At 69.8% G+C, this 52,965-nt stretch carries 52 protein-coding genes; 26 read left to right on the forward strand and 26 right to left on the reverse strand.

All coding sequences use genetic code 11. The features are described from left to right. The coding region (locus tag E1298_RS47800; RefSeq protein WP_207944484.1) for a hypothetical protein at window positions 1-208 on the forward strand (208 nt) is incomplete at its 5' end. Between the two features lie 370 nt (window positions 209-578). Here the strand turns inward: E1298_RS47800 and E1298_RS06975 are convergent. Further along, window positions 579-2,015, reverse strand: a complete 1,437-nt coding sequence (locus E1298_RS06975) for a S41 family peptidase (protein ID WP_165975340.1) — start codon at window positions 2,013-2,015, stop codon at window positions 579-581. Between the two features lie 304 nt (window positions 2,016-2,319). Between E1298_RS06975 and E1298_RS06980 the strand changes: the two genes are divergently transcribed. The 8 genes from E1298_RS06980 to E1298_RS07010 all read left to right on the forward strand — a co-directional run bounded on the left by E1298_RS06980 (window position 2,320) and on the right by E1298_RS07010 (window position 11,554). Next, window positions 2,320-2,619, forward strand: coding sequence for a serine hydrolase (locus E1298_RS06980; RefSeq protein ID WP_207944485.1), 300 nt, complete (start codon window positions 2,320-2,322; stop codon window positions 2,617-2,619). Between the two features lie 4 nt (window positions 2,620-2,623). Further along, window positions 2,624-2,746: a hypothetical protein gene (locus E1298_RS51130; RefSeq protein WP_279497872.1), complete on the forward strand. Its 123-nt coding sequence runs from the start codon at window positions 2,624-2,626 to the stop codon at window positions 2,744-2,746. 10 nt (window positions 2,747-2,756) lie between these two features. Further along, complete coding sequence (locus tag E1298_RS06985) at window positions 2,757-4,055, forward strand: pepsin/retropepsin-like aspartic protease family protein (RefSeq protein ID WP_131890132.1); 1,299 nt, start codon at window positions 2,757-2,759, stop codon at window positions 4,053-4,055. A gap of 269 nt (window positions 4,056-4,324) precedes the next feature. Next, window positions 4,325-7,924, forward strand: a complete 3,600-nt coding sequence (locus tag E1298_RS06990) for a Tc toxin subunit A-related protein (RefSeq protein WP_131890134.1) — start codon at window positions 4,325-4,327, stop codon at window positions 7,922-7,924. A 92-nt stretch (window positions 7,925-8,016) separates the two neighbouring features. After that, window positions 8,017-8,349 (forward strand): YnfA family protein, encoded by a 333-nt coding sequence (locus tag E1298_RS06995; RefSeq protein ID WP_131890136.1) that lies wholly within the window; start codon window positions 8,017-8,019, stop codon window positions 8,347-8,349. Window positions 8,350-8,688: 339 nt separating this feature from the next. Then, window positions 8,689-9,825 (forward strand): 3-oxoacyl-[acyl-carrier-protein] synthase III C-terminal domain-containing protein, encoded by a 1,137-nt coding sequence (locus E1298_RS07000; protein ID WP_131890138.1) that lies wholly within the window; start codon window positions 8,689-8,691, stop codon window positions 9,823-9,825. Further along, a complete protein-coding gene (locus E1298_RS07005; RefSeq protein WP_131890140.1) occupies window positions 9,822-10,241 on the forward strand; it encodes a YybH family protein in 420 nt (139 codons plus the stop codon). The genes E1298_RS07000 and E1298_RS07005 overlap by 4 nt, the downstream gene beginning before the upstream one ends. Further along, a complete protein-coding gene (locus E1298_RS07010; protein ID WP_131890142.1) occupies window positions 10,238-11,554 on the forward strand; it encodes an NAD(P)/FAD-dependent oxidoreductase in 1,317 nt (438 codons plus the stop codon). The genes E1298_RS07005 and E1298_RS07010 overlap by 4 nt, the downstream gene beginning before the upstream one ends. Before the next feature lie 47 nt (window positions 11,555-11,601). Here E1298_RS07010 and E1298_RS47805 read toward each other — a convergent pair whose 3' ends face one another. Further along, on the reverse strand, window positions 11,602-11,760 hold the full coding sequence (locus tag E1298_RS47805; RefSeq protein ID WP_165975341.1) for a hypothetical protein: 159 nt from the start codon (window positions 11,758-11,760) through the stop codon (window positions 11,602-11,604). Between E1298_RS47805 and E1298_RS07015 the strand changes: the two genes are divergently transcribed. The 6 genes from E1298_RS07015 to E1298_RS07040 all read left to right on the forward strand — a co-directional run bounded on the left by E1298_RS07015 (window position 11,741) and on the right by E1298_RS07040 (window position 18,575). Next, window positions 11,741-12,169, forward strand: coding sequence for a Tn3 family transposase (locus E1298_RS07015; RefSeq protein WP_341770601.1), 429 nt, complete (start codon window positions 11,741-11,743; stop codon window positions 12,167-12,169). The two genes, E1298_RS47805 and E1298_RS07015, sit on opposite strands and share 20 nt — an antisense overlap. A 950-nt stretch (window positions 12,170-13,119) precedes the next feature. Next, window positions 13,120-13,407 carry a hypothetical protein gene (locus E1298_RS07025; RefSeq protein ID WP_131890146.1) on the forward strand — a complete coding sequence of 96 codons (288 nt, stop codon included), beginning with the start codon at window positions 13,120-13,122 and terminating at the stop codon, window positions 13,405-13,407. A 3-nt stretch (window positions 13,408-13,410) separates the two neighbouring features. Continuing rightward, entirely contained in the window at window positions 13,411-14,556 is a 1,146-nt protein-coding gene (locus E1298_RS07030; RefSeq protein WP_131890148.1) for a phosphotransferase family protein, read from the forward strand. Continuing rightward, a complete protein-coding gene (locus E1298_RS47810; RefSeq protein WP_165975342.1) occupies window positions 14,549-15,535 on the forward strand; it encodes a T3SS effector HopA1 family protein in 987 nt (328 codons plus the stop codon). The genes E1298_RS07030 and E1298_RS47810 overlap by 8 nt, the downstream gene beginning before the upstream one ends. Further along, on the forward strand, window positions 15,532-16,839 hold the full coding sequence (locus tag E1298_RS47815) for a lanthionine synthetase LanC family protein (protein ID WP_165975343.1): 1,308 nt from the start codon (window positions 15,532-15,534) through the stop codon (window positions 16,837-16,839). Before E1298_RS47810 ends, E1298_RS47815 begins: the two co-directional genes overlap by 4 nt. Next, the gene (locus E1298_RS07040; protein WP_243725424.1) at window positions 16,836-18,575 is read left to right on the forward strand and encodes an ABC transporter ATP-binding protein; all 1,740 of its coding nucleotides are present in this window, start codon (window positions 16,836-16,838) and stop codon (window positions 18,573-18,575) included. Before E1298_RS47815 ends, E1298_RS07040 begins: the two co-directional genes overlap by 4 nt. 528 nt (window positions 18,576-19,103) lie before the next feature. Here E1298_RS07040 and E1298_RS07045 read toward each other — a convergent pair. Continuing rightward, complete coding sequence (locus tag E1298_RS07045) at window positions 19,104-20,891, reverse strand: bifunctional AfsR/SARP family transcriptional regulator/alpha/beta hydrolase (protein WP_165975344.1); 1,788 nt, start codon at window positions 20,889-20,891, stop codon at window positions 19,104-19,106. Here E1298_RS07045 and E1298_RS51740 point away from each other — a divergent pair. Next, entirely contained in the window at window positions 20,890-21,411 is a 522-nt protein-coding gene (locus E1298_RS51740; protein WP_424923077.1) for a recombinase family protein, read from the forward strand. The genes E1298_RS07045 and E1298_RS51740 overlap by 2 nt on opposite strands. 117 nt (window positions 21,412-21,528) lie before the next feature. Here E1298_RS51740 and E1298_RS07055 read toward each other — a convergent pair whose 3' ends face one another. From E1298_RS07055 to E1298_RS07070, 4 genes are all read right to left on the reverse strand, one after another. Next, complete coding sequence (locus E1298_RS07055; protein WP_131890154.1) at window positions 21,529-21,714, reverse strand: DUF397 domain-containing protein; 186 nt, start codon at window positions 21,712-21,714, stop codon at window positions 21,529-21,531. Next, window positions 21,705-21,911 (reverse strand): DUF397 domain-containing protein, encoded by a 207-nt coding sequence (locus E1298_RS07060; RefSeq protein ID WP_131890156.1) that lies wholly within the window; start codon window positions 21,909-21,911, stop codon window positions 21,705-21,707. The genes E1298_RS07055 and E1298_RS07060 overlap by 10 nt, the downstream gene beginning before the upstream one ends. 173 nt (window positions 21,912-22,084) lie before the next feature. Continuing rightward, a complete protein-coding gene (locus tag E1298_RS07065; protein WP_131890158.1) occupies window positions 22,085-22,267 on the reverse strand; it encodes a DUF397 domain-containing protein in 183 nt (60 codons plus the stop codon). After that, a complete protein-coding gene (locus E1298_RS07070) occupies window positions 22,258-23,073 on the reverse strand; it encodes a helix-turn-helix domain-containing protein (protein ID WP_131890160.1) in 816 nt (271 codons plus the stop codon). The genes E1298_RS07065 and E1298_RS07070 overlap by 10 nt, the downstream gene beginning before the upstream one ends. A 155-nt stretch (window positions 23,074-23,228) precedes the next feature. On the opposite strand from E1298_RS07070, the gene E1298_RS07075 reads away from it, so the two are divergent. The 3 genes from E1298_RS07075 to E1298_RS47820 all read left to right on the forward strand — a co-directional run bounded on the left by E1298_RS07075 (window position 23,229) and on the right by E1298_RS47820 (window position 24,245). Further along, window positions 23,229-23,624: an ATP-binding protein gene (locus E1298_RS07075; RefSeq protein ID WP_131890162.1), complete on the forward strand. Its 396-nt coding sequence runs from the start codon at window positions 23,229-23,231 to the stop codon at window positions 23,622-23,624. Continuing rightward, entirely contained in the window at window positions 23,606-23,971 is a 366-nt protein-coding gene (locus E1298_RS07080) for a hypothetical protein (RefSeq protein WP_131890164.1), read from the forward strand. Before E1298_RS07075 ends, E1298_RS07080 begins: the two co-directional genes overlap by 19 nt. A gap of 118 nt (window positions 23,972-24,089) precedes the next feature. Beyond that, the gene (locus E1298_RS47820) at window positions 24,090-24,245 is read left to right on the forward strand and encodes a hypothetical protein (protein WP_165975345.1); all 156 of its coding nucleotides are present in this window, start codon (window positions 24,090-24,092) and stop codon (window positions 24,243-24,245) included. A 44-nt stretch (window positions 24,246-24,289) separates the two neighbouring features. Here the strand turns inward: E1298_RS47820 and E1298_RS07085 are convergent, their stop codons facing one another. Genes E1298_RS07085 through tgmA form a run of 3 tightly spaced genes read right to left on the reverse strand, consistent with a single transcriptional unit; the run spans window position 24,290 to window position 26,652 of the window. Further along, window positions 24,290-25,435 (reverse strand): methyltransferase domain-containing protein, encoded by a 1,146-nt coding sequence (locus E1298_RS07085; protein WP_131890166.1) that lies wholly within the window; start codon window positions 25,433-25,435, stop codon window positions 24,290-24,292. After that, window positions 25,432-26,394, reverse strand: coding sequence for an ATP-grasp ribosomal peptide maturase (gene tgmB / locus E1298_RS07090; protein WP_131890168.1), 963 nt, complete (start codon window positions 26,392-26,394; stop codon window positions 25,432-25,434). Before tgmB ends, E1298_RS07085 begins: the two co-directional genes overlap by 4 nt. Window positions 26,395-26,397: 3 nt before the next feature. Continuing rightward, complete coding sequence (gene tgmA / locus E1298_RS47825) at window positions 26,398-26,652, reverse strand: putative ATP-grasp-modified RiPP (RefSeq protein WP_165975346.1); 255 nt, start codon at window positions 26,650-26,652, stop codon at window positions 26,398-26,400. A gap of 235 nt (window positions 26,653-26,887) precedes the next feature. Between tgmA and E1298_RS07100 the strand changes: the two genes are divergently transcribed. Next, the gene (locus E1298_RS07100; RefSeq protein WP_165975347.1) at window positions 26,888-27,400 is read left to right on the forward strand and encodes an NUDIX hydrolase; all 513 of its coding nucleotides are present in this window, start codon (window positions 26,888-26,890) and stop codon (window positions 27,398-27,400) included. A 21-nt stretch (window positions 27,401-27,421) separates the two neighbouring features. On the opposite strand, the gene E1298_RS07105 is transcribed toward E1298_RS07100, so the two are convergent. From E1298_RS07105 to E1298_RS07125, 5 genes are all read right to left on the reverse strand, one after another. Continuing rightward, the gene (locus E1298_RS07105) at window positions 27,422-28,720 is read right to left on the reverse strand and encodes a hypothetical protein (protein WP_165975348.1); all 1,299 of its coding nucleotides are present in this window, start codon (window positions 28,718-28,720) and stop codon (window positions 27,422-27,424) included. Further along, a complete protein-coding gene (locus E1298_RS07110; protein WP_131890176.1) occupies window positions 28,660-28,941 on the reverse strand; it encodes a hypothetical protein in 282 nt (93 codons plus the stop codon). Before E1298_RS07110 ends, E1298_RS07105 begins: the two co-directional genes overlap by 61 nt. Before the next feature lie 130 nt (window positions 28,942-29,071). Beyond that, a complete protein-coding gene (locus E1298_RS07115) occupies window positions 29,072-29,485 on the reverse strand; it encodes a VOC family protein (RefSeq protein ID WP_131890178.1) in 414 nt (137 codons plus the stop codon). Between the two features lie 5 nt (window positions 29,486-29,490). Further along, window positions 29,491-29,871 (reverse strand): helix-turn-helix transcriptional regulator, encoded by a 381-nt coding sequence (locus E1298_RS07120; protein WP_207944488.1) that lies wholly within the window; start codon window positions 29,869-29,871, stop codon window positions 29,491-29,493. Between the two features lie 252 nt (window positions 29,872-30,123). Then, on the reverse strand, window positions 30,124-30,729 hold the full coding sequence (locus E1298_RS07125; protein WP_131890182.1) for a DUF2867 domain-containing protein: 606 nt from the start codon (window positions 30,727-30,729) through the stop codon (window positions 30,124-30,126). Window positions 30,730-30,849: 120 nt separating this feature from the next. Here E1298_RS07125 and E1298_RS07130 point away from each other — a divergent pair, with 120 nt between their 5' ends. Both E1298_RS07130 and acnA read left to right on the forward strand, forming a co-directional pair. Further along, window positions 30,850-31,434, forward strand: a complete 585-nt coding sequence (locus tag E1298_RS07130; protein ID WP_131890184.1) for a TetR/AcrR family transcriptional regulator — start codon at window positions 30,850-30,852, stop codon at window positions 31,432-31,434. Window positions 31,435-31,623: 189 nt separating this feature from the next. Then, window positions 31,624-34,431, forward strand: coding sequence for an aconitate hydratase AcnA (gene acnA, locus E1298_RS07135; protein WP_207944487.1), 2,808 nt, complete (start codon window positions 31,624-31,626; stop codon window positions 34,429-34,431). 94 nt (window positions 34,432-34,525) lie between these two features. On the opposite strand, the gene E1298_RS07140 is transcribed toward acnA, so the two are convergent. Further along, window positions 34,526-35,146 carry a LysE family translocator gene (locus tag E1298_RS07140; RefSeq protein ID WP_131890188.1) on the reverse strand — a complete coding sequence of 207 codons (621 nt, stop codon included), beginning with the start codon at window positions 35,144-35,146 and terminating at the stop codon, window positions 34,526-34,528. 83 nt (window positions 35,147-35,229) lie between these two features. On the opposite strand from E1298_RS07140, the gene E1298_RS07145 reads away from it, so the two are divergent. Next, window positions 35,230-36,171 (forward strand): aldo/keto reductase, encoded by a 942-nt coding sequence (locus tag E1298_RS07145; protein ID WP_131890190.1) that lies wholly within the window; start codon window positions 35,230-35,232, stop codon window positions 36,169-36,171. Between the two features lie 175 nt (window positions 36,172-36,346). Next, entirely contained in the window at window positions 36,347-36,895 is a 549-nt protein-coding gene (gene mug, locus E1298_RS07155; protein ID WP_131890192.1) for a G/U mismatch-specific DNA glycosylase, read from the forward strand. 121 nt (window positions 36,896-37,016) lie between these two features. On the opposite strand, the gene E1298_RS07165 is transcribed toward mug, so the two are convergent. From E1298_RS07165 to idi, 5 genes are all read right to left on the reverse strand, one after another. Further along, on the reverse strand, window positions 37,017-37,457 hold the full coding sequence (locus E1298_RS07165; RefSeq protein ID WP_131890194.1) for an ASCH domain-containing protein: 441 nt from the start codon (window positions 37,455-37,457) through the stop codon (window positions 37,017-37,019). A gap of 306 nt (window positions 37,458-37,763) precedes the next feature. Beyond that, window positions 37,764-38,615, reverse strand: coding sequence for a carbohydrate ABC transporter permease (locus E1298_RS07170; RefSeq protein ID WP_131890195.1), 852 nt, complete (start codon window positions 38,613-38,615; stop codon window positions 37,764-37,766). Then, window positions 38,612-39,619, reverse strand: coding sequence for a carbohydrate ABC transporter permease (locus E1298_RS07175; protein WP_341770600.1), 1,008 nt, complete (start codon window positions 39,617-39,619; stop codon window positions 38,612-38,614). The genes E1298_RS07170 and E1298_RS07175 overlap by 4 nt, the downstream gene beginning before the upstream one ends. Then, window positions 39,616-40,920: an ABC transporter substrate-binding protein gene (locus tag E1298_RS07180; RefSeq protein ID WP_131890197.1), complete on the reverse strand. Its 1,305-nt coding sequence runs from the start codon at window positions 40,918-40,920 to the stop codon at window positions 39,616-39,618. The genes E1298_RS07175 and E1298_RS07180 overlap by 4 nt, the downstream gene beginning before the upstream one ends. Before the next feature lie 151 nt (window positions 40,921-41,071). Continuing rightward, the gene (gene idi, locus E1298_RS07185) at window positions 41,072-41,665 is read right to left on the reverse strand and encodes an isopentenyl-diphosphate Delta-isomerase (RefSeq protein ID WP_131890199.1); all 594 of its coding nucleotides are present in this window, start codon (window positions 41,663-41,665) and stop codon (window positions 41,072-41,074) included. 150 nt (window positions 41,666-41,815) lie between these two features. Here idi and dxs point away from each other — a divergent pair, with 150 nt between their 5' ends. Next, entirely contained in the window at window positions 41,816-43,741 is a 1,926-nt protein-coding gene (gene dxs, locus E1298_RS07190) for a 1-deoxy-D-xylulose-5-phosphate synthase (protein WP_131890201.1), read from the forward strand. Window positions 43,742-43,812: 71 nt separating this feature from the next. On the opposite strand, the gene E1298_RS07195 is transcribed toward dxs, so the two are convergent. From E1298_RS07195 to E1298_RS07215, 5 genes are all read right to left on the reverse strand, one after another. Beyond that, on the reverse strand, window positions 43,813-44,178 hold the full coding sequence (locus E1298_RS07195; protein ID WP_131890203.1) for a hypothetical protein: 366 nt from the start codon (window positions 44,176-44,178) through the stop codon (window positions 43,813-43,815). Between the two features lie 112 nt (window positions 44,179-44,290). Beyond that, the gene (locus E1298_RS07200) at window positions 44,291-45,640 is read right to left on the reverse strand and encodes an FAD-dependent oxidoreductase (RefSeq protein ID WP_424923078.1); all 1,350 of its coding nucleotides are present in this window, start codon (window positions 45,638-45,640) and stop codon (window positions 44,291-44,293) included. A 106-nt stretch (window positions 45,641-45,746) separates the two neighbouring features. Beyond that, window positions 45,747-47,252 (reverse strand): amino acid permease, encoded by a 1,506-nt coding sequence (locus E1298_RS07205; protein ID WP_131890206.1) that lies wholly within the window; start codon window positions 47,250-47,252, stop codon window positions 45,747-45,749. Window positions 47,253-47,485: 233 nt separating this feature from the next. Then, complete coding sequence (locus E1298_RS07210) at window positions 47,486-49,588, reverse strand: 3-hydroxyacyl-CoA dehydrogenase NAD-binding domain-containing protein (RefSeq protein ID WP_243725425.1); 2,103 nt, start codon at window positions 49,586-49,588, stop codon at window positions 47,486-47,488. Next, entirely contained in the window at window positions 49,585-50,787 is a 1,203-nt protein-coding gene (locus tag E1298_RS07215; protein ID WP_131890208.1) for a thiolase family protein, read from the reverse strand. Before E1298_RS07215 ends, E1298_RS07210 begins: the two co-directional genes overlap by 4 nt. A 170-nt stretch (window positions 50,788-50,957) precedes the next feature. On the opposite strand from E1298_RS07215, the gene E1298_RS07220 reads away from it, so the two are divergent. Further along, the gene (locus E1298_RS07220; RefSeq protein ID WP_243725426.1) at window positions 50,958-52,784 is read left to right on the forward strand and encodes an AMP-binding protein; all 1,827 of its coding nucleotides are present in this window, start codon (window positions 50,958-50,960) and stop codon (window positions 52,782-52,784) included. Window positions 52,785-52,965: the final 181 nt, after the last annotated feature.

Consider the following 52,965-nt stretch of genomic DNA (forward strand, 5'->3'; position numbering starts at 1 on the left):
CCTCACCCCCATGCCCGGACGGCCATGGGGACGCCACCTGATGATCCGCCCCCTGCCCGGCGCCCACATCGCCGTCCCTGGCTGGCTCACCTCCTCGGTCATCCCCGTGGAACACGGCCAGCACGTCCTGGTCGCCATCGCCTCAACCGTCCGGAAGCCGTCCCGCACCGACTCCGCGAAGCCGACCGCCCCGCCGCCAGATCGCTGATCACCGGCTTCCCGGAACCGGCGCCGCACCCGGCGGCGGTTCGGGGATCCGGCCGGGCGGATTCAGCAGGTCGACCGATGGTTCGCGGATCCCGCTCGCGGCATGCCCCGCCAAGGCCACGGACGGGAGGCTGCTCGGACCGCTGCGGACGGCGGTCGGCGGCACGGACCTCAGAGGGCCGTCCACGCGGCATCGGCCCTTCTGTGGTGCGTCATGATCTCTATAAGACGGTGACCGTGGATTCTGCTGCGCCGGCCGAGTGCGGAATCGGCGGTGCTATCCGGGTTCCGGACGGCACTTCGGCCGGCCAGGGCGGGCCCTGGCCGGCCGAAGCGCTGGGCGAGGCGGCTACCGCCTGCCCGGTCGCTCGTCAGCCGCGCAGGATGGACAGTGCCTTGGCCATCGCGGGGTCGCGTCCGGCCGACAGGTCCTCGGCGGTCCGGGGGATGTGGTGGTCGGGGGCGATGCCGATGCCGTTGATGATCTCCCGGTTCGGGCCGAGGCTGTAGCGGGCGGGCAGGAGCAGGTGGCTGCCGTCGTCGAGCTGGTAGGCGCGGGCGGGGCCGGAGACCATTCCGGCGGTCCGGGCGCCGATCAGGGGGCCGACGCGCAGGTCCTTCACCGCGGCGGAGAAGGCGTCGCAGGCTGAGGCGCACACGCCGTCCGTGAGCACGGCGACGGGCAGGTTCAGGAGGGGGACGCTGTCGTCGGTGGGGTAGGCGGCGCAGACGTCGTCCGCGTCGCAGTCCCGGCTCCAGGTCTTGCCGTGGGTGAACGCGCTGAGCAGCCGGCCGGCCTCGACGGGGGAGCCGCCCCCGGACCCGCGCAGGTCGATGACGACTCCGCGCAGCGTGCGGCCCTTGTGGAGTTCGGCGATGGCGGCCAGCGCCTGGTCAGCGGTTCCGGGTTGCCCGAAGCTCGCGGGCTTGATACCGGCGACGTCGCCCTTCAGCAGGGCCGAGGTGATCGTCTTGGTCGTCGGCTTGAATCGTCGTGGTTTCAGCGTGGCCGTCCAGGTGCGTCCGCTCGCGGGGCGGCGCAGTTTCAGCCGGACCGGGGCGTCTTTGCCCTCCTGGGGGTTGAGCAGGTCCATCACGCCGGTGGTCAGGGTGCCGTTCACGAACGGGGGAGCGCCGTTGACCGACTCGATGACGTCACCGGGCCGCAGGCGCCGGTCGGCGGCCGGGCCTCCCGTCACGGAGCTGACGTACAGCGGGGCCAGCGCCTTCTGCGGGGCGCGGGACGTGATGTTGTACGCGGGGAAGGTGGCGATTCCCAGCCCGAACACCTCGGCGCCGCCGGGGGGCTGCTGACCTTTCGACCAGTGGGAGTGGTTGTCGTGCAGGCTGCCTATCATCGCGTTCAAGGTCGCGCCGGCCACCGCCTGCTTCAGCGCCGGGTCGTCCGGTAGCGAGTCGGTCACGCGCTGATAAACGGAGCCGAAGGCGTTCCAGTCGGCGGCGCGGTCTCCCGACAGCGGCGGCATGGTCGCGTCGGCGCGGTCGAGTCCGCGCCGGTTGAGCTCCTCGGTGAACCCGGCGAACGCGCTGGCCAGCAGCGTCCGGTGGTCCACCTTCTTGCGGCCGTAGAAGTTGGCGAAGACGCAGTTGTATGCCTGCTCGATCGTGCTGAGCCTCGTCATCGTCTCCGCGGCCCGGGCGGGCCCGGGGTCCGCGCTGCATGCCGGTGGCGCGGTGGCCGTCTTGGCCGAGGACGGGGACGCGCTCGCGGCGGTCATCACCAGCACGCTTCCGCACGCCAGTAGCACCGCCTTGGACCATCGTCCGGATATCAGGTACGGCTTCACCTTCGGTCTCCTCCGTTGCCAGGGAATCGAGCGGGAAGGGCCAGAGGGTGCCGGGCGGAGTGTTTCTTCCGCGTTAACCCGGCGGCTGGATCCACGGTGGAAACGCTGAGGAAACACGCCAAGATGTCGGATGACTTCCGCACGGGGAGCGAAGAGGTCACGAGCATCCTGTAGGCCCCCGCCATGCGTTCGGCGTTGTTCCGTTCTGATGGAGGATGCTCGTGACCCGGCTTCCCTTATTGGCGAGAACCCCCTGGTCGCGCTTCGACCGCTACCTCGCTTCGGTGACCAAGACATTCCCGCCGTGGCCGTCGCCCACCTCGTCCAGCGGGGCAAGGCGGCCTTCCACGCCACGCTGGGGACGTACCTGGACGGCTTTCCGCCCGAGATCGCCGACACCGTCACGGCCCACCATCTCCTCATCCACACCTCGGGAATGGGCGACTACAGCGAGTCGCCGGAATTCAGAGAGGGGCAGAAGCGGTGGAAGACCGCCGCGGAGGTGATGGACGGCGGGATGGCCGTCATCCGGCGGTCACCACTCCGGTTCACTCCCGGGACCAGGCACGAGTACAAGGAAGGTCCCGCTTTTCCCCGCCGATAAGCCGGTGACGCCGGGCCAATGCCGCTTCTACGGGTACGGCGTCCGCAACACCGTCCTCAATGACCAGCGCGTCTTCGGGCACTCCGGCGTCGGCCTCGGCGGGGCGACCGGTGACGCATTCACGTGAGGAACATGCCATGAACGATCGACGCGGCTTCCTGCGGCGGGCCGGCCTGGCCGCCGGTGTGGGCGCCGTCCTCCCGGTTCTGGGTGCGCACAGGAGCGGCGCCGCGCCGACCGGGGACAGCGCGGAACCCGACCGGCTCTTCAAAGCCGGCAAGTTCGGAAAGGCGGATCGGGGCTACGAGCGGCTTTTGAGGAAGGACCCCAAGAACGCCCACGCCATGGCGCAGCGCGGATACATCGCCCTGATGTCGAACCAGTTCGCGAACGCCGAGAACTTCCTGGGCCGGGCCATCCGCCTGGCGCCCGGGGACAAGGCGTCGAAGCAGAGGCTTGCGGACTGCTTCGCCCGGCAGGACGACTTCGCCCGGGCCGTGCCGCTGCTGCGCGAGGCCGGAATGGAGGCCAAGGCCACACAGTACGCCAGCGTGAAGGGCAGGCCGTACGAGAGCCACGGTGCTGAGGCCACGCGGCTTCCCTTCCTGGCGACCGAACCGCTGCCCCTCGTCGAGGCCGCCGTGAACGACGGCGAGCCGCGGAAGTTCCTCCTCGACACCGGCGCGACGCTGATCCTGTCGATGGAGACGGCGAAAGCGGCCGGTCTCCGCGCCGTGTCCAGCAGCACGGGGGTCGGGGGCGGCAGGGAGGTCAAGGTGTACCACGGCGTGATGCGATCGTTCCGGATGGCGGGAATCGAACTGCACAACCTCCCGGTGTCCTGGGCCGAAAGCGCGCTGCCCGCCGAACTCGGGGACCCGCAGCCGTCCGGCGTCATCGGGACCACGATCTTCTACCACTTCCTGACCACGATGGACTACGCGAGCCGGGCGCTCGTCCTGCGGCGGAGAACTCCCGCGCAATTGCGTGAATTCAAGACCGCGGCCGGACGCGCCGCAGCCCGCCCCCTCCCCTTGTGGATCGCGGGGGACCACATTCCGTGCACGCTGGGAAGCCTCAACGGCTACGGCCCCATGGTGGCCTACCTGGACACCGGCGGCCCCGGCGGCATGGGCGTCGTCCTGACCGAGGAGATGGCCCGCCGCGCGGGCATCGAGCTGGACCACGACCGTCCCGGGACCTTCAACCGGGTCAAGGTGCTTCCCGGTTTCGCCCGCGAAGCGCGCCTCGGGAACGCGGTGGCCCGCGACATCTACAGCATCGCGGGCGACCTCTCGTTCGACGCGCACTTCGGTTTCGAGACCATCGCCAACTTCACACACAGCTTCTTCAAACCGTTCGCCATCACCTTCGATTTCACGAACATGCACTTCTACGTCACCGGGAAAACGTCGCCTGCGAACCCGCCGTCCTGAAGGGACATCGTTCAATGAACCCCGATCGGTCTCACGGCGTCCAGCTACGCCGGGGCCGGCATGCGCTGGCCCCGGACCTCCTTGGCCTCGCCCGAGCGCTCCAAAACGGCGAGCTGCTGCCGACTCATAACCGCGAGTGGCCGCTGAGCCTTGAGTTCGTTGCGCATGGCTTCGGGGGAGTGGGGGTCCGCTGAGTGGGACGGCCTTGGGGTATCCCAAGCCGCGTGTGGCACGCTCCCCGTGACATGACGCCATCGGGGAGGCGCGAGATGCTCTACACCGCGGACGCGGAAGTTCGGGAAGACGAGGCGCGGGGGCCGTCCGCGAACTCCCGGGATTCGGGCTGGATGCTCGCTTACCGCGACTACCTGCGGAAGACGTGGACGAACATGGTTGGCCGCGTCGTGGTCATCACGACGCGAATCACCGAAGAGCAGGCGCTCCAGCAGCTGACCAACCGCTTTCACCAGGACTTCACGGTCTCGGGTACCGACTCGCGGCCCGCGAACGAGATCCTCATCCCGATCCTGCGGGAGATCCTGACGGCGCCCACGGGTGGAACATTCGGCTTCGGCGTCCCGCCCGAGCAGATCCCGGCGCGGGGCGACGCGACGGCACGCACGTACCTCGACACGCTGATCGGGCTCACCAAGATCAGCGCCGCGGAGCTGTCGCTGCGCTACCGGACCGACTTCGCCCGGGCGGACGGCGAGATGTCCTCGGCCGTGGGGGAGAACATCCGCACGCTCCAGGCGTTCTTCCGCGACGGTTTCCAGAGCCCGCCCGACCCCGTGCACACGGTGCCGGACGTGCTCAGACAGCCGATCGTGCCGGAGGCCATGCAGGGCAGGGCGCCGTTCTTCCTCGGGCCCGACGAATGGCTCGCCCGCCGGCGGCCCGTTCCGCTGGAGAACTACTTCCAGATCCGCAACGTCTTCCACATCAGCGTCACGCCGGCGCAGCGAGAGGAGATCAAGAAACGCGCCGTCGGCCAGGGCACGCGGCCGGCGCTGTTCCGGCTCTACGCCAGGGCGCTGGAGGTCATGGAAAAGATCGAGAAGGCGTACCGGTACCTGGACCTCCGTGAGCACCGGGCGGCGTACGACCTGGCCCGGTCCGCCCGCGACGACACCTTCGGGCTCCTCCAGAACGAGCATGTCAAGCAGATCGACGTCGTGGAGGAGTTCCGCAAGAGGAAGCAGACCGAGGCCACCTCGCTGGACGACCTCGCGAAGATCACCGAGCTGTGGAAGGTCACCGGGCCCTATCCCGACACCGGGGAGTGGGACTCATGGGCCGACTTCTACCGGACGCGCATCGTCTGCGGACTGGCGTACGCCGACGTCTTCACCCTCCCGGCGCTGTGCGGGCAGGCGGCCCTCGGGCTCGGGGACTACTCCACGGCGGCGCGCCTGGGCGCCCAGGTCGCGGGCTTCGCGATCGGCAAGGGCGCGGCGGACGCCAAGTACGCCTGGCGGGCCTACTACATAGGCAGCGAGGAGGGAGAGAGCAACGCCTGGCGGTACTTCAGCCTCTACCATGACGGGCCGCTGCCCTACACGGTGGACACCGCCGCGGAACCCGGCCTACCGCCGCCCGGCGACGACGACAGCTACTACTGGGGCGCGGGCCGGGACGATTGGCCCTCGGAGAAGTTCAACCGCGAACTGATCCCGGAGTGCATGCACCCGGTGGAAATGCGGTACTTCCGGCTCCAGTTGGGCGTCGCCATGCTCGACTGGGCGGACACCCTGTACCGGACGGACGAGCCCGGGAACATCGGACGTGCCCGCGAGCTCTACAAGGGCGTCTACTACCTGCACGGCGAGGTGCCGCCGACCGAACCGGCATGGTCCGCCCCGCCGGTCCCGCCCGTCCCCGAGCGCCCCAACCCGGCGCACACGTCGCAGCTCAGCCGGGCGCAGCTGGGCTTCTCCCAGATCTCGGCGGGCTTGAACTGCTTCGGTTTCGCCCCCGACATGGTGCCGCTGCTGCGCTACTCCACGCTGAAGGCCGCGGCCGACACCCTGGCGGCGTCCGCGCAGTCGGTGCAGGAGGACTTCCTGAACGCGATGGCGCAGCTGGAGGGCTCGCTGATCGAGAACATGAAGGACTCCGCCATGCTGCAGCGCGCGACCCTGCAGTCCCGGATCGCGCAGCAGCAGGCCGGCGTGGCCGCGGACCAGATCGTCATGGCGAAGACCGTGGTCGGCCAGGTGCAGCAGCAGATCGAGAGCGTCAAGTCAGAGATCGCCGACCACGACAGCTTCTTCGGGCAGCTCGGCGACTACTTCGACGGAATGCAGAAGATCGTGACCGGCCTGCCGGGCTGGGCGACCGGCCCGGTGGGGACCAGCGCCGCCGTCGAGGCGGGATTCTCCACCGAGGTGTCCACGGGTCTGCTCGGGATGGGGACCGCGGCGACCACCGTGACCGGCATGGGCGCCTTCTTCGTCGCCAGCTACATCACCCTCTCCAGCATGACCGACGCGGCGAACGGCCGCCGGGCCCACCTCGCCGCGCTCCAGGCCAAGACGCTGCCCGTGGCCGAGGCGCAGCTCGACATCGCCCAGCGCTCCGCCGCGATCGCCGGGCTCCAGCAGCGGATCGCCGACGTCGACGCCCGGCTCGCCGGCGACCTGCTCGAATTCGCGCAGGTCCGCTTCCTCAACGTGGAGTTCTGGTCGTCCATGGCCGCGCTCCTCCAGCGCATCCTGCGCCGGTACCTGGACCTGGCGACCCGCACCGCGTGGCTCGCCGAGCGCGCGCTGGCCTACGAGCAGAACACCACCGTCGACCTCGTCCGGACGGACTACTTCCCCGCCGCGCGCGGCGGCGCGGGCGGCGCCGACCAGCTGCGCCTGGACCTGGCGAACCTCCAGACCCGCTACCTGGAGAACATCCGGGAGCTGGTCCCGGTGAAGCACACCATCTCCCTCGCCCGCGACCTGCCGCTCCAGTTCGCGCAGTTGCGGGCCACGGGCCGGTGCCGGTTCCAGACGCTGGAGTCCGCCGTCCGGGCCGCCTACCCGGGCACGTACGGGCACCGCGTCATCGCCGTGACGCCGCGCGTGATCCAGGCCGCGGGCACCGCGCCGGTGCGGGGTCTGCTGTCGAGCACGGGCATCTCCCAGATCGGCGCCCCGGACGGGACGATGGAACCGTCGGCGCGCCCGGCGGACGCCCTGCCGATCTCCGAGTTCGACCTCGGCACCACCGACCGCGAGATCTACGGCCTGCCCGGCAGCGCCCTGATGCAGTTCGAGGGCGGCGGCTTCCAGAGCCAATGGACCCTGGAATTCCCGGCGGCGGCCAACCTGTCCGGGCTCCGCGACGTGGTCGACGTCCTGATCACCTTCGACCTCCGGGCCCAGTACGCCGCCCCCCTGCACCACCGGCAGGCGGCGGCCGCGCCCACCACGGTCGACCGGTTCGTCCTCGTCTCGGCCTTCCAGACCGGCCTGGAGGGGCTCAAGGACCTGCGGGAGGGCAGGCTGCACGCGACCCTCGCCTTCGACCTGGCCAAGCTGGGACTTCCCCGTGCCGAGAAGGCCCGCACCATCAACAACCTCGCCGTCCTGATCTGCGGAGCCGAAGGCGAGGCGCCGATCAAGGCGAAGGTGACGGCCGCCCTCCCCAGGCCCCTCTCCGTTCCCGTCTCGATGCCCAAGGGAATCGCGTTCTCCAACCGTCCGCCGATCACCGACCCCCAGTCGACGGCACCCCCCTCGCCGCTGAACGCGCTGGGCGGCATCCCGGCCGACCAGGCCATCTCGGTGACCATCGACCACATCGACAACACCGACGTGGATTTCGAGAACGTCAGGGACGTCCTTCTGGGCATCGACTACAAGGCCCAAATCTCCTAAAGGAAGGTGAGGCGGCGGCGCGGTTGGCGGCTTTGGCGCGGGGCGCTCGTCCGAGCACGTCTGACCAGGCGGGGATCGGTACGGTACGGCGCATGACGATCGTCCGGTCCCTCGCCCTGTTCACCCTTGCCGCGGTCGCGGAGATCGGCGGAGCCTGGCTCGTCTGGCAAGGCGTCCGCGAGCACCGCGGACCCTGGTGGAGCGGCGCCGGAATCGTCGCCCTCGGCGCCTACGGGTTCGTCGCCACCCTGCAACCCGACGCCGATTTCGGCCGCATCCTCGCCGCCTACGGCGGTGTCTTCGTCGCCGGGTCGCTCGCGTGGGGTGTGATCCTCGACGGGTTCCGGCCCGACCGCTGGGACATCACCGGAGCCCTCGTCTGCCTGCTGGGCGTCGCCGTCATCATGTACGCCCCCCGCACCTGACCAGCCCCGCTTCGCGTGCGCGCGTCCGCCACCTCCGCGCCGGCGCCTGGGGACCACCGGCGTCGATCGCCCATAAGCGCTGGTGGCGGGGGCAAAGCGCGACATGTTTGGAAAGCGCGACATGTTTTCCTGCGGCCGCAGGTGTCAATCCACGCGAGTAGGCGATGCTCGCAGTAACGGTCAACCGAGTACCCGATCGGCGGCTTCCGAATATGCCCAACGATTCGCGTTTCGGCGCTAGAGGACGGTTGACCCCGGTTCTTTATGCCCGGCGAAAAGAGGGACTCATGGAACACGGCCGAGCCGACGTGATCGACTCCGAAGGAGGGCGGAGCCGTCATGTCGAAAGCTGAGCCGAGCCCCTTCCCCTATGCGGTCTCCGGCCTGTCGACACTGGTCGCACCGCCGATGCCGATCGATCAGTGGGCCGAACAGATGCAGATCCCGCACCGGCACCGCTCAGGGGAGTCCCTTGAGGGTACGGAGATCGAGCGCATCCTGGGGATCGAGGCGAAGAGTTGGGCTCCGGACCTGTTCGGTGACTTCGACACGATGGTGGCGCTGGGCCGTGAGGCGTTGCGGTCGGCGGGCATCGAGGCCGGCCAGGTGGACGCCTTCATCGCGCTGCCGTGCAACCCGTTCGAGGTCATGCTCGACCAGGACGCCTTCAAGCTGAGCCGGCGCATCGGACTGCGGGACTCCCTCGTCCCGGTCCAGATGATCGCCGGCTGCGCCGGTATCGCGCGGGCGGCGGCGCTGGCGACGACCACCGGCGCCCGTCACATCCTCATCGTGACCTACAGCGTGCCCAGCGTCCTGTCAGGCTCGACCGGGGCCTTGAACGATCTCTACCGGTTCAACCGGCACCATCCCGATCGCGACAGCCTGTGGGCCGCCGCGGGAACGTTCTCCGACAGCGCCAGCGCCATGGTCCTCAGCCGCTCCGCGAGCCAGGACGGCACCACCGTCTTCTACTCGCGCGACACCGACGCCTTCGACGAGAACCCGCTCGTGCGCTTCCCCGGCGGCGGGTTGAACCATCCCCCCGGCACGCCCCACGCGGATGAGATGTCTTGCTTCGGCCTCGACGGCAAGGCCCTGGCGCACTTCTACTCCGCCGCGATGCTCCTCAATCACCGCGACCTCCAGGCCGCGGTACCCGGCTACACGGACAAGGTCGAGCGCATCTACACCCACCAGGCCGGCCCGGCCCTGGTGGACGACTTCCTGAGGCGCGTGGGCCTCGGCCCCGACAAGGCTCCGACGAACGCCCGCGAGTTCGGAAACCTGATCACCACGGCCACGACCAAGCTCCTTCATGACGACATGGCGGACGGCCGCGTCGTCAACGGCGACCGCGTGTGCCTGAGCGTCGTCGGCGCGGGCCCGGAACGCGGAGCCCTCATCACCCACGTCGACATCGCGGATCCGGTGCCACCGCGCACCGGACGCGCGGAAAAGGGGAACCTCCTGTGACCAGCGCACTGGAAACCGTGGCCGCCTTCGTCAAGTTCATTATCGCCGAGGATATGGACGGAGCCCTCGACCACTACGAACAGAGTCCCGACACGTACTCGCTCATCGAAGGCCCGTCCGCGTCCCTTGCCGGCATCGACGGCATCCGCAGGGGCTGGTCGGGGTGGTACGGAGCGGGCCTGCGGCTGCGCAGCGTCGACTTCATCGAAGGACCGTCCGAAACGAATCTGGGCGACCTCAGCTGGATCACCGCCGTCGCCGACACCCGGGTCACCACCCCCACCGGTGACCGCGAGATCAGGTTCGCGGTCACCTGGATCCTGCGCAACGACGGGGTGCGCTGGCGAATCGCACACGACCACTACTCCATCCCCGCGGAGGACCCCTATGGAGTGGGCGACTGGGCCCACCCGTGACCGTGAAGACCGGTGGTCACGCGATCGTGATCGGCGGAGGACTGGCCGGCCTCCTTTCCGCGCACGTGCTGACGAGCCATTTCGACGAGGTCACCGTCATCGAGCGCGACCAGCCGGATGACGGCCCTCATTCCACATCCCCTCAACGCGACCACTTGCACCTGCTATGGGGTCGCGGTAGCGCGACGATCGATCGTCTCGTCCCCGGATTCGGCCGTCACCTCACCGACCACGGCGCGGTACACCTCAGCCTCCCGCGCGACGTCGGCTGGCTCGGCCCCGCCGGCTGGCTCAGGCCCGTGGCCGCCGCCCGCGCCGTCACCTGCGGCAAGGCACTCATCGACACGGCCGTCCGGCACCACATGGCAACCGTGGGACGCCTGTGCCCCGCGACCGTCACCGGCCTGATCATCCAGAGGCGCCGCGTCACGGGCGTCCGGTACCTCCTCCCGGCCGATCCGACTCCGCACAGCCTGCCGGCCGACCTGGTGATCGACGCATCGGGCCGCGCCTCCCGGACACCCCATTGGCTCCGTTCAGAGGGCCTGCCGCCACCTCGCGAGAACGTGCTGAACGCCGGATTCTCCTATTCCAGCCGCCGCTACAAGCTCCCACCTGGCCTTCTCGCCGAACGCAAGGGACTATTCCTTCCCCCCGACGCCCACGGAGTCCGCCGGGGAGGCGCCCTGTACCGCCAAGAAGAAGGCCAGGTCATCTGCACAATGGCCGGCATCGGAGATGACGCTCCCGGCACCGATCCCGAGAGCTTTCTCGACTTCGCCCGTGACCTGCGCAGCCCGGCCATCCACCAAGTGATACGAGACGCCGAGCCGTTGAATCCCGTAGCGACCTTTCGCCGTACGGTCAACCGCAGGCGCGAATTCGGAGACCCGGCCCGTACGCCAGAGGGCCTCATAGCGGTCGGCGACGCCGCCTGCACCCTCAACCCGCTCTACGGGCACGGGATGAGCGTCGCAGCCTTCCAAGCCGCGGCCCTGCACCGGCACCTGACCAGCCAAGGACCCCACCTGGACACGGCCCGGCTCCAGCGCGCCCTGGACGCCTGCGCGAATTCGGCATGGGCCATCGCCGCAGGCGAAGACCGGCAATACCTCGCCGCCGCCCTCACCTCACCGCGCACCTGGCTGACTCATCACTTCGTCCGCACCATCGCCGCCGCCTCGACAAGGCAGAGCGCCGCATGCCAAAGCCTGATCTCGGTCATCGCACTAGACCGTCCGCCCCTCGCCCTGACCCGCGCGAGCGCCGCCCTCATCACCGGCACACGCGCACTACATCAGCAACACCACTAACGGTCGAGTCCAACGGGCCACCCCGCGACGACTACGCAGATCACCGATCAGACGAGCCGGTCAAGACACTCGTACAGTCCACCCCGCACGTCGTCGGGGACGGGAACGACCTCATAGCGGTGCGAGGCGTAGTCGGCCGCTCCGCGCCAGAACACCCTGGCCACGGCCCTGAAGGAGTGGGGGCTGCTGCGCAGGACGCTGCACACGGCCCGCTACCTGTCGGACCCGGTGTACCGGAGGCGGATCTCCCGGCAGCTCAACAAGGGCGAGTCCCTGCACGCGCTGCGCCGCGACCTGCACTACACCCAGCAGGGCACCTTCGCCGCCCGGCCCTACCTGTCCGATCAGACCGAACAGGCCTGGTGCCTGACCATCTTGACCAACAGCGTGGTGGTTTGGACCACAGAGTACTTCGGACTGGCCGTGCAGCGGCTCCGCGCGGACGGCAAGAGCGTCGAGGACGCGTTGCTCACCCACATCTCACCCGGACGCAGCGAGAACATCAACTTCTTCGGGGCGATTCCGGTGGAGGTCGAGGCCGAGCTCGCCAACGGCTGGCGGCCCCTGCGCACACGGCCCGTCAACGGCACGGGCGGGATGCTCGGGCAGATCTGAACGCGGACAACGTGTCGGGGCGTCGCGGACGCGTCACGCCTGTATCGGTAACGTTTCGTTCGCGATTCACCGCGCACTGTGTCAATGTCTGGAGTCCTCTGTACACGTGGCCTGGGGAAATAGTGTCGCGTGCAGAGGAGTACTGACATTCACGCTGTCCGTACTCCTGTTCACGACGCGTCCGCGTGGGTGCCGCGCCTGCTGGGTGTCATGCCACCGGCGACGACCTCGGCCGGTTCCGCGCGCGGCTTTGCGGCCGGTGTAGACGCCGCGGGCTTTGGCGGCGGCGATGCCCTCGCGCTGGCGCTCCAGGATCAGGGCGCGTTCGAATTCCTCAGGTGGAGACGACGTGCCCGGGCCCCGCCGAGCACGCACCGCTGACCACAATCGTCACCATGACCGCCGCCCCACCCCACGCAACGCAACGCCCGAGGCAGGCTGAATATGCGGCTATTGCCAGTCCTCCTGAGCTTCTCGCCTCGCGCTGGGCAATCGCTGGCCGGCCTTCCCAATCCATCTCCCATCTGTTTCCCATCGGTTGCCAAGCCCGCTGCCCCATCCTGATCCTGTCAGCCAAATCGAGAGGGAAGATGCGGTCCCATCTACACAAGGAGGTGCGCTGGTAGGACACCCCAACTTGGGGCGATCAGAGAGCGAAGGTGGGGAAATTTTCAGAGAGCGCCGTCAACAGAAACAATTTTCACGCGTGTAACGCTGCCCGCAACCGGTTAGACACCGGTAAATCGAGGTTTCAGCGCCACATCAGAGCCGTTTCAGGCGATATGCCGACGGAGGAGTGCCCGGCGGCACCGGGCGGTACCGGTTCCGCGATGGAACGGGATGTAACGGGATGGAACGCCTAACTAGCGTAAGGCGCAGGGCCTTCCCTGGTGAGCACGGCAACGAACAGGAGGCGGTGAATCGATCGCCGCCGTCATCGAAGGAGCGACATGCGTAGTCAGTTCGGCAGTAACGGGTTCGCCTCGAACCCACAAGCGTCTTTCCTGCAGGGCGGCATTGTCGCCAGGCACTTTCAGTCGGCTGACGTCACCCCGTTCGTCGAGCACGGCAAGCCATATCTTCCACAAGCGGGCTTTTCGGATGCCGTCACGTGCACAAACAACCTGCACGTTCCGGCCTGCCGACCCGAGACCGACGGTTGCCACACCACCGCGCTCCCGACCGACTTCGGCTGCGCGACCGACCTCCAGGTATGCAGCAATACCTTCGGCTGCTAACCCATGGTCCTCGGCCTATCGGAGCTGACCGGCTATCTGCTGGATCGGCAGCATGTTCACCCGGACGCGGTAGTTGACGGCGGTCTCGGCATGGTCGATGCGTCCAGCCGTCATAGCAACGTCATTGTGCGTGCCGACCCGGCGGTCGGGCTGTTCATCAAGCAGGGTAGGTCCGATCCGGTCCAGCCGGTCACCGGCTGGACCGGGCCGGGAACGACCGCACACGAGGCAGCGGTATATGCGCTGCTCGACTCGCTTCCCCGGCGACATCCTTCCAGCGGAGCTTCGGTGCCGGTGCCACGCTGCCTGGGGTTCGACGCAGACCACGGCGTGCTCGTCCTGGAACTGTTCCCGGACGCATCGGACCTACTCACCCACCATGCCCGTACGCGGCGTTTTCCGGTCACCCTCGGAACCCGGCTCGGGGCCGCACTCGCCGATCTGCACGAACATGCCACCGGCCCGGCGCGGGAACGACCGTCGGAGTTTCCCGGCCACCTGCCCTGGGCGCTGCGGCTGGACCGGCCGGGAACGGCGTTCTATCGCCAGATGAGCAACGCGGGCATCGGGCTGGTGCGGATCGTGCAGTCGTCTCCGGAACTGCGGGCGGCGCTCGCGGAGCTACGCGCCGGCTGGCGGACCGATGCCTTCATCCACCACGACCTCAAGCTCGACAACTGTGTGGTCCTCGCGGCCGGTACCTCCGGCCGGCATACCCGGCTGGCGCTCGTCGACTGGGAGCTCGGCAACCTCGGCGATGCCTGCTGGGACACCGGTTCGATCTTCTCCTCCTACCTGCACCACTGGCTGATCTCGTTCCCGCTGACCGGCAGCGAGCAACCCGACCACTACCTCGACCAGGCTCGCTTCCCGCTGGGGCGCATGCACAATGCGATGCGGGCGTTCTGGGCGACCTACGTGCGCGCCCGCGGGTGGGACGCCGAGACGGCGGATGCGGCACTGATCCGCAGCGTCCGTTACGCGGGCGCACGGCTGTTGCAGACCGCGTGCGAGCGGACCAAGCCCCTGTCCCGAGTATCCACGGTGGTGGTCTGCCTCACCCAACTGGCCGAGAACGTGCTGGCCCGGCCCGAAGAAGCGGCCGAGCATCTGCTTGGCCTGTCTCCGCGAGAGGGAAGTGATGAGTGACACCCGCGCGCTGGTGGCCGAGGCCATTGCCGCCACCCGCATCTACCCGCCGGCGTGCTACTCGTGGTTCGGCGTGAAGTCTGCGCGGCCGGCGGCCCGCGCCGCCCGTACGCTCAGCTCGCGCGCGACCCGGGACTATCTCGTGGACCAGTTGTCCAGCCGGTTGTACGCAGACTTCTACCGACACGGTCGAGCCGAGCGGACGCGATGGCATGTCACCAGGCTGTCAGCGAGCCGGCACGATTTCGAGGCCGCGTTGTCGGCGGCGAACTGCGGGCAGGGACATCTGGACGGCGGCTGGCAGGTGCGGGGAACCGACGAGTACGGAGTGATGGTCGTCAAGAACGGGCTGGAACTGACCGTCATGGCGGACGAGCTGACTTGGACGACACCGGCCGACGTGCCGGCCGCCGGCGAGTGGGCTGCACTACGGCTGCCCAAGGAGCTTTTCTGGGTCTCCCCCGGTTTCTACCTGGCCTGCGGCGACCGCCCGATGGACAGCCGACGGCCCGTACGCCTGTACTGGAACTTGCGCCCGGACGGGGCCGCCCCGTTCGTCGCGGCCGCGACTCGGCTGCTCAACTCCGCGGCGGCGGCGTTCAACCTCAAGGTGCCGAACGACCCGAACGCCTTCCTCCGGTGCGACGCGGGAGTCATCTATCTGCCCCGCGACGACTATCCCGCGCTGGCCGATCTGATGCTCGCCCTGCACGCCGAGATCGCCGGCTTCCTCTCCCCGCGTACGCCGGTGTTCACCGCCCAACTGGCCCCTGGTCTGGGTTTCGCCGAAGACCCGGGAACAGGGAGAAGCTTCGGGGAGCACCGCTGCCGGCTGCTCGCCGAGGCATTGGTGCGGTCGCACGAATCGGGATGGGCCGACGACGCGACCGTACTGGCCGCCGTGGAAGAACGCTTTGCCGAAGCCCGCATCGATCTGGACGCCGCGCACCTGAGTCCCGACCTGGTCGGCGTCTCATGACCGCGCCCGGCTACAGCCCCGCCGCCGACACCGCGGACCGGCAGCTGTCGGCTGCGGTGGGAATCGGCGCCCGGCTGGTGGCCGAAGCCATCTGGTCGGGAGACCGCTGCAACTGGGTCGGCGCCGAACCGCTGGACCTGCGGAACCGGAACGGCGCGAGGCTCGCGTTGACCTACCGAGCGCTCGGCCCGAACCTGTACGCCGGCAGCAGCGGCGTCGCACTGTTCCTCGCCCAGCTGTGCACAACCACTGGCCAGGATGAGTTCCGGCCGACGGCGCTGGCGGCGATGCGGCATGCGTTCTCCCGGCGCGAGGAGCTCGATCCCCACATGCGCGTGGCCTTCTACACCGGCTGGACCGGAATGGGGGTGGCCGCGCTTCGCACCGGGCTGCTGCTGGACGCCGCGGAGTTCGTCGACGCCGGGACCGGCCTGCTGCGTGAGGTCTGCCGGCTCGTCGAGGCGGTCGACGGGCAGGACGTCGAGTCGCCGGGCCGGCCGGAGTTCGATCTCATGTCGGGCATGGCCGGCACCGTCTTGGCGCTTGTCCTGGGACATCGCTACACCGGCGAGGACGCGCTGGCCGAGGCGGCGGCAACGGCCGCCGGCTGGCTGCTACGAACCGCCCGCAAGACCCGCACCGGCTGGTCCTGGCACTCATTCCGGATACCCGCTCAGCGTGATCTCACCGGACTCTCGCACGGCACGGCGGGAGTGGCCGTCGCGCTGATCGAGGCGTACCGGCTGACCGGTGAGGAACTGTTCGCGACGGCCGCCCGTAACGCGATGCGCTATGAGAACCGCTGGCTGAGCGTCGAAGAAGGCGACTGGCCGGACTTCCGGCGCCACACCGGCACCGGCCGGGCCCGTGTGTACACCCCGCTGTGGTGCACCGGAGCCCCGGGCATCGCGCTGTCCCGCCTGCACGCCTACGAGCAGCTCGGCGAGCCGCGGTGGCGGCAGGACGCGACCACGGCGCTCGCCACCACCGAGCGGGTGACGCGCCGGCTGTTGGAAGGTGGCGGCGCCGACTACTCGCTCTGTCACGGGCTCCCCGGCAACGCGGAGTCCTTCCAGCAGGCGGGCGTGATCCTCGGCGCCGACGCCGGCGGCCGCGATATCCCATCGCTCGTCGCCGACCACGGGCTGGAGCGGAACGCGAGTACCGGCACCTGGCCGTGCGGAACCCACAGTGAGGAGAGCCCGAATCTGATGCTCGGCCTGGCCGGGATCGGCTACTTCTACCTCCGGCTGGCGGCACCGCAGATCCCATCCCTGCTGCTGCCCGTGCGGTGGGGTCGGTGACCGAGCCGGCCGACCCCGAGCACAGGGTGCCGCTGCACCGGCTGGGCGGGCTGTTCGCGCCGCACTGGCCGGCGCTGGTCCTGATGCTGACGGTCACCGTTGCCACGTCCGTGGTGGGGACGGTGTCACCGTTCCTGGTGCGGGCGGTCATCGACACCGCGTTGCCACGGCGCGACCTTGCTCTGCTCTACCAGCTCGGTGCCGGTCTCGTCGCGGTGGCGGCGCTGGTCGCCGTGCTGAGCATGTTGCAGGGCTGGATCAGTTCCCGGGTCGGCTTGCGGATCATGCACCGGCTGCGGACTGAGGTGTTCGCCCACCTGCAGCGGCAGTCGCTCGCGTTCTTCACCCGGACCCGGGCCGGGGAGGTGCAGTCGCGGATCGCCAACGATGTCGGAGGCCTGCAGAACGTGATCGTCTCGGCCGCCTCCTCGGCCGCGTTGCAGCTCACGACGGCCGTCACCGTCGCCGTGGCGATGGCCGCGCTGTCCTGGCGGCTCATGCTCATCTCACTCGTGGTGACGACACCGGCGGTGCTGGTCACCCGCCAGGTCGCCGCGCTGCGCCGAAGAATACTCGGCCGGCGGCAGCTCGAGTACGAAGATCTCACCGTCACGGTTGAGGAGAGCCTTTCGGTCAACGGCATCCAGCTGATCAAGACGCTCGGCACCGGGCCCGACCAGGTCGCCCGGTTCACTGAGATCTCCACCCGCCTGGTCGACCTCGAGCTCCGCGCCCAGCTCACCGGCCGGTGGCGGATGGTGGCGCTGAACGTCCTGTTCTCCGCGATCCCGGCCATGATCTACGTCGGCGCCGGCTACGCCGAAACGACCACCATCGGCACGGTGGTCGCGTTCACCGGCCTGCAGTCGGCGCTGCTCCAGCCGATGATGGGCCTGCTGAACACCGGCGCCATGGTGAGCAGCTCGTTGGCCCTTTTCGGACGCGTCTTCGAGTACTTGGACCTGCCGGTCGAGATCGACGACCCAGCCGACCCCGTACGGATCGACCCGGCCACCGTCACCGGCCGGCTACGCTTCGAGGACGTCACCGTCGCTTACCCCGGTGGCGGCCCGGCCGCGGTCGCCGGCGTCACCATTGACGTACCCGCTGGGACGACGCTGGCCGTGGTCGGCGAGACCGGTGCCGGCAAGAGCACACTGGCATCACTCGTACCGCGGCTGCGCGACCCCACCGGCGGCCGGGTCACCCTCGACGGCATCGACCTGCGCGACCTCACGCTCGCCGACCTCGCCGCGACCGTCGGCATGGTCAGCCAGGAGACCTACCTGCTGCACGGCACCGTACGCGACAACCTCCGGTCCGCACGGCCGTCGGCGACCGACGCCGAGATCGAGGCGGCCGCCACCGCCGCCCAGATCCACGATCTGATCACCGGCCTACCGGACGGCTACGACACCGTGGTCGGGTCCCGCGGGCACCGCTTCTCCGGCGGCGAGCGGCAGCGGATCGCGATCGCCCGCACACTGCTGCGCGACCCGCGCGTGCTCGTCCTGGACGAGGCCACCAGCGCGCTGGACACCGCGACCGAGCGAGCGGTACAGCAGGCGTTCGACCTGCTCACTCAAGGCCGGACCACGATCACCATCGCACACCGGCTGTCCACGGTCCGGAACGCCGACCAGATCGTCGTACTGGACCACGGCCGCGTCGTGGAGACCGGCACGCACGCCGGCCTCCTCGGCTACAACGGCCGATACACCGCCTTCGTCACCTAACCGGCGCCGCCCGCTCGGGTCGCCAGGGCGGTCACGTCGGCCGGCTTCGGCGCGTCGCGGGCCGCCCGGCGCCACTCTCGCTCCGCAGGAGCATCCCGGCTACAGCACCGGCGGTACCGGTTCCGCGACGGAACGGAATGGAACGCCCTAATGGTGAACCGGTAAGGCGCATGGCCTTCCGCGGTGAGCACACGGCAACCCGCAGGAGGCGGTGAAACGATCGCCGCCGTCATCGAAGGAGCGACATGCTTAATCCGCACCATGCGTATAAATGTCTGGGGTGAAGACACCTTCAGCGACGACCGCCTGGTCGGTCCGCTCGTTCGGAAACTCAGTCTGGGGAACACTCCACCCGGATCCTTCTACCGAGAGGATCTGTGCTTCGACTTCGACATACTCGATGAGGACATCGGCAGACGACATCCGGCCAAAGCTCACCACACGAGTCAGTGAGAACGAACACGATTCATGGCAGCTTCTGAGTCGGCTGCTCCACAAAACCGCGAGGTGTTGGGGCCCCGACGTCCGTCAACCGTCGCCGGGCGGCCTCAGTGCCTGATCATCATCGCCGAGGAAGCAGAGCACGGCCTGTACGACGGTCGCTGAGTCGCCTCGCCACGGCAGGTGGTCCTTGCCGTCCAAGGCCATGAACGAGGCGCCAGGGATCCGGCTTGCCATGTCCTGGCCGAGCGCGAACGGTATGGCCCGGTCTTCACGACGATGCAGGACATGCGTCGGCGCGCGCACGCCGCCGAGCCGGTCGCGGACGTCGTACCCGTAAACCATGCGCAGCGAGGTCTCCGCGATGGCCGGTGTCGAGGATGCCCGCATGAACGCGGCGAACTCGTCGCGTTCATCAGTTCTGCCGTCCGGAACGAAGATGTCGGCGAGCAGCCTGGAGCCGACACCCGCGTGGGTGCCAACGATCGACAGGAGCGACTCGCGGGCCAGGTGTTCGGTTATTTCCGCGCCGTTGGCGTAGCTGCCATACAGCACGAGCCGCTCGACCCGGTCCGGGAACATCGCCGCATAACCCGCCGCGACACAGCCTCCGGATGAGCCACCGAGCAGGGCCACCCGACCGCTGGTCCCGGCGACGTCGTCCACGACGGCCGCCAGGACGGCGATCTCATCGTCGAGGTCAGTGCCGGGCAAGGCGTCCCGGTCAGACAGGCCACTGCCGGGACGGTCGTACCGGACCACGGTGAAGTGCTCGGCGAGCGCGGTGACGTACCGCCGGAAATCCGGGTTGCGCCAGTCCAACTCCAGGTGACCACAGAACCAGCCACCGGCCGCCAGGACAGGCCCCGATCCAACGGCAGACCATGCGACCCGACGGCCGTTCACGGCGGTGAAGCGCACCAGCTGTTCAGCCGGCCGCGTGGGCCCGCCGCGGCGCGCGTGGCCTCGACCGGCCTGGGCCCGACTGCCGGGACGGGACCTACCATTGCCGCCCCCGACCGTCCGGCGGGATGGCCATGCTGGATCCGCGAGCGATTCGACGCTCCCGCCGACCGCAGGCGCCCAGGTGATCTGGGCGGCGATGCCGCTCGCGACGGTGGACGCCTCGCCTCCGGACAAGATCTGCTGGTGCAGCTCTTGCAGCGAGGCTGACGGCTCGACGCCCAACTGGTCCACCAGGTTCTCGCGAAGCCGCCGGAACGCGGCCAGCGCGTCACCCTGACGTCCGGCCCGCGCCAGCGCGATCATCAGCAACGCCCAGAAACGTTCGCGCAGCGGATGGAGGCGCACGCAGGACCGCAGCTCACCAACGATGTCGGTGTGCCGGCCGAGCCGCAGATCGACCTCGACCCGTTCCTCAAGTGCCGCGAGCCTGCGCTCCTCCAGATGCAGGGCCTCCACCCGGCGCGCGTCCAGCGAGATCCCATCCAGTACGGGACCCCGCCACAGCCCAAGAGCCTCCGTCAGTAGCGCGGACCGCTCCTCCAACGCGCCTATGGAATCGTCGCCAGCCAGCGCGTGCGCGGCAGCGGTCAGCTGCTCGAACCGATCCCGGTCCAGCTCACCCGGCCGGGCCTCCAGCACATAGCCGGGCGTACGCGTGACGACCGGCTGCCGCCCGCCGTCCGCCGACAGCACCCGGCGAAGCCGCGCAACGCATCCCTGCAACAACTCGCGTGCCGCGGCAGGAGCCTGATCCGGCCACAGATGCTCGATCAACCGATCGGTCGAAACCACCCGGTTGGCGTGCAACAGAAGGACCGCCAGCAGCGCCTGCTGCTGCGGCCCGCCAACTGTGACACGCGCCCCGCCACCGTCGACCACCTCAAGCGGACCAAGAATCCCAAACCGCATGAGCCCCCCCGAACAAAGCGGTTGTACGGATTGGAGCGTACAGGTGGAAACCAGCCGCGCTGCCGCGCTGGCTGGATGTGGTCTTCGGCGCGGACGCAGGCGCGGGCACGACGCAGGCATCGACACCTCCACCGCGGTCGGCCGCATGTTCTTCCAGATCCTGGGCGCCATCGAGTTCGAACACGCCCTCATGGCCGAACGCACCCTCGACGGACTGGAGGCTGCTCGCGCCCGGGGCCGTACCAGCGGGCAGAAGCCCAAGCTCGGGCCCCGCCAGGTGAAGCTCGCCCGGCACGCTTGCACCACACCTGTTGCACTCGACAACGTTCAACACACAGCCTCTGAACTGCACAAACGCGAAGAGCGGCATTCAACGCAAGCCTGGATCCCAAGAGAACGGTGCCGTTGGCCTGGACCGCGGGCATGGGGTCGAGAGGGAACATGTCGCCCACCCTGGCAATCAAGCCGCGCGATTCGCCGTCAGGCGAGCAGAGTAAGGCGTTCACCTGGTCGGAGGTGAGTCGCACCGTCATGTGCTGATCTCCTTGCGGTTGAGGAGCCCTCCGGTCCGAGACTCCCGCGTGTTCCCGCGTGCCAAGGCATGGGAGCCCGGGGCTCGGTGCTGTCGGGGGAGCGGCTACCGCTTCAACTCAGCCACGAGGACCGCGAAGGCGCCTCGCGTGACGATCAGCTTCGGGCCGTCCAGATCCTTGCTGTCGCGGACGGCGATCGTCTCGTGGAAGTCACCGACTTCCACGCACTCGCTCCCGCCTTGGGTTCCGCTGTGGCTGCTCTTGCGCCAGGTGGCCGAGTTCAGGTCCATCGTTCGCTCGCATCCTGCTGGAGCAGTTTCGCTGTGAGGGTGGTGAAGGTGGCTCGGGTGACGGCGAGCATCGGCCCGTCCGGCTCCTTGGAGTCTCGGACGCCCACGACGTCGCCGAGGTCGGCCACTTCGACGCAGGCGCCTCCGTTGCTGCTGCTGTAGCTGCTCTTGCGCCAAGTGGACGTGTTCAGGCTCATCGTGCGCTCACATTCTTTGGGAGCAGCCCCACGGATGGGTCACCGAGAGTGCCTTGCTTGCAGCCTATGAGCGGCCAGCCTTGATCGCCGCTGGCCGGAGGGTGACATGGGTGCTGAGAAGCGCCGAGCCCCGGTCCCTTAGAGGGCCGGGGCTCGATCTGTTGGGGGAGCGGTTACCGCTTCAGCTCAGCCACGAGAGCCGCGAAGGAGCTTCGTGTGACGATCAGCTTCGGGCCGTTCGGGTCCTTGCTGTCGCGGACGGCGACGAGGCCGGGGACGGACGCCATCTCGACGCACTCGCCTCCGGTACCGGCGCTGTGGCTGCTCTTGCGCCAAGTGGCCGTGTTCAGGTCCATCGTTCTGTCTGCACCTTTCGGATGAAGTCGAGTGACTGGTCTACCGGGAGGGCCAGCGCCCGAACCTCTCGGAGCGCCCGGCGGAGAGCGGCGATTTCGTCGTTCTCCTCCAGAGTGAACCCGCGTGCCGGACTCTCGATGTACGCCACCTCCACCATGTCCTCCATGGTGGCGATCGTAAAGGAACTGGCGTTGCCGAGGTGATCGCCCCGCATTCGCACGACGTGCACCGCCACCCCGAGCGCCTGTGGTGCTGCGACGAGGTGATCGAACTGTTCGCGCATGATCTGCGGATTGCCGACCTCCCGCAACAACACGCCCTCGTCTATGAGGAACGTACAGCCGGGCGGGGGAGGGAGTTGACGGGTCAGGATGCTCTGCCGCTCGATGCGCTCGTCCACTTTTCCCTTGTCGCCGTACAGCAGTACCTCGGCGTAGGCGGGGGTCTGGAGGAGGCCGTGCACGAGCGAGAGGCTGTAGCAGGTCAGCTCTGCCGCCGTCTCCTCCACGGGCAGCCACTCGTACCAGGTCGGGAACGTCGCACCCTTGACGAAGTCCTCCCACAGTTCGATGAGCTCACCGCCCGCCTCAAGTTCGCGATCCATCGTTTCGGCGAACTCGCGGGTGCAGCGTGTCCGGCCCGTCTCGACCTGCCCGATGTACTGCGAGGTGACGCCCTCTCCGTCGCGGGCCCTACGCGCGACGTTCTCCTGACTCCAGCCCTTGGCCTCCCGGTACCTGCGGAACCTACGTCCGAACGGGACCAGGCTGGGGCTGACCTTCGCTCTCGATCGTCGTGGTGCCATGCCGCCATCGTCGTCCAACCTCGGCCCAACCGGCCACCAAGTTGGCGAATCTCGTCGGGGTCAATTGTCAGGCTCCTACCTGCGCTTCGTGACGCTCCGAACGTGCCTCGTGACTGAATGGGGGCCGGTCAACCCGGACACGTTAGGTCGCATCCATGCCAACAACAGCACTCGCTCCAGAGGTTCCGCCGACGCTTGTTCTTGATCCGACCGACCAGGCTCCTGGGGTTGCGCGGGCGTTTCTGGCCGCGCGGTTTCGAGAGTGGGGGATCGCGGACGACTACGTGGGGCGGCTGGTGGTCTGCGAGCTGGTCACCAACGCGTACCGGTACGGGGAGGGGCCGATCGTCGTCCGGGTGTTCCGGGACGAGCGGGACGGGCTGGTGGTGGTCGAGGTGTGGGACGGCGGCGAGGGACGGCCCGTGGTCCGTCCGGAGGACCACACGGCCACACGGGGACGGGGGCTGCTGTTCATGACGCAGATCGTGCAGGAGTGGGGCGTTCGTCCCCTCAACGAAGGAGGCAAGGTCACATGGGCCAAGCTGCGCTGACGGTGCGGCGGACGATCCGCGTCCGCTATCTACAGTGGCGCACCGAGCGGAACCGTGACATCGCCGTGCGACACCTGGACGTGATCGCCCTTGCCCTTGAGGGGCGGGGGTGGCGGTGCGTGAAGACGTACCGCCCCGAGGTGGTCCCGGTTCGTTTCCCGCTGCTGCGGGTCTACGGCAAGGGCAGTGTCGTGACCACGCTGAGCGTCCTGGCTGTTCCCGGCGGCCGGTGGGGATTCCACGAGGCGCCGCGCGGGCGCGGCGGCTTCCTGTGTCACTGCGGAGGTGACGTCGCGCAGGAGGCGAAGGTGATCGACGGGTTTCTGCGGAACCGCTTGCCGCGGTGAGATCCACGCTGGAAGGAGAGCCGATGCCCGGTTCCGAGGCGACGGTCCTGTTGCGCGTCGCCGCCTGGCCCGTCCGTCGTGTCGCCGTCGCCTACCTGCGTCGGCAGGCATCAAACATATGACGCTCGCCATCGAGCGCGCCGATCACAGGGACGCGGACAAGCGCTACATGATCTCCAAGGTCATGTGGCTGTCGGTCGAAGCCTTGAGGTGGAACGGCCGGGGACCGATGCCGGACTTCCGCGCCGATGAATCAGAGAGAATGGAGCAGTAGTCGTTGATCTAGCTCCGCATTCGGCGCTCCTGGCCCTTATAAGGTCAGCGAGCCGGGTTGTCGAGCCGAAGATGTTGGCCGTCCGGCCCCACGGTCAAGGTGAATCGGTCTGGGGTTGGGCTGCCGAGCTGGGTCCACTGGGTGAAGGCGGCTTCTACTTCGTCCCACAGGCGGCGGTCTCCGTACTGCGTGACGATGTGTTCGCCTGTGGGGCTGGAGTCGCAGGTGGCCCATGAGCCCTTGGGGTCATCGACTTCCGCGAGGAAACAGGACTTGGCACCATCTGTGTTGAACATTCGGAGCATGACGAGTCGAGGCACGTTCATGGTCAGTGCTAGGTCGGCTCCGGCTTCGGCTTCCATTACTTGTGCTGGGTCGAGGCGGGTAGTGGTCAGCTGAGCGTCGTCCACATGGTGTTTGTGCCAACCCGAGATTGGCCGTTGTGAACGCAGCATCATGTACCCGGCACCTCCATGAAATGTTCCTACCGCGTGTCCGTCCCGCGTGGCTATCAAGCGCAACTTGAAACCGCTGGTACCAGACATCCAGGGCAGCACGGCCCGACCGCCCGGTCGGAGTTGTCGTACCCACTCAAGGGGAACCTCGCTTACTCCGCATGTCACATGAATGCCGTCGTAGGGTGTGCCTTGCGGCCATCCTGCGACCCCATCGCCGGTGATGAGGTTAGGAGCGTATCCGGCTGCCCGGATGTTCTCGGCGGCTTGTGCGGCCATTTGGGGGTCGATCTCGACGGTAGTGACGTTCTCGGATCCCACGCGGTCACTGAGGAGCGCGGCCGTCCATCCGGTCCCCGTTCCGATATCGAGTATTCGTTCACCCTCGATGGGGGCGAGAAGTTCGAGGAAGGGAAAGACCACACCGGGTGCGGAATTGGATGAAGACGCCGATCCTTCGGCGGATGCCGGGTCGCCCGCACCGTCGTCCCGTTGCGTGATGACCGACATGTTCGAATAGACCGCTGCCCACCATCCCTCTGGGTCGGTGTTCCGGTCGATGGTGTGTGCCGGCGGACCTTGGCGGTAGGAGTTGGGCATGGCATAGCCGCGTTCCGGGATGAACAAGTGCCGCGGTACCGCGTGCATGGAGCGGCGCCACTTTTGGTCGGTCAGGTCACCCGAAGCGGTTAGAGCGTCGGCCAAGCGGTCGATGTCCTCGTCTACCGATGTCATGCTCCTCCTTTGAGGAGATCCGCAAATGCCGCCGTGATGGGTGCCCCGGTCTGTTCTTCGAGCCAGCCCCATTGCCCATTGGGGTTGCATTCGAAAAATACCGGTTCGCCCCGTTCTGTAAGGCCGAAGTCGAAACAGCCGAAAGCGAGTCCAAAATTTCTCAGATAGGAGATCATGGGACCGATCAACTCGGCCGGAGGATCGCACCAAGTGTAGGTCAGCCGGTCGTAGTCGTACCGCCAGTCCAGTTGCGGAGGGGTGGAATCAATCCGGACACAGAAGACCTCCTCCCCGACCACCGTGATTCTCAGGTCTGCCACCTTATCCACGAGGCTTTGGAACAGGTGTGCGGTTCCGGCCACGGTCTCGTCAATCTCGTCCGCGTGGACGGGCCGAGTCCAGATGGTCTGCGGGCCGTCCGGGGTCAGGTACCGGACGAAGGTCAGCGGCTTGTAGACAACCTGGCCTTGCTCGGCGGCGAAGGCACGAGCCTGGCCCAAATCGTTGGTGACCAGCGTCGTAGAGACGCGCAAGCCCAGATTCGACGCGACCTTGAGTTGCCTGACCTTCACGTCAGCGGCACGGTTGGCGTCCGGATGGTTCACATACAGGCAGTTCGGCAGATTGGCCAGGATTCCACTGAACCCGTGACGGGCCTCCTTGGCGGCGAAACACGCGTCTTGCTCGTCCAGTTCGGGGGAGGGAGTGTGCGGGCTGGGCCTGCGCCTGTAGACCGCCCTGACCGACGCCAGATCCAAACGCCTGGTCCCGGTCATCAGATCACCCGTCCACCGACCAGCGTCATCGAGACGAACAGCGAAGGTCACCGTGCTGGGGAAGTCCTTGCCCGGGTCAAGACGAACCACTGGTACGTCGCGCTTCCGGAGTTCCATGATCACAGCGTCGGCCGTGTAGTCGTCCAGCTCGCTCAGTACCAGGACAGGGCGTTCGTCTCGCACTCGCTAGTCCTCTTCGGAGTCCTGGTCCTTGTCTGGGTCGTACTGCTTGTGGTCGGCACCGTCACCCTTGCTGACCTGGGTTGGGGTCTCAGTGGCCTTGTAGGTCTTGCGGTGACCGAAGGTGACGACCGAGCCATCGTCAAGGACACAGCGCCCGGTCTGAGTCTCGGGGTCAAGTTCCATCGTGTACGGGGGAACGACGGTCACCGCCGCGAACGGTGAGAGCCGGGTCAGACCCCAAGGGCTCCGTGCGGGCATCGCGTTGGCTCCTTCTACGCTCCGGGGAGCCCTATTGTCCCTCACCCGTCCAACGCGCGTTGGCGTCCATGCCATCACCATCGGCCGGTGGGTGACCAGATCCCGCTGACATTTCGATGTCATGACAGATGACCTGTCACCGCCGCCTCGATGACCTGTCATAGGGGCGCCGACAGCCTGCGCGCGGCCCCGGAACTGCCAGATCGATCGTGATCGGTGGGCTAGGGTGGCGGACGTGGTGCGACGTTCGATCCTCATCCAGGACGACGAGGTGACCAAGGACACCGGCTTCGTTCTGATCTGCTCGGGCTATCTGGTCGAGCAGGGCCGGGTCCTGCTGGTGCACCACAACCGGTTCGGCAAGTGGGTGCCGCCCGGCGGGCACATCGAGCCGGGCGAGACGTTCGCCGAGATCGCCGTCCGGGAGTTCAAGGAGGAGACCGGGCTGCTGGTCGAGGCCTTGTCCGCTCAGCCGGTGATCCATCCACCCGACGGCAACGCCACCCCCGAGCCGGCCCCGTTCTACGTGGATCTGGAACGCGAGGGCTTCCGCATCCCGGCGATCGTCCAGTTCTTCTACGTCCGCCGGATCGGCGGCGAGCAGGAACTGCAAGCCCAACTCGAAGAGGTCGCCGACGCCCGGTGGTTCACCCTCGGCGACCTGGATGACCTGCCGACCTTCGAGCAGGTCCGGTCGCTGGCCCGGTTCGCGCTGCGCAACTACCCGATCGAGAGCGAACGCGCCTGACCGCGCGGAGCTGGCCTGGCGTCAGTTGGTCTGGCCCGGCGTACGGCTCGGCGTGAGGTCGCCGGTCTTGAGCCGGTCGGCTCCTGCGGCCAAGGCATAGCCGCTCACCAGACCGCCGCCGTCGGTGACCTGGCGGGAGACCACCAGCTTGACCGGCGTCCCGCCGAAGGCGTCGGCGACCGCGAGGTTGAGCCGCTGGACGTATTTGGGCACCGACGAGGATGCGACGTGCAATGCCGCAGCGATCTGCGGGACGGCCAGGCCGCCGGGGGCGTGATGCAGCAGGACCGCCAGGTCGAACAGCCGCTGCGACACGGCGCAGGCCGCCGACGCCTCGACGGTGCTCATCGTGATCTGTCGGCCGTCTCGCATCAGCGAGATCTCGCGCAGTGCCGGCGGCGCTTCCTCCAGACGGCCTGCCACGGGGCCGGCCGCAGAACCGTCCGCCTCAGCCATACTGAGCCGGCCGATCCGCAGCCGGGCTTCCTCATATGCGGTGACGGTGTAGTAGGCCGCCCGGACGGTGGCCCGCTGCCCAGAAGCGCCCGGCTCGTTCCAGAGCCCGGCCTCGGCGTCCCACAGGTTGTTCATCAACCGCCAGGCTCGTGCCAGCCTGCGGTCATGCGGGCTGCCACCGGCGTGGAGCACACCCCGTACGCCGAGCGCGTAGGCCATGTGCTCCCAGGCGGTGCCCTGAACATCCTTGTCGTCCTCGACGAAGGTCTCCCACCGGTGATGGTTGCGCAGCAGCCACTGCCCGGCCTCGGTGACGATCTGCGCCGGGCACAGCATCTGCGGTCTGCCGTGAACCCCGCCGACCTCCTGTGGCTGGGCCCGGGTGCGGGAACCGCCCTCCAGGTGTCTATGCCGGTTCCCTGCCGCCGCGGCGACTAGAGCCGTCTTGCTCGGGCTCGGCTCGGTGTCGACATAGGTCCGCCACCCCCAGGCACCGCTGGGACGACGGTGATACAGCAGCCCGGCCAGCCCGTGCCCGATCAGCGGCTCGACCCGGGAGGCCAGGGCGCTGGTATCGGTCCCACCGGGCAGTGCCAGCCCCGGGCCTAGCGCGGTCAACGCATCGCGCAGCCGCGACAACGCCAGCACGGCCAGCGCGGTCTGGTGCAGCGAGGTGTCGTCGATCCCGGCGACCTCCGGCCAGCCGTGCTCGACCTGGTGGCGGTCAAGCCAGTCCACGCACCAGGCCGCGGTCTCGGCGACCTCGGGCTGGGTGAAGAATTCCGGGTAACGCAGTAACCCGGTCAGGCCGAAGCAGACGAACCGGGTGTTCTCCCCCGGCCGCCCTTCTGCCGGGGACGGCAATGCTGTTCGACCGCCTCGGCCAGGTAGGCCAACGCGCCGCGGACCGGGGCGCCACCAACGTCGGCTGCACGCAGGATCGCCAGCACCTCGCTGGTGTTCACGATCGACGACACCGACGACAGCGTCAGCCCCCACCCGCCGTCAAAACCCTGACAGCCCAGCAACGTCCGGGCCGCGCGGGCGACACGCTGGTCGTAGGAGGCGAGCCCGGCCAGCTTCATCGTCGACCACCCTCACTGCGTCCAGCGACAACGGCGACCGGCTGATGTCACGCGGTCACCGTGAGCATAACCAGCTAGGGAACGACCGGTCACTGCGCCCGTACGGGCGTCTACCAGTGGGGGCCGGTGGTCACTTGCGGGGTTGGGTGAAGCGGAGCATGTTGCCGGATGGGTCGCGGAAGGCGCAGTCGCGGACGCCGTAGGGCTGGTCCATCGGCTCTTGCAGTACCTCGCCGCCGGCGGCGCTGATGCGCTCGAAGGTGGCGTCGCAGTCGTCGGTCTTGAAGATGACGCCGCGCAGCAGGCCTTTGACAAGGAGTTCCGCCATGGCCTTCTTGTCGGCGGACGAGGCGTTCGGGTCGGCGAGGGGCGGTTCCAGGACGATGTCCACGCCGGGCTGGGACGGGGGCCCGACCGTTACCCAGCGCATTCCCTCGAAGCCGACGTCGTTGCGTACCTCCAGGCCGAGGACGTCGCGGTAGAAGGCGAGCGCCTTGTCGTGGTCGTCGACGGCGATGAAGCACTGGGAAAGGGTGATGTCCATGGGTTTCACGCTATGGGCGGGGAGGAGGGTCTCGCTTCTCCGTTCCTGACCGGTCGCGTGTGGATCTTGGCGATGCAGGCGGGGATGGCGGCGCCCTCGTCGTGGCGGCGGGCCCGGTAGGCGCTCGGGCTCTCGCCGACCAGTTCGGTGAACCGCGAGCTGAACGAGCCCAGCGAGGTGCAGCCGACCGCGAAGCAGACGTCCGTCACCGAGAGGTCGCCTCGCCGCAGCAGGGCCTTGGCCCGCTCGATCCGGCGCGTCATCAGGTAGCTGTACGGCGTCTCGCCGAAGGCGGCGCGGAAGCTGCGGGAGAAATGGCCCGGCGACATGAGGGCGACGCGCGCCAGCTCCGGGACGTCGAGTGCCTTCTCGTACTCGCGGTCCATCAGGTCGCGGGCCCGGCGCAGCCGGACGAGGTCTTCCAACTCCACCCCGCCACGATACGCGCTGCTACGACGCTCGGATCCTTGCCTCGGCTCCGTGGAGCAGCCCGGGGGCCATGCGGCGATGGATCGCGGACAGCGGGGGCCAGATGAGACGGCCGGGGCTTCGGTCGTAGCGCATGAAGGTGGCCAGCGACACCCGTCCTTCGGTTGCCTGGACGACGAGGTTACTGGTGAGGAATCAGGAGGCGGCCTCTAGGCATCGGCGGCGCGTTCTTCCGGATGATGGTCCCGCCACGCGCGTTCCCATTGCCGGGTCAGTGCCGGGTAGACGACGAGGTAGCGGAACGGCGAGATGGCGGCCATGTACAGCCGTCCGAACAGGCCGTTGGGCTTGACGAGGACCGCCATGTGCAGCTCGTGCCCGCCGCTCGCGGCCGGTGCCCAGCCGAGGTGCATGATCGTGTGGACGGTCTTGTTCGCCAGTTCGCGGGCGCACTCCTGGTCGAGCTCGTACACAGGGGTGAGCGGGATGGCTGTGGATTCGGGGCCGGCCGGAGCCTCGCGGAGGTCGTCCGGCAGACGGTCGCGCAGCGACGGGACCCGGGCCTTGATGCCCGCCTTGGGCTTGTCCCATCCGAGGAGCCCGCCGAGCTTCCAGCGCACCTCGAACAGGAACCGGACCGGCAAGGGGTACCGCGAGGGTCCGCCGGAGGCCCGCATCGCGGCGAGCATCGCGGGGAAGTCGTCCGGTCCGGCGCCGGGCGTGCGGAACGACCAGACGTCCTCCAGCCGGAAGTCGGGGGCGATCTCGTGGATCCGCCACGGCCGGTCGGTGTGGGCTGTGGCGGGGAGCCTCATCGCTGCGGCCGTTCGGGATCGAAACCGGCGGTCATCGCTGTCTCCGTTCGGATATACGGTGGCGTACAAGACGAGGCTAGGCCCATTTATACGCTTGCGTATATAACGTGGAGAGGTGAGGTGAGGCACATCGTGGGCGCCACTCGCACGCCGCGCGGCAGGTGGGTCGAGGAGGGGCTGCGGGCCCTGGCGGCCGGCGGCCCGGACGCCGTCCGCGTCGAGGCGCTGGCGAAGGGGCTCGGTGTCACCAAGGGCGGCTTCTACGGGTACTTCGCCGACCGCGGCGCGCTGCTGGAGGCGATGCTGGACGCCTGGGAGCGGGAGAGCATCGACGAGGTGATCGAGCGCGTCGAGCGCGAGGGCGGCGACCCGAAGACCAAGATCCAGCGCGCGGGCGCGCTCACCTTCTCCAGCGACCGCCTGCTGCCCATCGACCTGGCGATCCGCGACTGGGCCCGGCGGGACGAGTCGGTCGCCGAGCGGTTGCGGCGGGTGGACGACCGGCGCATGGCGCTGCTGCGCGAGATGATCGGCACCTTCTGCTCCGATCCCGACGAGGTCGAGGCCCGCAGCCTGCTCGCCTTCTGTGTCGCGATCGGCGAGCACTTCCTCGCCGCCGGCCACGGCGGCCGGACCAGGGCCCAGGTCCGCGCCCACGCCGCCGACCTGCTGCTCAACCGCCCCCGCGCCGAGCGCGGCCGCTAGGGGTGCAAGAACCTTGATGTCGAGATAAATTGAAGATAGCTTGACATCAAGAGAAATCCTGCCGAAGTTAGGCGGACCTGATTCCCGGTCGGGGATCCGACTAGGGCAGGATCAAGGAAGATGAGCACCCGCCCCCGCCGTGCGCCGGGCGGGCATTGAGAAGACCCAGATGACGAGCGCCGCGCGATCATGTCCCGGACCCGACGCGCGGCGGCGACGGAGGAGGAGTCCGTGTCCGCGAACAGCTTCGGCAGCCTGGACAAGCTGCAGGTGGGCGAGAAGTCCTACGACATCTACCGGCTGGACGCCGTCGAGGGCTCGGCACGGCTTCCGTACAGCCTCAAGGTGCTCCTGGAGAACCTGCTGCGCACCGAGGACGGCGCGAACGTCACCGGCGAGCATATTCGCGCGCTCGCCGGTTGGGACGCGAACGCGCAGCCGAGCAAGGAGATCCAGTTCACGCCCGCGCGCGTGATCATGCAGGACTTCACCGGCGTGCCGTGCGTGGTCGACCTGGCGACGATGCGCGAGGCCGTCGCCGGGCTCGGCGGCGACGCCACCAGGATCAACCCGCTCGCCCCGGCCGAGATGGTCATCGACCACTCCGTCATCGTCGACTACTTCGGGTCGCCGGACGCGTTCGAGCGCAACGTGCAGGTCGAGTACCAGCGCAACAGGGAGCGCTACCAGTTCCTGCGCTGGGGCCAGACGGCGTTCGACGAGTTCAAGGTCGTCCCGCCCGGCACCGGCATCGTCCACCAGGTGAACATCGAGCACCTGGCCCGCGTGGTGTTCGACCGGGACGGGGTCGCCTACCCCGACACGTGCGTCGGCACCGACTCGCACACGACGATGGAGAACGGCATCGGCGTCCTCGGCTGGGGCGTCGGCGGCATCGAGGCCGAGGCGGCCATGCTCGGCCAGCCGATCTCGATGCTCATCCCGCGCGTGCTGGGCTTCAAGCTGACCGGCGAGCTCCCGGCGGGCACGACGGCGACCGACCTCGTGCTGACGATCACCGAGATGCTGCGGCAGCACGGCGTGGTCGGCAAGTTCGTCGAGTTCTACGGCGAGGGCGTGCACGCGCTGCCGCTGGCGAACCGCGCCACGATCGGCAACATGAGCCCCGAGTTCGGCTCCACCTGCGCGATCTTCCCGATCGACGACGAGACCCTGAAGTACCTGCGGCTCACCGGGCGCACCGACGAGCAGATCGCGCTCGTCGAGGCGTACGCCAAGGAGCAGGGCATGTGGCTCGACCCGTCGGTCGAGCCGGAGTTCTCCGAGTACCTCGAACTGGACCTCGCGACGGTCGTCCCGTCGCTGGCCGGGCCGAAGCGCCCGCAGGACCGCATCTCCCTGTCCAACGCCAAGGAGACCTGGCGCCGGGACGTGCAGAACTACGTCGCGAGCGTCCAGGGACGGGCGGACGAGGCGTCCGACGAGAGCTTCCCGGCCTCCGACTCCCCGGCGATCAGCTACGGCAGCAACGGCGACAAGCCCCGCGACGTGGACGCCAACGGGTCCAGCCGCCCGCACAAGCGGGTCCCCGTCACGCTGGAGGACGGGACGGGCTTCGAGCTCGACCACGGCCATGTCGCGGTCGCGGCGATCACGTCCTGCACCAACACCTCCAACCCGTACGTCATGATCGCGGCGGCGCTGCTGGCGAAGAACGCCGTGGAGCGGGGCCTGACCCGCAAGCCGTGGGTCAAGACCTCGCTGGCGCCGGGGTCGCAGGTCGTCACCGACTACTACGAGCGCGCGGGCCTCACCCCGTACCTCGACAAGATCGGCTTCAACCTGGTCGGGTACGGCTGCACCACCTGCATCGGCAACACCGGGCCGCTCCAGCCGGAGATCTCCAAGGCCGTCAACGACAACGACCTGGCGGTCACGGCGGTGCTGTCGGGCAACCGCAACTTCGAGGGCCGCATCAGCCCCGACGTGAAGATGAACTACCTGGCCTCGCCGCCGCTGGTCATCGCCTACGCGCTCGCGGGGACGATGGACATCGACATCCTCAACGACCCGATCGCCGAGGGCACCGATGGTCCGGTCTTCCTGCGCGACCTGTGGCCCGCGCCGGAGGAGGTCGCCTCGATCGTCGAGTCGTCCATCGGGCAGGAGATGTTCGTCAAGGACTACGCCGACGTCTTCAAGGGCGACGAGCGGTGGCGCGGGCTCGACATCCCGACCGGTAACACCTTCGAGTGGGACCCGTCGTCCACGTACGTGCGCAAGGCCCCGTACTTCGACGGCATGGAGATCGAGCCGGCGCCGGTCACCGACATCCACGGCGCGCGCGTCCTGGCCAAGCTGGGCGACTCGGTCACCACCGACCACATCTCCCCGGCCGGGTCGATCAAGGCCGGCACGCCCGCCGCGCAGTACCTCCAGGACAACGGCGTCGCGATCAAGGACTTCAACTCCTACGGCTCGCGCCGCGGCAACCACGAGGTGATGATCCGCGGCACGTTCGCCAACATCCGGCTGCGCAACCAGCTGCTGGACGACGTGGAGGGCGGCTTCACCCGCGACTTCACCCAGGACGGCGCGCCGCAGTCCTACATCTACGACGCCGCGCAGAACTACGCGGCGCAGGGCACGCCGCTGGTGGTCATCGCGGGCAAGGAGTACGGCTCCGGCTCGTCCCGCGACTGGGCGGCCAAGGGCACCGCGCTGCTCGGCGTCCGCGCCGTCATCGCCGAGTCGTACGAGCGCATCCACCGCTCGAACCTCATCGGCATGGGCGTGCTCCCGCTCCAGTTCAAGGACGGCGAGTCCGCCGCGTCCCTCGGCCTCACCGGCACCGAGACCTTCGACGTCACCGGGGTCGAGAAGCTGAACGAGGGCGACATCCCGCGCGAGGTCACCGTCACGGCGGACGGACGGGAGTTCACCGCCGTCGTCCGCATCGACACGCCTGGGGAGGCGGACTACTACCGCAACGGAGGCATCATGCAGTACGTCCTCCGCAACCTCCTGCGCAAGTAGCGGCAGGCCGCGTCCGGTGAAACGGGCCGCCACCCCCAAGGGAGGCGGCCCGTTTCCCTTGGTCCGGGGCTGAACCAGGGCCCGGGGCCAGGGCTCAGTGCTCGGTGGCGAGGCGCAGGCCGAAGACGATGAACGCCAGGCCCGTGACCTGCTGGAGGCGGCGCCTGACGGCGGGCCGGGCCAGGGCGCGGCGGGCGGCCCCCGCGGCGGCGACCACGAGGGCGAACCACAGCAGGCCCTCCGCGGCGTGGATGACCGCGAAGACCATGCTCGTCCCGAACATCGGCGCGCCGTGCGGAACGAACTGCGGCAGCAGGCTCATGTAGAACACGCCGATCTTGGGGTTGAGCAGGTTGGTGACGAACCCGGTGCGCAGCGCGGCGGACCCGGAGACGGACGGGTCCGGCACCTCTCCGTCGCCGAACGCCCTGCGGCGCGCCTTCCAGAGCGCCTGGCCGCCGAGCCACAGCAGGTAGCAGGCGCCCGCGACGCGCAGCGCGTCGAAGGCGAGCCGGGACGCGGCCAGCAGCGCCGTCAGCCCCGCCGCGCTCGCCACCGCCCACGCGAGGCAGCCGGACGCGACGCCGGCGGCGGCGAGGATCCCGGTGCGGCGTCCGCTGGTCACCGTCGTGCGCAGGACGAGCATCGTGTCGAGCCCGGGAGTGACCGTGACCAGGGCGGCGACTGCGGCGAAAGCGAGGCAAGCAGTGAGCATTCGGACATTCTGCCACCGGGGTGGCAGGAATGTTCCTGGTCAGGACGGGAATGGCCGCCCAGACGCGTGGATTGGATCTAGACATGGCTGACATCACCAAGAAGATCGGCGACCTCGACGTCTTCCCGCTCTCGCTCGGCGGCAACGTCTTCGGCTGGACCGCCGACAAGGACACCTCCTTCGCCGTCCTGGACGCCTACACCGGGGGCGGCGGCAACTTCATCGACACCGCCGACGTGTACTCGGCGTGGGTGGAGGGCAACGACGGCGGCGAGTCCGAGACGATCATCGGCGAGTGGACGGCGTCGCGCGGCAACCGGGGCGACGTCGTCATCGCGACGAAGGGCGGCCGGCACCCGGACCACGATGGTCTGTCCGCGCCCGTGCTCAAGGCGGCCGTGGACGACTCGCTCCGGCGCCTCCGCACCGACTACATCGACCTGTACTACACCCACTTCGACGACCCGTCCGTGCCCGTCGAGGAGATCATGACCACGCTGGACGAACTGGTCGCCGCAGGCAAGATCCGGCAGATCGCGGTGTCCAACATCGAGCCCGACCGGCTCGCCGCCTCCCTCGCCTTCAGCGAGCGCGAGGGCACGGCCCGGTACGCGGCCATCCAGCCCGAGTACAACCTGGTGGCGCGCGACTCCTACGAGGGCCCGCGGCGCGACCTGGCCGAGCAGTACGGGCTGGTGGCCGTCCCGTACTACGGGCTCGCCTCGGGGTTCCTGACCGGTAAGTACCGTCCTGGGGCCAGCGTGGACAGCGCGCGCGCCGGGAAGGCGGCCAAGCACCTGGAGACCGAGCGGGGGAACAAGGTCCTGGAGGCGCTCGACGCCGTCGCCGAGGAACAGGGCGTTCCCGTCGCGACCGTCGCGCTGGCCTGGCTGTCCGCCCAGCCGACCGTCGTGGCGCCGATCGCCAGCGCCCGCACGCTCGACCAGCTCCCGCCGCTCCTGGAGGTGCCCCGGACGGAGCTGACCGCCGGCCAGGTGGACAGGCTCACCAAGGCGTCCGCCTGACCTTTCGTCCGAGCTCGCGCAGGAGGTCAGGCACGCCGACCTGCGCGGCCTCGGGTGGGCGTTCGGCGCCCGCGTCGCCGGGACGCCGCTACCTCGACGCGGGACGCATGCGGGCGGCGCTGCTGATCGTGGTGGGCGCGTTCGCGGTGGCCCTCATCGTCCGTAACCTGATCTGATGCGACCCACCAAGGCCGACCTGGAGGCCGCCCGCGACCGCGTGATCCCCGACGTTCTCCCCCCGGACGGCGGGACGCTCCGGGTGCTGTTCAGCGGCATCAACCCCGGCCTGTACTCCGGCGCCACCGGCCACCACTTCGCCCGCCCCGGCAACCGCTTCTGGCCCGCGCTGCACCGCTCCGGCTTCACCGACCGCCTGCTGGCGCCTTCCGAGCAGCACCTCCTGCCCGGCTTCGGCCTCGGCATCACCAACCTGGCCCACCGCACCACCGCGCGCGCGGACGAGCTGACCGCCGAGGAGCTCCGCGAGGGCGGCCGCCGCCTCACCGCCCTGGTCGAGCGGTACCGTCCGGTCTACCTCGCCGTCGCCGGGGTCACCGCCTACCGCACCGCCTTCGGCCGCCCCGGGACGGCGATCGGCCCGCAGGACGAGACGTTCGGCCCGGCCAAGCTGTGGGTGCTGCCCAACCCCAGCGGCCTCAACGCTTCCTGGCCGCTTGAGCGGATCGCCGAGGAATTCGCGCGCCTGCGGGTGGCCGCGGGTTGAGCCGTGGGTGCTGCACCCAGCTCGCTAAGCGGCCTCAACGCTTCCTGGCCGCTCGACCGGATCGCCGAGGAGTTCGCTCGTCTGCGCGAGGCCGCGTTCACCTCCTGAGCGTCCTGGACGGTCAGGAGGTGTGGTTCAGGGCGGCGGTGGTGGCGAACATCGTCTCAACCTCGGTGAGGAGGGACGGCTTGGGCTCCCAGAGGCCCGGACGGCCGAGCGCCACGATCGGGCGGGGCAGGGCCCGGACGGACGCCAGGCGGTAGTGGTGGGCGCCCTTGTCGGCCCAGGGGCCGCAGTCGCAAGGGCCGCCCGCGACGGCGGCGGAGCAGACGTGGGCGAGGTCGGCGACGGCGATGACGGCGCCGATCGTGGCCAGCGGATCGCGGGGGTCCCAGCCGGCGGCCTGGATCAGCGGCGAGTCACACGCCTTCAGATCGACCCGCATCGAGGCGTGCACGAGCAGCGGACCGCGGTAGGCGGTCGGCAAAGCCTGGTTGGAGACGGACTTACCGCCACGCGCTATCGCGAACGCCCAGGGCTGCTGAACACTAATCGCCTGCACGCGGTCACCTCCAGTGCTCGCACTGTCTCCGGATGCGCGGCCCGGGCCGGGGCGCGCCGCGCGACGATGCCCGAGAGGCTAGGCGCATTCCGGGCGATATGCCAACGGGGGAAGCGAACGCGTCGGCGTTCGGGTCCACGGACTGTCCCCATCGATCATTTATGGGACGCACGAAGACCTCTCCGGGTTGTCACGCTCACCGTGCGTATTGGGAGCACGGTGCCTAATGGGGTTTACGGGCCCGCTGGCCCGGCCCGTCCGCGAGCCCCCGGGACGCCCGAGGCGCTCGCGGCGGGAGCGCCAGGTTCAGCCCTTCAGCGCGCCCGCCATCAGGCCGCGCATGAAGAACCGTCCCAGCAGCAGGTAGACCAGGAGGGTGGGCAGGGACGCCAGCAGCGCCGAGGCCATCTGCTGGTTGTACTGGACGGCGACCGCGCCGGAGCCCGCGGTGTTGTTCAGCATGACGGTGACGGGCCAGCTGTCCGGCGCGCCGAGGAACACGGCGAACAGGAAGTCGTTCCACATCGAGGTGAACTGCCAGATCAGCGTGACCGCGAACGCGGGCGCGGACACCGGCAGGACGATCGACCAGTACGTGCGGAGCATCCCGGCGCCGTCCACGCGGGCGGCCTCGATCAGCTCGTCCGGGATCGTGACGTAGTAGTTGCGGAAGATGAGCGTGCAGATCGGGATGCCGTACACGACGTGCGCCAGCACCAGGCCCCGGATCGTCCCGACGAGCTCCATGTCGGTCAGCAGGCCCGCGAGCGGGATCATGACCGCCTGGTAGGGGATGAACATCCCGAACAGGAACAGCGTGAACACCACGTCCGCGCCGGGGAACCGCCACTTCGACAGGACGAAGCCGTTCAGCGAGCCGAGCACCGCCGAGATCAGCGAACCCGACACCGCGATCTTGACGCTGTTCTCCAGGCCCGGCCGGAGCGTCTCCCACGCCGAGCTCCAGCCGGACGTGCTCCAGTGGCCCGGCAGGTTCCACGCGGTGCTCGGGTCGGCCTCCTGGAGCGGCTTGAAGCTGGTGACGACCAGCACGTACACCGGCATCAGGAACAGCACGACGAACAGCAGCAGGACCAGCGGCCGCGCGAACCGCAGCGCCCTCGCCCCGGGAGTCGCCCCGGACGTCGGCGCGGTCATCGCGTCCGCTCCGCCCGTACCGACCACACCAGGTAGGGGATCACCAGAAGGGCCACCGCGAGCAGCAGGTACGTGGCGATGGTGGCGCCGTTGGCCGGGTCGTGCCGGTCGAACACCTCCACGTACGTCGCGATGGCCGGGACATAGGTGATGATCTGCTTGCCCGCGATCGCCATGATCAGGTCGAACACCTTCAGCGAGATATGGCCGAGGATGATCAGTGCCGACAGCGTCACCGGGCGGAGCTGCGGGAACACCACGTACCGGTACACCTTCCACTCGGACGCGCCGTCCACCCGGGCGGCCTCGCGCAGCTCCTCGGGGACGCTGCGGAACCCGGCCAGGTACAGCGCCATCACATACCCCGACATCTGCCAGACGGCGGGCAGCGCCATCGCGGCCATGCCCCAGTCGGGGTTCTGCCACCAGTCGTTCGCCAGCGACCCCAGGTGGACCTTGCCGAACAGCTGGTTGAGGCCGACGGCCCGCTCGGGCGGCGCCGGGTTCATCAGCCAGCGCCACACCACGCCGCTGGCGATGAACGAGATGGCCATCGGGAACAGGTAGATGACGCGGAACGACGCCTCGCCCCGGATGCCCTTGTCCATCAGGAACGCCAGGAACGCGCCGAGCAGCAGCGCGCCGAGGACGAACACGGCGGTGAACAGCAGCGCGTGCCTCACCGCGCCCGGCCAGCTCGGCTGGTCCCACAGGTCGACGAAGTTCTTGCCCTTGTCGAACTTGTAGGGCGAGACCTCGTCGTGCTTGCCGCTCAGCGCGACCCGCGTGTTCCAGAAGATCAGCCCGTAGACGAACAGGCCGATCGCGACGATGGACGGCGACACCAGCAGCAGGCCCGGCAGCCACCGGCGGGCGCGGCGCAGGGATCGGCGGGCCTGGCGCGGCGGCCGGCCGGTCCGGTGCGGCGGCCCGCCGGTCCGGCGCTGAGCCCGGGCGGTCCGGCGCGCAGTCCGGCCGGTCCGGCGCGGAGTCCAGCGGGTCACTGGCCGCTGTTCTTCGCCGCGCTCGCCAGCGCGGCCTGAAGCTTGCCGACGTCCTTGTTCTGAAGGAACAGGCCCACCGCGGTGTCGATGTCGGTGTGCTGCTTCTTGCTGGCGTTCACGCCGTGCCAGAACGAGCCCGCCAGCTTGACGCCGGGCTTGTTCCACTCGTTGAACGCGTACTCCAGGTAGCCCTTGTAGAGGGTCTTGTCGGCGTCCTTACGGGCGGGGATGGAACCCTTCTTCGGGTTGAACAGGTCCTGCCCCTCCTTGCTGGACGCCTCCTTCAGCCACGCCAGGGCGCCGCCGCGGTGGGGTGCCCCCTTGGGCAGGGTGAAGCTGTCCGACAGCCACATATAGGTGCCGTCCGTGCCAGGGGACGCCGCGTACTTGAAGTCGGTGTCGAGCTTCTTGCCCAGGCCGTTGGGCGCGGTGCCGGTGAAGTACCCGTACGCCCAGTCGCCCATGATGTTGAACGCCGCCTTGCCGTCCACGACGGCCTTCGCGGCGCCCTGCCAGTCGGTGGACGCGGCCTCGGAGGTCGTGTACTTCATGATCTCGGCGTAGTCGGCGAGCGCCTTGCCGACCGCCGGGGCGCTCCAGTCGGCGCCGGGCTTCCACAGCGCGTTGTAGGCGTCGGTGCCGAGGTCGCCGAGCAGGACGTTCTCCAGCAGGTGGTCGGCCGTCCACTGGGCGCCGAGCGACAGCGGCACCTTCTTGGTCTTGTCCTTGACGGCCTTCAGCGCCGTGATGAAGTCGGCGATGGTCGCGGGCGGGCCCGCGATCCCGGCGTCCTTGAGGATGCCGGGGTTGTACCAGAGCACGTTGGAGCGGTGGATGTTCACCGGCACCGAGTAGATCTTGCCCTGGTAGGTGATCTGCTCGATGAGCTGCTGGGGATAGGCCGCCTTGAGCTTGTTCTCGTCGTAGAAGGAGTCCAGCGGCTCGATCTGCCCGGCCTTGATGTAGTCGAGCAGCTCGGCGCCCGCGTGGCCCTGGAAGGAGTCCGGGGGCTTGCGGTTCTGCAGCCGGCTGGCCAGCACCGCCTGCGCCTGGGTGCCCGACCCGCCCGCGATGGCGGCGTTGGTGAACTTGGTGCCGGGGTTCTTCTTCTCGAAGTCGGCCTTCATCGCGGCGAGCCCGTCGGCCTCGCCGGGACCGGTCCACCATGAGAAGACCTCGACCTCGGACGCGTCGTTGCCGCCCTTGCCGTCGTTGCCGCCGCACCCCGACACGGCCAGCGCGCCGGTCAGCGCCGCCGCCGCGAAGGCCGTCCAGCGCCGCCTGGGAGCCTGTCCTCGCATCGCCCGTCCCTTCTGTACCCCGGAGAACAAGCGTCCGTTCGGACGGGACGGGGGTCAACACCGCGTGCCGAAAAGTGATCCCGCGGTTATCGACCGCCGTCAGGCGCCCCGGCCCGGGGCGCCCGGCGGGCCGGCCGGGGGCCGGGCGGGGTCACCAGGCGAGGGCGGGCGGCAGCGCGGCGGTCCCGGCGTCGGGCCAGTCCAGCGGCGGGCCCAGCGGGGCCAGCTCGGCGAGCTGGAGTCGGTACCACGGCGAGGACTCGGGCCGTCCGGCCAGGTCGAGGCACTGCTCCCACGTCCACCACTCGGCCGCCTCCACCTCCTGCGGGTTGGGACGGACGGCGCCGCCGGACGGCACGACGGCGCGCACGACCGGGCAGCGCTCGTGCTCGACGGTCCCGTCGTCCGCGACGGCCCGGTACTGGAATCCGGGCAGGACGGGCGCGAGCGAGGCGGCCGCCAGAGTGTCGTCCGTAATGCCTAGTTCGTCGTGCAATCGCCGGAGCACCGCGTCCCGGAGACCCTCGCGCGGACCCGGATGCCCGCAGCAGCTCCCCGTCCACACGCCCGGGAACGTCCGCTTCCCCAGGGCGCGCTGGGTGATCAGAATGCGACCCTCCGTGTCCGCCAAATAGCATGAAAAAGCCAGGTGGTAGGGGGTGTCCCTATGGTGACTCGCGGCCTTGGGGGCCGTCCCGACGGCCTCGTCTTCCGCGTTGAGCAGCACGATCTCTTCGACGACCATGCTCTCTTCCTACCCCATCGCCCTCTCCGGGGTCAGGGGTTTCACACCCCTGGGCCAGGCGCCCTCCGGCGCGGCGCGATCGAACCGGGCTTAAACTCGGAACGGCCCGATACATGGGGAACCAGGTCCCCGACGGAGGAGTTGACACGCGTGAGCCTGCTGGAGTCGATCAAGGGACCAGGGGACCTCAAGCGACTGGACGCCGCTCAACTGCCCCGCCTCGCCGGAGAGATCCGCGAGTTCCTCGTCGAGGCCGTGTCGAAGACGGGCGGGCACCTCGGCCCGAACCTGGGCGCCGTCGAGCTGACCGTCGCGCTGCACCGGGTCTTCGACTCGCCGCACGACAAGATCCTCTTCGATACCGGGCACCAGGCGTACGTCCACAAGATGCTGACCGGGCGGCACGACTTCGGCCTGCTGCGCCGCCGCGGCGGGCTGTCGGGCTACCCGAGCCGCGCCGAGTCCGAGCACGACCTCATCGAGAACTCCCACGCCTCCACCGCCCTGTCGTACGCCGACGGGCTCGCCAAGGCGTTCCAGCTGCGCGGCGAGGGCGACCGCGCCGTGGTCGCGGTCGTCGGCGACGGCGCGCTGACGGGCGGCATGTGCTGGGAGGCGCTGAACAACATCGCCGCCGGCCACGACCGTCCGGTCATCATCGTGGTGAACGACAACGGCCGCTCCTACTCGCCGACGATCGGCGGCCTGGCCAGCCACCTGGCCGACCTGCGCGTCACCCAGGGCTACGAGCACGCGCTCGACCTGATCAAGAAGACGGTGCCGCGGGCCCCGGTGGTCGGCAACGTCGCCTACGAGGCGCTGCACGGCATCAAGAAGGGCCTGAAGGACGTCCTGCAGCCGCAGGCGATGTTCGAGGACCTCGGCATGAAGTACGTCGGCCCGATCGACGGGCACGACGAGGACGCCGTCGAGCGCGCGCTGCGCCGGGCCCGCGGCTTCGGCCGGCCGGTGATCGTCCACTGCATCACCACCAAGGGCCGCGGCTACGCGCCCGCCGAGAACGACACCGAGGACTGCATGCACGGCGGCGGCGCGTTCGACCCCGCCACCGGCAAGTCCGTCGCGAAGGCCGGCGCCCCCGGCTGGACGAAGGTGTTCGGCGAGGAGATGGTCGCGATCGGCGGGGAGCGCCGCGACGTGGTGGGCATCACCGCCGCGATGCTCCACCCGGTCGGGCTCGCCCCGTTCGCCGAGGCGTTCCCCGACCGCGTCTACGACGTCGGCATCGCCGAGCAGCACGCGGCCACCTCGGCCGCCGGGCTCGCGATGGGCGGCCTGCACCCGGTCGTCGCGGTGTACGCCACGTTCCTCAACCGCGCGTTCGACCAGGTCCTCATGGACGTGGCGCTGCACCGCCAGCCCGTCACCTTCGCCCTCGACCGCGCCGGGGTCACCGGCGACGACGGCGCCAGCCACAACGGCATGTGGGACATGTCGATCCTGCAGCTCGTCCCGGGCATGCGCGTCGCCGTCCCGCGCGACGGCGCCCGCCTGCGCGAGCTGCTGCGCGAGTGCGTGGCCGTCACCGACGGCCCGACCGCGATCCGCTACCCCAAGGGCCCCGTCGCCGCCGACATGGAGGCGGTCGGCAAGGCCGGCGGCATGGACGTCCTCGCCCGCCACGACGGCTCCAACGGCACCCGCGTGCTGCTGGTGGCCGCCGGGTCGATGGCGGCGCCCGCCGTCGAGGCCGCCGGGCTCGTCGCCGCGCAGGGCATCGGCGTCACGGTCGTCGACCCCCGCTGGGTCAAGCCCCTCGACCCGGCGCTGCTCGGCCTCGCGCGCGAGCACACGCTCGTCGCCGTCGCCGAGGACAACGGCCGCACCGGCGCCGTCGGCGACGCCGTCGCCCGGCTGCTGCGCGACGCCGAGGTCGACACGCCGATCCGCACCTTCGGCATCCCGCAGGAGTTCCTCGACCACGCCTCGCGCGCCCAGATCCTCGCCGACATCGGCCTCACCCCGCAGGCCCTCGCCCGCGACATCACCGAGTCCGTCGCCCGCATCACCTCGACCGACGCACCCGAACCGGCGACGTCCGAGCAGTCCGATTGACCAGACCGCGAGCGGCCGAGGGTCGCCCGGGGCGGCCCGGGTCGCCCGGGACGGCCGGGGGGCGGCCAGGGTCAGACGCCTTCGGCTGAGATGAGCTGCCAGAAGTGGGTGATGGTGGCGGACGCGGTGCCGAGCCCGCGGCCGGAGTAGGTCCACCGGCCGCGCAGTCGCCATGGCCGCCCGTCGCCGTCCTGGACGAAGACCTGGAGGGGGAAGCAGGCGTCGTGCGCGCGGATGACGCCCAATGGGTCGACCGAGGGCCGCAGCTCGGGCTCGCCTTCGCACCGCACACCCAGGACGGACGTGCGCGCGTCCTGGCGCAGAAGCCCCTGCGTCAGGTCGTACACCAGTACGGAGACGTAGTCCGGGCCCAGCCACCGTAGATCGGGGAGAGTCTCGGGCGGGGGAAACCCGTACAGTTCTGGACCGCCGGTCACACGCCGCACGGTAGCGCCATCGTCACACTCCCGTCACTACTTTCACGGCGGGATGTTTCGGCATACCTGCCGTTCGTAGGCGATTAGCCGGAAGAGCGCCCCGGTCGCGCGGTCAGTCGACGGGCCGGCAGGCGTTGGTCATGGCCTCCCACCGGGCCAGCTTCACGCGCTCGCCGCGGTCGAGGCTGCGCGCGAGGGCGATCTCGGCGGCGTCCAGGTTGAGCCAGTCGGCGTAGGTGACGACGGGGAGGCAGCGGGACTCCAGCAGCTCCTCGATCGTGTTCCCGGGCGGCGTCCGGTCCGCAGGGACGTCCTCCAGCAGGTTGCGGACGGTCTCGGCGGCGTCGGACTTGTTGGTCCCGACGACGCCGGTCGGGCCGCGCTTGATCCATCCGGCGACGTACTCGCGGGGGACCTGGGCGCCGTCCGGCCCGAGGATGCGCCCGCCCTCGTTCGGGACGACGTAGGAGCGCTCGTCGAACGGGACGCCCGCCAGCGGGACGCTCTGGTAGCCGACCGAGCGCAGCACCATCCCGACGGGCAGCGTCTCGAACTCGCCGGTGCCGGTGACGCGGCCCGTCTCGTCCAGGCGCGTCTTCTCTAGGCGCAGGCCCTCCACACGGTCGGTGCCGAGGATCTCGACGGGGGCGCGCCAGAACCGCACGTCGATGCGGCGGGGCCGGTCCGCGGGCGGCTCGCCCGTCCAGCCGTTGAGGACCTTGATGTTGCCGCGGACGTGCCGGTCGGTCTCGGCCAGCTCGGCGCTCGCCGGGTCGAGGTCCATGTCCTGCGGGCTGACGTGGATGCCGGCGCTCGGCAGCTCGCCCAGCTCGCGGGCCTCCTTGGTGGTGAACTTGGCCTGCGCGGGCCCGCGTCGCCCGACCATGTGGACGCGCCGGACGCGGCTGCGCGACAGCGCCTCGATGACCTGCTCGGGGACGTCGGTCTCGCGCAGCTCCTCCGCCGTCTTGGCGAGGATCCGCACGACGTCGACGGCCACGTTCCCGACGCCGATCACGGCGACCTCCTCGACCGACAGGTCGAAGGCGTGGTCGGCGGCGTCGGGATGCCCGCAGTACCAGTTGACGAAGTCGGTGGCGGCGATGCTGCCGGGCAGGTCCTCGCCGGGGATCGCCATGTGCCGGTCGACCATCGCGCCGGTCGCGTAGATCACGGCGTCGTAGCAGCCGAGCAGGTCGGCGCGGGTCAGGTCGCGGCCGAGTTCCACGCACCCGAAGAACCGCACGCCCGGACCCTCCAGCACCTTCTGCAGGTACCGCGCGATGGCCTTGATCGACTTGTGGTCGGGGGCGACGCCGTACCGGACGAGCCCGTACGGCGTGGGCAGCCGGTCGAGGACGTCCACCCGCACGTCGCCGCCGGTCTGCTTGACGAGCGCCTCGGCCGCGTAGAGCCCCGCGGGCCCCGAGCCGACGACCGCGACGCGCACTGGTTCTACCATGCGGGTCATTGTGCCGACGCGGCGGGCAAAAGGACAGGCGGGCCGACCGGTGAGTCAGCCCACGGCGGGGAGCGGTCACGCGCCCGCCGGGTCCGGGTGCGGGCGATCAGCTCTTTCCGGGCACGTCGCCGGGCACGTCGACGGCCTCGCGCCGCCTCAGCCGGCTGTGCCGGTGCCCGTAGACGGCGTACAGGACGGCACCGACGGCCATCCACGCCAGGAACCGCAGCCAGGTCTCCACCGGCAGGTTGATCATGACGAACAGGCAGGCCAGCACCGACAGGACGGGGAGCAGCGGCACCAGCGGGACCCGGAACGCCCGCGGCAGCTCCGGCCGCGTCCGCCGCAGGATCAGCACGCCGACCGACACGACGAGGAACGCGAACAGGGTGCCGATGTTCACCAGCTCGGCGAGCTTGGCCAGCGGGATGAGGCCCGAGAGCACCGCGACGATGACGCCCATGATGACCGTCGACCGGTACGGCGTGCCGAACCGGGGGTGGACGGCCGACAGCCAGGCGGGCAGCAGCCCGTCCCGGCTCATCGCGAAGAACACCCGGCTCTGCCCGAGCAGCAGGATCAGCACGACGGTGGTCAGGCCCGCGACGGCGCCGACGCTGATCACGGTGGCGAACGCCGGGTGCCCGACGGCCTTGAACGCGTCGGCGAGCGGGGCGTCCTCGCTCAGCTTCGTGTAGTCGCGCATGCCCGTGACGACCAGCGACACCGCCGCGTACAGCACCGCGGTGACCACCAGGGAGCCGATGAGCCCGATCGGCAGGTCCCGCTGCGGGCGCCGCGCCTCCTCGGCCGCGGTGGCGACGATGTCGAAGCCGATGTAGGCGAAGAACACCACGGACACGGCCGCGAAGACGCCGAGCCAGCCGTAGCTGACCGGGGTGATCCCGAACAGCACCTGGATCAGCGGCGCCTCGCCGCCCTCCACCGACGGGTTGGACTTCGAGGGCGGGATGAACGGCCGGTAGTTGTCGCCCTTGACGAAGAACAGCCCGGCCACGATCACCAGCAGCACCACGAACAGCTTGATCGTCACGACCACGGCGTTGACCCGCGAGGACACCTTGACGCCGAGCACCAGCAGCCCCGTCACCAGGAGCACCAGCACGATCGCCGGGACGTTCACCACGCCGCCGCTCTCGCCCGGCGGATGCAGGATCGCGTCGGGCAGGTGGATGTGCGCGTCGTCCAGCAGCGAGGCGGCGTAGCCGGACCAGCCGACCGAGACCACGGCCGCGCCGAGCGCCAGCTCCAGGATGAGGTCCCAGCCGATGACCCACGCCGGGAACTCCCCGAGCGTGGCGTAGGAGAAGGTGTAGGCCGAGCCCGCGACCGGCACGGTGGAGGAGAACTCGGCGTAGCACAGCGCCGCCAGCCCGCACACCACGGCGGCGAGGACGAACGACAGCGCCACCGCCGGCCCGGCCTTGTCCCGCGCGACCTGCCCGGTCAGCACGAAGATGCCCGTCCCGATGAGCACCCCGACGCCGAACATGACCAGGTCGAGCGCCGACAGCTCCCGCCGCAGCCGGTGCCCCGGCTCCTCGGTGTCCTGGATCGACTGCTCGACCGACTTCGTGCGCAGCAGGTTCATCCTCGGAACTCCTCGCGATCCGGTGCTCGTCACGGCCGGCGCCCATGCCGCGCCAGGACGCCTATGCCCGTATGTGCGCGTCTTACGATCGGCCGAAACGCGAGGATGTCGTGGCCTGCGGCAACGCCGGAAAGAGACGCTCCGAACGCGCTCCGAACGCGCTCCGAACGCGCTCCGAACGCGCTCCGAACGCGCTCCGAACGCGCGCGCGGAGCGCCTCTTTCCGGGGACGGTCAGCCGCGCGGGGAGGCGACTCCCGGGTCCAGGAAGCGGGTGCCGGTGACCTTCTCCGCGATGCCCGTGCGGTCCAGGTACGGGGTGATGCCGCCGAGGTGGAAGGGCCAGCCCGCGCCGAGGATCATGCACAGGTCGATGTCCTGCGCGGCCGCGACGACGCCCTCGTCCAGCATGATGCGGATCTCCTCGGCCAGGGCGGCCAGGGCCCGCTCCAAGACCTGCTCCGGCGTGGACGGGCTCGTCCCGCCGGAGAAGATCTCCACGACCTCGGGGTCGAGGGTGAGGTCGGGCAGGTACACCCCGGGCTTGCCCGCGGCGACCATCTGAGCGAGGTTGCCCGACAGCGGGAACCGGTCCGGGAACGCGCCGTGCAGCGTCTCGTTGACGTGCAGCGCGACCGCCGGGCCGACCAGGCCCATCAGGACGAACGGCGGCATCGGCAGGCCCAGCGGCGCGGCGGCGCGCTCGGCGACCTCGATGGGGGTGCCCTCGTCCACCGCCTGGACGATCTCGGCGAGCAGGCGCAGCAGCACGCGGTTGACCACGAACGCCGGGGCGTCCTTGACCAGCACGCACGACTTCCTGAGCGCCCGGCCCGCCGCGAACGCCGTGGCGAGGGTCGCCTCGTCGGTCCGCTCGCCCCGGACGATCTCCAGCAGCGGCAGCACCGCGACCGGGTTGAAGAAGTGGAGGCCGACGACCCGCTCGGGGTGCCGCAGGCCCGCGGCCATCTCACCGACCGGCAGGGACGAGGTGTTGGTCGCGAGGACGCATTCGGCGGAGACGTGCTCCTCCACCTCGGCGAACACCGCCTGCTTGACCGCCAGGTCCTCGAACACGGCCTCGATGACGAGGCCCGCGTCCGCGAAGGCGTCCTTGGTGAGCGACCCGGTGATCAGCGACTTGAGCCGGCCCGCCTTGTCGGGCGACACGCGGCCCTTGGCGAGCAGCTTGTCGATCTCGCCGTGCGCGTGGCCCACGCCCTTGTCCAGGCGGTCCTGGTCCAGGTCGGTCAGCACGACCGGCACCTCCAGGCGGCGCGCGAACAGCAGCGCGAGCTGGGAGGCCATCAGGCCCGCGCCGACGACGCCGACCTTGTCGACCGTGCGGGCCAGGGCCTTGTCGGGCGCGCCGGCGGGCCGCTTGGCGCGCTTCTGCGTGAGGTCGAACGCGTACAGCCCGGCCCGCAGCTCGTCGCCCATGATGAGGTCGGCCAGTGCTTCGTCCTCAGCGGCGAAGCCCTCGTCGCGGGTGCGGTCCTTGGCGGCGGCGATCAGGTCCAGGGCCCTGACGTAGGACGGGGCGGCGCCGTGCAGCCTGCCGTCCACGTTCCAGCGCGCCAGCGCGACCGCGTCGTCCCACGCCTTGCCCTTGTCGACCTCCGGGCGCCGGACGATGATGTCGCCGTTCAGGACGCGGGCCGTCCAGGACAGGGACTCCTCCAGGAAGTCGGCCGGGTCGAAGATCGCGTCCGCGATGCCCAGCTCGTACGCCTGCGGGCCCTTGAGCATGCGGTTCTGCGCGAGCGGGTTGTCGATGACGACCTTGAGGGCCTTCTCCGCGCCGATCAGGTTCGGCAGCAGGTACGTGCCGCCCCAGCCGGGCACCAGGCCGAGGAACGTCTCGGGCAGCGCGAACGCGGGGACGCCTGACGAGATCGTCCGGTAGGTGCAGTGCAGGCCGATCTCGACGCCGCCGCCCATCGCCGCGCCGTTGTAGTAGGCGAATGTGGGGACGTCCAGCTCGCCGAGGCGGCGGAAGACGTCGTGGCCCAGCCGGCCGATGGTGTGCGCGTCCTCGCGGCGCCCGATCAGCGGGACGCCCTTGAGGTCGGCGCCGACCGCGAAGACGAACGGCTTGCCGGTGACGCCGACGGCCGCGATGTCCCCGCGCGCGGCGACCGCGTCGAGCGCCGCGTCCAGCCCGGCGAGGCCGTTCGGGCCGAAGGTGCTCGGCTTGGTGTGGTCGAGGCCGTTGTCCAGGGTGATCAGCGCCAGCGTGCCCGCGCCGTGGGGGAGGGCCACGTCGCGGACGCGGGCGTGCGTGACGACCTCGTCCGCGAAGAGGTCCTTGACGGCGCCGATGTCCGGGGTGCTCACTTGGCGCCCTCCCAGTTCGCGTTCTCCCAGAGGACGGTGCCGCCCATGCCCATGCCGACGCACATCGTCGTGAGGCCGTACCGGACGCCGGGGCGCTCCTCGAACAGGCGGGACAGCTGGTTCATCAGCCGGACGCCGGACGAGGCCAGCGGGTGGCCGACGGCGATCGCGCCGCCCCATGGGTTCACGCGCGGATCGTCGTCGGCGATCTTGAAGTGGTCCAGGAACGCCAGCACCTGGACGGCGAACGCCTCGTTGATCTCGATGAGGCCGATGTCGTCCATGGTGAGGGCGTTGCGGGCTAGCAGCCGCTCGGTCGCCGGGACGGGCCCGACGCCCATGACCTCGGGCTCCACGCCGGCGAAGGAGAAGTCGGCCAGCCGCATCCGCGGGGCGAGGCCGAGCTCGCGCGCCACGTCCTCGGCGGCCAGCAGGCAGGCGGTGGCGCCGTCGTTCAGCCCGGCGGCGTTGCCCGGGGTGACGTTGCCGTGCACGCGGAACGGGGTCTTCAGCCGCGCGAGGTCGTCCATCGTGGTGCCGGGGCGCGGCGGCTCGTCCACCGTGGCGAGGCCCCAGCCCTTCTCGGCGGAGCGGACCGCGGTCGGGACGAGGTCCGGCTGCACCTTGCCCGCCGCGTAGGCCGCCGCGACCTTCCGCTGGCTGCGCACGGCGTAGGCGTCCGCGCGCTCCTTGGTGATCGCCGGGAACCGGTCGTGCAGGTTCTCCGCGGTCGAGCCCATGACCAGCGCGGACGGGTCGACGAGCCTGTCGGCGAGGAACCGGGGGTTCGGGTCGACGCCCTCGCCCATCGGGTGCCGGCCCATGTGCTCGACGCCGCCCGCGATGGCCACGTCGTAGGAGCCGAATGAGATGCCGGCGCCGGTGGCGGTCACGGCGGTCATCGCGCCCGCGCACATGCGGTCGACGGCGTAGCCGGGGACGCTCTTCGGCAGCCCGGCGAGGACGGCGGCGGAGCGGCCGATGGTCAGGCCCTGGTCGCCGGTCTGGGTGGTCGCCGCGATAGCGACCTCGTCCACCCGCTCCGGCGGGAGGGACGGGTTGCGGCGCATCAGCTCGCGGATCGCGCGGACGACCATGTCGTCGGCACGGGTCTCCGCGTACAGGCCCTTGGGTCCTGCCTTGCCGAACGGCGTGCGTACGCCGTCGACGAACACGACGTCGCGTGCGGTGCGTGGCACGGGGTCGTCCTCCCTCTGGACGGAGCGGATTGCCTTGGAACGGAATGCTACTTATTGGTAATCCACGATGCTACTCGTCAGTAACCACTGACATGGGGTCAAGCCGATGGTGCCCTTGTTCGCAAACGAACCCGTGGGTAACGTGGCTTGAAATCACCGAGGAGGGCACGGTGGTGCACGCGCGGCCCGTCTATCATCCGGGACTACGCCGGCGGATCGGGCATATCCGCGACCTGTCCGCCCTCCTGGTGAGCACGGGACTGCTGTTCTCCGGCGGCCCGCGCCGCCTCCTCCGCCAGTTCGGCGCGCTGCGCCGCTGGGGCACCACGCTCGCCGGGCTGGTCGCCTCGTCCGCCGCGCGCTCCCCGGCCAGGCCCGCCGTGATCGACGACGAGGGCGTCCTCACCTTCGCCGAACTGGACGAGCGCGCCACCCGGCTCGCCGCCGGGCTGCCCCTGTCCGGCCCCCGTCCCCGCGTCGGCGTGCTCTGCCGCAACCACCGCGGCATGGCCCTGACGCTCGTCGCGTGCAGCAGGCGCGGCGCCGAGGTCGTCCTGCTCAACACCGGCTTCGGGACGGGCCAGCTCCGCGCCGTCCTCGGCGAGATGCGCCCCGACCTGCTCGTCGCCGACGCCGAGTTCGCGCCGCTGCTGGCGGGCATCCCCATCGCGCTGCGCCGGACCGTCCTGTGGGCCGACGGGCGGCCCGGGGCGTCCGGCGCGTCCGGCGCGGGGACGCCGCTCGCCGCGCCCGTCCCCCTCGGAACGCTCCCGCTGGTACGCCCCGGCCGGGACACGGGCCGCCCCCCTCCGGCGGAGACGGGCCCGAGCATCGACGAGGTCATCCGCTCGGTCCCGCCCGACGCGGCCGCGGCGGAGCCGCCGCAGATCCAGAGCCGCACGATCATGCTCAGCTCGGGGACCACGGGACGCCCGAAGGGCGCCCGCCGCCCGCCCCGGCCCGGGCTGTGGCCGCTGGCCTCGATGACCTCCCGGATCCCGCTGCGCGCCCGGCAGACGATGATCGTCGAGGCGCCGCTGTTCCACACCTGGGGTTACGGCGCCCTCCAGATGGCCTGGGCGCTGCGCGCGCCGGTCGTCCTGCACCGCCGGTTCGACCCCGAGCAGGCGCTGCGCTCGATCGCCTCGCACCGCGACGCCGTCGTGTTCGCCGTCCCCGTCATGCTCCAGCGGATCCTGGAACTGGCCCCCGGCGTCCGCGCGGTCCACGACACGTCCTCGCTGCGGATCGTGGCGCTCAGCGGCACCGCACTGCCCGGCGATCTCGCCACCCGGTTCATGGACGCGTTCGGCGACCGGCTCTACAACGTCTACGGCTCCACCGAGACGTCGTGGGTGTCCATCGCCACCCCGCACGACCTGCGGATCGACCCGCGCACCGCCGGCCGCCCGCCCCGCAACACCTCCCTGGCGATCCTGGACGCGCAGGGCCGCCGGGTCGGCCGCTCCACCATCGGCCAGATCTTCGCCGCGAACGAGCTGCTCTTCGAGGGGTACACCGGCGGCGAGCCCATGGAGGTCCGCGACGGGCTGCTCGCCACCGGCGACCTCGGCCATATCGACCACCGCGGCCTGCTGTTCGTGGACGGGCGCCGCGACGGGCTGATCGTCTCCGGCGGCGAGAACATCGTCCCCCGCGACGTCGAGGACGCCCTGCTGCGGCTCCCGCAGATCCACGAGGCCGCCGTCGTCGGCGTCCCCGACGACGACTGGGGACAGCGCCTCGCCGCCTACATCGTCCTGAGCCCCGGGGCCGTGCTCGCCGCGGAGGCCGTCCGCGCCCACGTGCACGAGCAGGTCGCCCGGTACGCGGCGCCGCGCGACGTCCACTTCATCGCCGAGCTGCCGCGCAACGCCACCGGCAAGGTCGTCCACCGCTGGCTGACGGCCCGGCCCGACCTGCGCCCCGAGCCCGAGGGCCGCGTCGAGTGGCCCAAGCCGCCGCCCTGGCCGATGCCCACGGGCCAGGCGGGCTGAGCCGCAGGGGTCAGGCGGTCAGCGCGGCCTCGTGCGCCGCGTCCGGCACCCCCGCCGCCGGGAACCGCGCCGTGATCGACAGGCCGCCCTCCTGCCGCGGGACGGTCTCGATCGTGCCGCCGTGCGCGCCCACCACCGCCTCCGCGGCGAGCACGGCCCCGGGGCTCAGGACGATGTAGGC

The sequence above is a fragment of the Actinomadura rubrisoli genome, assembly GCF_004349215.1.
In the GTDB taxonomy this organism is placed as follows: Bacteria; Actinomycetota; Actinomycetes; order Streptosporangiales; family Streptosporangiaceae; genus Spirillospora; species Spirillospora rubrisoli.

Excerpts from the sequence above, each read along its gene's own strand:
- E1298_RS06985 (WP_131890132.1), top strand. The coding sequence starts at position 2,757 with ATGAACGATCGACGCGGCTTCCTGCGGCGGGCCGGCCTGGCCGCCGGT.
- E1298_RS06990 (WP_131890134.1), top strand. The coding sequence starts at position 4,325 with ATGCTCTACACCGCGGACGCGGAAGTTCGGGAAGACGAGGCGCGGGGG.
- E1298_RS06995 (WP_131890136.1), top strand. The coding sequence starts at position 8,017 with ATGACGATCGTCCGGTCCCTCGCCCTGTTCACCCTTGCCGCGGTCGCG.
- E1298_RS07000 (WP_131890138.1), top strand. The coding sequence starts at position 8,689 with ATGTCGAAAGCTGAGCCGAGCCCCTTCCCCTATGCGGTCTCCGGCCTG.
- E1298_RS07025 (WP_131890146.1), top strand. The coding sequence starts at position 13,120 with ATGCGTAGTCAGTTCGGCAGTAACGGGTTCGCCTCGAACCCACAAGCG.
- E1298_RS07030 (WP_131890148.1), top strand. The coding sequence starts at position 13,411 with ATGGTCCTCGGCCTATCGGAGCTGACCGGCTATCTGCTGGATCGGCAG.
- E1298_RS47810 (WP_165975342.1), top strand. The coding sequence starts at position 14,549 with ATGAGTGACACCCGCGCGCTGGTGGCCGAGGCCATTGCCGCCACCCGC.
- E1298_RS47815 (WP_165975343.1), top strand. The coding sequence starts at position 15,532 with ATGACCGCGCCCGGCTACAGCCCCGCCGCCGACACCGCGGACCGGCAG.
- E1298_RS51740 (WP_424923077.1), top strand. The coding sequence starts at position 20,890 with ATGAGCCCCCCCGAACAAAGCGGTTGTACGGATTGGAGCGTACAGGTG.
- E1298_RS07045 (WP_165975344.1), bottom strand. The coding sequence starts at position 20,891 with ATGCGGTTTGGGATTCTTGGTCCGCTTGAGGTGGTCGACGGTGGCGGG.
- E1298_RS07055 (WP_131890154.1), bottom strand. The coding sequence starts at position 21,714 with ATGGACCTGAACTCGGCCACCTGGCGCAAGAGCAGCCACAGCGGAACC.
- E1298_RS07060 (WP_131890156.1), bottom strand. The coding sequence starts at position 21,911 with ATGAGCCTGAACACGTCCACTTGGCGCAAGAGCAGCTACAGCAGCAGC.
- E1298_RS07065 (WP_131890158.1), bottom strand. The coding sequence starts at position 22,267 with ATGGACCTGAACACGGCCACTTGGCGCAAGAGCAGCCACAGCGCCGGT.
- E1298_RS07070 (WP_131890160.1), bottom strand. The coding sequence starts at position 23,073 with ATGGCACCACGACGATCGAGAGCGAAGGTCAGCCCCAGCCTGGTCCCG.
- E1298_RS07075 (WP_131890162.1), top strand. The coding sequence starts at position 23,229 with ATGCCAACAACAGCACTCGCTCCAGAGGTTCCGCCGACGCTTGTTCTT.
- E1298_RS07080 (WP_131890164.1), top strand. The coding sequence starts at position 23,606 with ATGGGCCAAGCTGCGCTGACGGTGCGGCGGACGATCCGCGTCCGCTAT.
- E1298_RS47820 (WP_165975345.1), top strand. The coding sequence starts at position 24,090 with ATGACGCTCGCCATCGAGCGCGCCGATCACAGGGACGCGGACAAGCGC.
- E1298_RS07085 (WP_131890166.1), bottom strand. The coding sequence starts at position 25,435 with ATGACATCGGTAGACGAGGACATCGACCGCTTGGCCGACGCTCTAACC.
- tgmA (WP_165975346.1), bottom strand. The coding sequence starts at position 26,652 with ATGCCCGCACGGAGCCCTTGGGGTCTGACCCGGCTCTCACCGTTCGCG.
- E1298_RS07110 (WP_131890176.1), bottom strand. The coding sequence starts at position 28,941 with ATGAAGCTGGCCGGGCTCGCCTCCTACGACCAGCGTGTCGCCCGCGCG.
- E1298_RS07115 (WP_131890178.1), bottom strand. The coding sequence starts at position 29,485 with ATGGACATCACCCTTTCCCAGTGCTTCATCGCCGTCGACGACCACGAC.
- E1298_RS07120 (WP_207944488.1), bottom strand. The coding sequence starts at position 29,871 with ATGGACCGCGAGTACGAGAAGGCACTCGACGTCCCGGAGCTGGCGCGC.
- E1298_RS07125 (WP_131890182.1), bottom strand. The coding sequence starts at position 30,729 with ATGAGGCTCCCCGCCACAGCCCACACCGACCGGCCGTGGCGGATCCAC.
- acnA (WP_207944487.1), top strand. The coding sequence starts at position 31,624 with ATGTCCCGGACCCGACGCGCGGCGGCGACGGAGGAGGAGTCCGTGTCC.
- E1298_RS07140 (WP_131890188.1), bottom strand. The coding sequence starts at position 35,146 with ATGCTCACTGCTTGCCTCGCTTTCGCCGCAGTCGCCGCCCTGGTCACG.
- E1298_RS07145 (WP_131890190.1), top strand. The coding sequence starts at position 35,230 with ATGGCTGACATCACCAAGAAGATCGGCGACCTCGACGTCTTCCCGCTC.
- mug (WP_131890192.1), top strand. The coding sequence starts at position 36,347 with ATGCGACCCACCAAGGCCGACCTGGAGGCCGCCCGCGACCGCGTGATC.
- E1298_RS07170 (WP_131890195.1), bottom strand. The coding sequence starts at position 38,615 with ATGACCGCGCCGACGTCCGGGGCGACTCCCGGGGCGAGGGCGCTGCGG.
- E1298_RS07180 (WP_131890197.1), bottom strand. The coding sequence starts at position 40,920 with ATGCGAGGACAGGCTCCCAGGCGGCGCTGGACGGCCTTCGCGGCGGCG.
- idi (WP_131890199.1), bottom strand. The coding sequence starts at position 41,665 with ATGGTCGTCGAAGAGATCGTGCTGCTCAACGCGGAAGACGAGGCCGTC.
- E1298_RS07200 (WP_424923078.1), bottom strand. The coding sequence starts at position 45,640 with ATGGTAGAACCAGTGCGCGTCGCGGTCGTCGGCTCGGGGCCCGCGGGG.
- E1298_RS07205 (WP_131890206.1), bottom strand. The coding sequence starts at position 47,252 with ATGAACCTGCTGCGCACGAAGTCGGTCGAGCAGTCGATCCAGGACACC.